The organism is Vibrio sp. Isolate22, assembly GCF_022398115.1.
Classification (GTDB): Bacteria; Pseudomonadota; Gammaproteobacteria; order Enterobacterales; family Vibrionaceae; genus Vibrio.
This window is the reverse complement of the sequence record NZ_JAKEUW010000006.1, coordinates 57,672-115,342: the sequence shown is the minus strand read 5'-3', so window position 1 is coordinate 115,342 and position 57,671 is coordinate 57,672. Positions and strand designations below refer to the sequence as shown.

The 57,671-nt window shown below is 41.7% G+C and carries 46 protein-coding genes, 2 other RNA genes and 3 pseudogenes (1 of these 51 only partly in view); 30 read left to right on the top strand and 21 right to left on the bottom strand.

The genetic code is table 11. The features are described 5' to 3' along the window. On the top strand, positions 1-370 hold the 3' portion of the coding sequence (locus L1D55_RS06030) for a hypothetical protein (RefSeq protein ID WP_239916855.1). The gene continues 149 nt to the left of window position 1, outside the view; only the last 370 of its 519 coding nucleotides appear in the window; its start codon lies beyond the left edge, outside the window; the stop codon is at positions 368-370. A gap of 134 nt (positions 371-504) precedes the next feature. Next, the gene (locus tag L1D55_RS06025) at positions 505-1,086 is read left to right on the top strand and encodes a recombinase family protein (RefSeq protein WP_239916854.1); all 582 of its coding nucleotides are present in this window, start codon (positions 505-507) and stop codon (positions 1,084-1,086) included. A gap of 180 nt (positions 1,087-1,266) precedes the next feature. Here the strand turns inward: L1D55_RS06025 and L1D55_RS06020 are convergent, their stop codons facing one another. Together L1D55_RS06020 and L1D55_RS06015 are read right to left on the bottom strand one after the other, a co-directional pair. Continuing rightward, on the bottom strand, positions 1,267-1,605 hold the full coding sequence (locus tag L1D55_RS06020) for a hypothetical protein (protein WP_239916853.1): 339 nt from the start codon (positions 1,603-1,605) through the stop codon (positions 1,267-1,269). 4 nt (positions 1,606-1,609) lie between these two features. Next, entirely contained in the window at positions 1,610-2,374 is a 765-nt protein-coding gene (locus L1D55_RS06015; protein WP_239916852.1) for a PD-(D/E)XK nuclease superfamily protein, read from the bottom strand. 153 nt (positions 2,375-2,527) lie between these two features. Here L1D55_RS06015 and L1D55_RS06010 point away from each other — a divergent pair, with 153 nt between their 5' ends. The 7 genes from L1D55_RS06010 to L1D55_RS05980 are packed head-to-tail and all read left to right on the top strand — an operon-like array spanning position 2,528 to position 11,727. Then, complete coding sequence (locus L1D55_RS06010; RefSeq protein WP_239916851.1) at positions 2,528-3,118, top strand: restriction endonuclease subunit S; 591 nt, start codon at positions 2,528-2,530, stop codon at positions 3,116-3,118. A 12-nt stretch (positions 3,119-3,130) separates the two neighbouring features. Beyond that, a complete protein-coding gene (locus tag L1D55_RS06005) occupies positions 3,131-4,648 on the top strand; it encodes a type I restriction-modification system subunit M (RefSeq protein WP_239916850.1) in 1,518 nt (505 codons plus the stop codon). Between the two features lie 40 nt (positions 4,649-4,688). After that, on the top strand, positions 4,689-5,894 hold the full coding sequence (locus tag L1D55_RS06000) for a restriction endonuclease subunit S (RefSeq protein WP_239916849.1): 1,206 nt from the start codon (positions 4,689-4,691) through the stop codon (positions 5,892-5,894). After that, the gene (locus L1D55_RS05995; RefSeq protein WP_123326515.1) at positions 5,888-7,183 is read left to right on the top strand and encodes an ATP-binding protein; all 1,296 of its coding nucleotides are present in this window, start codon (positions 5,888-5,890) and stop codon (positions 7,181-7,183) included. Before L1D55_RS06000 ends, L1D55_RS05995 begins: the two co-directional genes overlap by 7 nt. Then, positions 7,180-7,665 (top strand): hypothetical protein, encoded by a 486-nt coding sequence (locus L1D55_RS05990; RefSeq protein WP_239916848.1) that lies wholly within the window; start codon positions 7,180-7,182, stop codon positions 7,663-7,665. Before L1D55_RS05995 ends, L1D55_RS05990 begins: the two co-directional genes overlap by 4 nt. Before the next feature lie 4 nt (positions 7,666-7,669). After that, a complete protein-coding gene (locus tag L1D55_RS05985; protein WP_239916847.1) occupies positions 7,670-10,951 on the top strand; it encodes an HsdR family type I site-specific deoxyribonuclease in 3,282 nt (1,093 codons plus the stop codon). Continuing rightward, positions 10,951-11,727, top strand: coding sequence for a SprT family zinc-dependent metalloprotease (locus tag L1D55_RS05980; protein WP_239916846.1), 777 nt, complete (start codon positions 10,951-10,953; stop codon positions 11,725-11,727). The genes L1D55_RS05985 and L1D55_RS05980 overlap by 1 nt, the downstream gene beginning before the upstream one ends. A 522-nt stretch (positions 11,728-12,249) precedes the next feature. Here the strand turns inward: L1D55_RS05980 and L1D55_RS05975 are convergent. The 3 genes from L1D55_RS05975 to L1D55_RS05965 form a co-directional block, all read right to left on the bottom strand. Next, complete coding sequence (locus L1D55_RS05975; RefSeq protein ID WP_239916845.1) at positions 12,250-14,622, bottom strand: DEAD/DEAH box helicase family protein; 2,373 nt, start codon at positions 14,620-14,622, stop codon at positions 12,250-12,252. 114 nt (positions 14,623-14,736) lie between these two features. After that, positions 14,737-15,006, bottom strand: coding sequence for an AlpA family phage regulatory protein (locus tag L1D55_RS05970; RefSeq protein WP_239916844.1), 270 nt, complete (start codon positions 15,004-15,006; stop codon positions 14,737-14,739). Between the two features lie 295 nt (positions 15,007-15,301). Continuing rightward, the gene (locus L1D55_RS05965) at positions 15,302-16,534 is read right to left on the bottom strand and encodes an integrase domain-containing protein (protein WP_239916843.1); all 1,233 of its coding nucleotides are present in this window, start codon (positions 16,532-16,534) and stop codon (positions 15,302-15,304) included. Between the two features lie 345 nt (positions 16,535-16,879). Between L1D55_RS05965 and L1D55_RS05960 the strand changes: the two genes are divergently transcribed. The 4 genes from L1D55_RS05960 to L1D55_RS05945 are packed head-to-tail and all read left to right on the top strand — an operon-like array spanning position 16,880 to position 22,282. Next, on the top strand, positions 16,880-18,136 hold the full coding sequence (locus L1D55_RS05960) for a site-specific integrase (RefSeq protein WP_239916841.1): 1,257 nt from the start codon (positions 16,880-16,882) through the stop codon (positions 18,134-18,136). After that, complete coding sequence (locus L1D55_RS05955; protein WP_239916839.1) at positions 18,136-19,851, top strand: hypothetical protein; 1,716 nt, start codon at positions 18,136-18,138, stop codon at positions 19,849-19,851. The genes L1D55_RS05960 and L1D55_RS05955 overlap by 1 nt, the downstream gene beginning before the upstream one ends. Continuing rightward, complete coding sequence (locus tag L1D55_RS05950; RefSeq protein ID WP_239916838.1) at positions 19,848-21,836, top strand: ABC transporter ATP-binding protein; 1,989 nt, start codon at positions 19,848-19,850, stop codon at positions 21,834-21,836. The genes L1D55_RS05955 and L1D55_RS05950 overlap by 4 nt, the downstream gene beginning before the upstream one ends. Positions 21,837-21,838: 2 nt before the next feature. Then, positions 21,839-22,282 (top strand): hypothetical protein, encoded by a 444-nt coding sequence (locus tag L1D55_RS05945; RefSeq protein WP_239916837.1) that lies wholly within the window; start codon positions 21,839-21,841, stop codon positions 22,280-22,282. A 291-nt stretch (positions 22,283-22,573) separates the two neighbouring features. On the opposite strand, the gene L1D55_RS05940 is transcribed toward L1D55_RS05945, so the two are convergent. The 3 genes and pseudogenes from L1D55_RS05940 to L1D55_RS27685 form a co-directional block, all read right to left on the bottom strand. After that, positions 22,574-24,259 (bottom strand): hypothetical protein, encoded by a 1,686-nt coding sequence (locus L1D55_RS05940; RefSeq protein WP_239916836.1) that lies wholly within the window; start codon positions 24,257-24,259, stop codon positions 22,574-22,576. A 64-nt stretch (positions 24,260-24,323) separates the two neighbouring features. Continuing rightward, the gene (locus tag L1D55_RS05935) at positions 24,324-24,527 is read right to left on the bottom strand and encodes a hypothetical protein (RefSeq protein ID WP_239916835.1); all 204 of its coding nucleotides are present in this window, start codon (positions 24,525-24,527) and stop codon (positions 24,324-24,326) included. 135 nt (positions 24,528-24,662) lie between these two features. Further along, positions 24,663-24,802: pseudogene (locus L1D55_RS27685) on the bottom strand (integrase); the annotation flags it as partial. Between the two features lie 75 nt (positions 24,803-24,877). Between L1D55_RS27685 and L1D55_RS05930 the strand changes: the two are divergent. Next, a complete protein-coding gene (locus L1D55_RS05930; RefSeq protein ID WP_239916834.1) occupies positions 24,878-25,312 on the top strand; it encodes a DUF4145 domain-containing protein in 435 nt (144 codons plus the stop codon). 291 nt (positions 25,313-25,603) lie between these two features. Here the strand turns inward: L1D55_RS05930 and L1D55_RS05925 are convergent. After that, positions 25,604-26,496 (bottom strand): annotated as a pseudogene (locus L1D55_RS05925) (IS110 family transposase); the annotation flags it as partial. 90 nt (positions 26,497-26,586) lie between these two features. Here L1D55_RS05925 and L1D55_RS05920 point away from each other — a divergent pair. From L1D55_RS05920 to L1D55_RS05910, 3 genes are all read left to right on the top strand, one after another. Next, positions 26,587-27,273, top strand: a complete 687-nt coding sequence (locus L1D55_RS05920) for a hypothetical protein (protein WP_239916833.1) — start codon at positions 26,587-26,589, stop codon at positions 27,271-27,273. A gap of 140 nt (positions 27,274-27,413) precedes the next feature. Then, positions 27,414-27,776 carry a hypothetical protein gene (locus L1D55_RS05915; protein ID WP_239916832.1) on the top strand — a complete coding sequence of 121 codons (363 nt, stop codon included), beginning with the start codon at positions 27,414-27,416 and terminating at the stop codon, positions 27,774-27,776. 253 nt (positions 27,777-28,029) lie between these two features. Continuing rightward, the gene (locus L1D55_RS05910) at positions 28,030-28,773 is read left to right on the top strand and encodes an NYN domain-containing protein (RefSeq protein WP_102454732.1); all 744 of its coding nucleotides are present in this window, start codon (positions 28,030-28,032) and stop codon (positions 28,771-28,773) included. A gap of 114 nt (positions 28,774-28,887) precedes the next feature. Here the strand turns inward: L1D55_RS05910 and L1D55_RS05905 are convergent, their stop codons facing one another. The 4 genes and pseudogenes from L1D55_RS05905 to L1D55_RS05890 all read right to left on the bottom strand — a co-directional run bounded on the left by L1D55_RS05905 (position 28,888) and on the right by L1D55_RS05890 (position 33,366). Beyond that, positions 28,888-29,238: a hypothetical protein gene (locus tag L1D55_RS05905; RefSeq protein WP_016788350.1), complete on the bottom strand. Its 351-nt coding sequence runs from the start codon at positions 29,236-29,238 to the stop codon at positions 28,888-28,890. 99 nt (positions 29,239-29,337) lie between these two features. Further along, positions 29,338-29,769 (bottom strand): hypothetical protein, encoded by a 432-nt coding sequence (locus tag L1D55_RS05900; protein WP_239916831.1) that lies wholly within the window; start codon positions 29,767-29,769, stop codon positions 29,338-29,340. A gap of 978 nt (positions 29,770-30,747) precedes the next feature. Further along, complete coding sequence (locus tag L1D55_RS05895; protein WP_239916829.1) at positions 30,748-32,568, bottom strand: hypothetical protein; 1,821 nt, start codon at positions 32,566-32,568, stop codon at positions 30,748-30,750. A 200-nt stretch (positions 32,569-32,768) separates the two neighbouring features. After that, positions 32,769-33,366: pseudogene (locus L1D55_RS05890) on the bottom strand (tyrosine-type recombinase/integrase). Positions 33,367-33,476: 110 nt separating this feature from the next. On the opposite strand from L1D55_RS05890, the gene L1D55_RS05885 reads away from it, so the two are divergent. From L1D55_RS05885 to L1D55_RS05865, 5 genes are read left to right on the top strand one after another with little or no spacing between them, the layout of a single operon-like run. Continuing rightward, positions 33,477-35,180 (top strand): class I SAM-dependent DNA methyltransferase, encoded by a 1,704-nt coding sequence (locus L1D55_RS05885; RefSeq protein WP_239916827.1) that lies wholly within the window; start codon positions 33,477-33,479, stop codon positions 35,178-35,180. Next, positions 35,177-36,478: a restriction endonuclease subunit S gene (locus tag L1D55_RS05880; RefSeq protein WP_239916825.1), complete on the top strand. Its 1,302-nt coding sequence runs from the start codon at positions 35,177-35,179 to the stop codon at positions 36,476-36,478. The genes L1D55_RS05885 and L1D55_RS05880 overlap by 4 nt, the downstream gene beginning before the upstream one ends. Then, positions 36,478-37,284: a hypothetical protein gene (locus tag L1D55_RS05875; RefSeq protein WP_239916823.1), complete on the top strand. Its 807-nt coding sequence runs from the start codon at positions 36,478-36,480 to the stop codon at positions 37,282-37,284. The genes L1D55_RS05880 and L1D55_RS05875 overlap by 1 nt, the downstream gene beginning before the upstream one ends. A gap of 9 nt (positions 37,285-37,293) precedes the next feature. Beyond that, complete coding sequence (locus L1D55_RS05870) at positions 37,294-38,325, top strand: SIR2 family protein (protein WP_239916882.1); 1,032 nt, start codon at positions 37,294-37,296, stop codon at positions 38,323-38,325. Further along, positions 38,322-41,549, top strand: a complete 3,228-nt coding sequence (locus tag L1D55_RS05865) for a type I restriction endonuclease subunit R (RefSeq protein ID WP_239916821.1) — start codon at positions 38,322-38,324, stop codon at positions 41,547-41,549. Before L1D55_RS05870 ends, L1D55_RS05865 begins: the two co-directional genes overlap by 4 nt. A 367-nt stretch (positions 41,550-41,916) precedes the next feature. On the opposite strand, the gene L1D55_RS05860 is transcribed toward L1D55_RS05865, so the two are convergent. Next, positions 41,917-43,155, bottom strand: a complete 1,239-nt coding sequence (locus tag L1D55_RS05860) for a chromosome partitioning protein ParB (protein ID WP_239916819.1) — start codon at positions 43,153-43,155, stop codon at positions 41,917-41,919. A 228-nt stretch (positions 43,156-43,383) separates the two neighbouring features. Between L1D55_RS05860 and L1D55_RS05855 the strand changes: the two genes are divergently transcribed. Next, complete coding sequence (locus tag L1D55_RS05855) at positions 43,384-44,502, top strand: hypothetical protein (RefSeq protein WP_239916881.1); 1,119 nt, start codon at positions 43,384-43,386, stop codon at positions 44,500-44,502. A gap of 1 nt (position 44,503) precedes the next feature. Here the strand turns inward: L1D55_RS05855 and L1D55_RS05850 are convergent, their stop codons facing one another. Next, a complete protein-coding gene (locus L1D55_RS05850) occupies positions 44,504-45,253 on the bottom strand; it encodes a metallophosphoesterase (RefSeq protein WP_239916818.1) in 750 nt (249 codons plus the stop codon). Positions 45,254-45,412: 159 nt separating this feature from the next. Between L1D55_RS05850 and L1D55_RS05845 the strand changes: the two genes are divergently transcribed. Beyond that, complete coding sequence (locus L1D55_RS05845; RefSeq protein ID WP_239916816.1) at positions 45,413-45,778, top strand: hypothetical protein; 366 nt, start codon at positions 45,413-45,415, stop codon at positions 45,776-45,778. 19 nt (positions 45,779-45,797) lie between these two features. Further along, positions 45,798-46,301 carry a hypothetical protein gene (locus tag L1D55_RS05840; RefSeq protein WP_239916814.1) on the top strand — a complete coding sequence of 168 codons (504 nt, stop codon included), beginning with the start codon at positions 45,798-45,800 and terminating at the stop codon, positions 46,299-46,301. A gap of 646 nt (positions 46,302-46,947) precedes the next feature. Here the strand turns inward: L1D55_RS05840 and ssrA (L1D55_RS05835) are convergent. The 3 genes from ssrA (L1D55_RS05835) to smpB all read right to left on the bottom strand — a co-directional run bounded on the left by ssrA (L1D55_RS05835) (position 46,948) and on the right by smpB (position 48,431). Then, positions 46,948-47,314: a transfer-messenger RNA gene (gene ssrA, locus L1D55_RS05835) on the bottom strand. Positions 47,315-47,520: 206 nt separating this feature from the next. Beyond that, positions 47,521-47,880, bottom strand: a transfer-messenger RNA (tmRNA) gene (gene ssrA / locus L1D55_RS05830). 65 nt (positions 47,881-47,945) lie between these two features. Next, positions 47,946-48,431 carry an SsrA-binding protein SmpB gene (gene smpB / locus L1D55_RS05825; RefSeq protein WP_004737567.1) on the bottom strand — a complete coding sequence of 162 codons (486 nt, stop codon included), beginning with the start codon at positions 48,429-48,431 and terminating at the stop codon, positions 47,946-47,948. Between the two features lie 119 nt (positions 48,432-48,550). On the opposite strand from smpB, the gene L1D55_RS05820 reads away from it, so the two are divergent. Further along, positions 48,551-48,979, top strand: coding sequence for an SRPBCC family protein (locus L1D55_RS05820; RefSeq protein WP_008223363.1), 429 nt, complete (start codon positions 48,551-48,553; stop codon positions 48,977-48,979). 3 nt (positions 48,980-48,982) lie between these two features. After that, entirely contained in the window at positions 48,983-49,291 is a 309-nt protein-coding gene (locus tag L1D55_RS05815) for an RnfH family protein (protein WP_004737569.1), read from the top strand. Positions 49,292-49,451: 160 nt separating this feature from the next. Here the strand turns inward: L1D55_RS05815 and bamE are convergent, their stop codons facing one another. The 3 genes from bamE to nadK form a co-directional block, all read right to left on the bottom strand. Continuing rightward, positions 49,452-49,811 (bottom strand): outer membrane protein assembly factor BamE, encoded by a 360-nt coding sequence (bamE, locus tag L1D55_RS05810; protein ID WP_004735159.1) that lies wholly within the window; start codon positions 49,809-49,811, stop codon positions 49,452-49,454. Positions 49,812-49,978: 167 nt separating this feature from the next. Then, positions 49,979-51,643, bottom strand: a complete 1,665-nt coding sequence (gene recN, locus L1D55_RS05805) for a DNA repair protein RecN (protein ID WP_239916812.1) — start codon at positions 51,641-51,643, stop codon at positions 49,979-49,981. Between the two features lie 292 nt (positions 51,644-51,935). Beyond that, positions 51,936-52,820 (bottom strand): NAD(+) kinase, encoded by an 885-nt coding sequence (nadK, locus tag L1D55_RS05800; protein WP_004737572.1) that lies wholly within the window; start codon positions 52,818-52,820, stop codon positions 51,936-51,938. A gap of 143 nt (positions 52,821-52,963) precedes the next feature. On the opposite strand from nadK, the gene grpE reads away from it, so the two are divergent. The 3 genes from grpE to dnaK all read left to right on the top strand — a co-directional run bounded on the left by grpE (position 52,964) and on the right by dnaK (position 57,598). Further along, positions 52,964-53,545 carry a nucleotide exchange factor GrpE gene (gene grpE, locus L1D55_RS05795; protein WP_004737573.1) on the top strand — a complete coding sequence of 194 codons (582 nt, stop codon included), beginning with the start codon at positions 52,964-52,966 and terminating at the stop codon, positions 53,543-53,545. 391 nt (positions 53,546-53,936) lie between these two features. Further along, positions 53,937-55,211 carry a dicarboxylate/amino acid:cation symporter gene (locus L1D55_RS05790; RefSeq protein WP_004737574.1) on the top strand — a complete coding sequence of 425 codons (1,275 nt, stop codon included), beginning with the start codon at positions 53,937-53,939 and terminating at the stop codon, positions 55,209-55,211. A 473-nt stretch (positions 55,212-55,684) separates the two neighbouring features. After that, on the top strand, positions 55,685-57,598 hold the full coding sequence (gene dnaK / locus L1D55_RS05785; RefSeq protein WP_061033258.1) for a molecular chaperone DnaK: 1,914 nt from the start codon (positions 55,685-55,687) through the stop codon (positions 57,596-57,598). Positions 57,599-57,671: the final 73 nt, after the last annotated feature.

Sequence of the window (57,671 nt, the reverse complement as noted above, 5' to 3'; positions counted from 1 at the left end):
TGATTCGCAAGGTAACATTCATGATGCATTGCTAAGTATTTTACCTGTACTCAAACAGCATGGTGATCTCTTTGTTATTGATTGGTTGTATAGAGAAAAACAAGTATTGATCACGCGAGCAAGAGCAACATGCGAAGAGTTTCAGCAGGCACTAGAAAGGGGCATTGTAAATGTGGAACTCGACATCGCAGAAATAGAATTCACTCAGAGTGATTATGTTACTGCAAAACCGATGGATCTCTTGCTCAATAACAAACCAGACTTGTTTGAAGTTTTCTTTGAAGATTGGTACCTCAATGACACTAGGAAAATCCCTACCATAGAGATCGATTGGTTTAAGGTCTGGCTGGATTCTCAATCAGATCGGTAGTACAAGGCTAGTATCAATAAACATCCATTATGTGACACCAGTAAAGATACACCCAGAGTGGTATCATAAATATAGCTATTCAGTTCATGATACCAATGCTACAATGATACTAGACTTTATGATACTGGAATAAAATGACTGGAAGAACCTTCGCTTACTGTCGTGTATCAACGACGGAACAAACAACCGAAAACCAAATCTTAGCCATTCGCAATGCTGGCTATGACGTGATTGATTCTCGTGTAATCAGCGAAACTGTGTCTGGCAGCACGAAGGCCATAGACAGAGAGCAATTTTCGAATCTAATCGAACACAAGATAGAAGCTGGTGATACCTTAGTCGTTTTAAAACTTGATCGACTTGGCAGGGATAACATCGATGTACAGCAAACTATCAGCCAGCTAACCCATAAGGGGATCCGTGTCATTTGCTTAGACCTACCCGTATCTGACCTGAGTTCATCTGAAGGGAAGCTCATGCTTCAGATGTTTTCAGCGTTTGCCGAATTTGAAAGGAACCGTATAAGAGAACGGACACAAGAAGGGTTAGCCAGAGCTAAAGCTGAAGGAAAAAGATTAGGTAGACCCAAGGCCACTAAAACAACCAGACGAGTGCTAGAGTGTAAAGAAGCTGGAATGTCGCAGAGTAAAGCTGCTATACATTTGAACTTAGGAATAGCGACTATTAAGCGTCACTGGAACAAAGCAACAAGTTAAGCTGGGCCTTCTTTTAATCGCCTATCATGCCCAGCCGTATACGGCTGAAATTATCCGAGCTTGTACACATGAAGTTTCCTCTATCAAATTGACAAATGGCACCTCAGCTATAAACAAATTCGATTTGTTTTGCCGAAGGCAAGCCATCAATGTGACGGCTTCTGCCAACGGATACTGTGGTTACTCAGCCATGAGTTTGCTGTATTGGTGAGAATAATAGGAATCATCACTACGGCAGCTTTCGCACTGCAAGCACTCAATGTCATCTGCTAATTCAATGGCTTCTAGCAACTCATTACCTTCTAACTCGGTACTACAGTTATTATGGTAACCGCCTGGATCAGTTGAACCAGAACAGTGTTGTGAAAGCCATGGTAATAGAACATGCTTTCGAGCATCACTAAGGCGATCAAAGCTTGTATCAATAGCTAACTGTGCAATTCCCCCGACCTTTTGCTCTTCATTATCAAACGCGCCACGCTCCAAAAGAGCTTCCAAAACTTTTTCTGTAACTGTCATAAATTTAAATCTCCTTATTCAGGTTTATACATTTAGTGATACCTGCTCGTAAGTCACGTAACTCGTTCAAATACGGCAGATAATCACGGCTTCGAACACCATTCATTGCTAAGAAATTGTGAAAGTCTCGTTGGCAATCAAGGTATTCACTAAAGTACACTCCACATTGTTCATTGCCGCTAATAGCTTGGTTAAATCGCTTACGACTGTATGACTCAAGCATTTTCAATCCAGGATGATGCGCTTGGAATAGCTCTGAGCCTTGTTCTAGGCTTTCTGAATTCAGATCCAACTGGTACTGGTTATTCACGTTGTCTAGAAAGCTGTCAAAGTCCATTACTATCAAACGTTCACCTGAATTTAGTGCTTTGTCGTACATGAACTCCAAAGCTCCACGTTTAATGTTCTTTTGTGGGTCTTCGTAAACAAATAGAGTGGCTTCAGCATCACTAATCAATGCGTTCTCATAAACCAACGGGTATTTCTCGTCAGTTGTGCCCGAATCTTCTTGATACTTACATTCGATGTTTAGTGAGCTAAATAATCGAGTTTTAGTGATCTTGTTCCCCTGATAATCCAGCGTTTCAAACGTTAAAGTGATGTTCTCAGCTCTGAACTCCATCTTAGTTTTGTGCTTAGTTGAATAGGCACTGTAGATAGATGGATATGGAATATCTTTGATGACATTCACACCAGGCAGTTGCTTGAGTACTGCAAAGATCTTTGACTCAAATGCTTTACCGTTTTGCACTGCTTTCTGTCCACTCATAATTTTTGCTCCATTCGTTTACTGCAAATAATCCTATGATCAGTTCAAAAGTTCGTCAAGATATTTTTTGCAGTTTTTAAATTCTGCATTTTTTCTTGACCTATCAAGTGAAGTAAAACACAATGAATACAACTTAGAATTTGAGGTATTGGAATGAAGCAACGTCTAGCAGAAATTGCTGATATTCAAGCTGGCTATCCGTTTAGAGGGTCAATTAAGCACGATAAGAATGGCTCTGTGCGGGTTGTACAGGCTAAGGATATCAGTGACCTTGGCGAGCTACTGCTCAGTGATTTGGTTCAAACTGAACCAACAGGAAAGAAACAGCCAACATGGCTCCAAGACGGTGATGTACTGTTCATAGCTAAGGGTATGCGCAATTTCGCAGCTCACGTATCTGGAGATTTAGAGCACGTAACCTGTTCTCCCAGCTTATTTCAAATACGTATCAAATCATCATTCAGAGAGTCAGTGAATTCTCTGTTTATCGCTTGGCAGCTCAACCAGAAGCCTGTACAGCAGTACCTTCGAAAAAGTGCAGAGGGCAGCACACAAATCAACATACGTAAACCTGTGTTAGGTGATGTAGAGCTTGCTATCCCCGATATTGCTCAACAAAACACGATAGCCAAGCTCTATGAGGCCAGCATCAAAGAAAATGCCCTACTTCATAAACTTATTAATAACCGTCAGCAGCAATTAAATGCTATTGCTACTGACTTAATCCAAAATTCGAATAAATAAAGGCTAGAGACCATGCCACACACACCAATAAATCAAGATGAAATCAATAAAGCAGTCTGGTCTGCTTGCGACACGTTCCGAGGCACAGTAGATCCATCTATCTATAAAGACTTCATTCTGACTATGCTGTTTTTGAAATACATCTCTGATGTCCACCAAGACAAGTACGACGAGCTAAAAGCAGAGTACGGCGATGAGCCTGAGCTAATCGCAGAGATGATGGGCACCCAATCATTTCAAATCCCAACAGGTTCAACTTTCTGGGACTTATACGAATCTCGTCATGAGGCAGGTAACGGCTCTCGTATCGACCAAGCACTTCATGCGATTGAAGAAGCTAACGGCACCAAATTAAAGAACGTCTTCCAAGACATCAGCTTTAACACCGACAAACTCGGTGATGAAAAGCAGAAAAACGATATCCTACGTCACCTATTAGAAGACTTTGGCAAAGATACTCTAAACCTGCGTCCAAGCCGCGTCGGTTCTCTGGACGTGATTGGTAACGCCTACGAGTACCTCATCAAACACTTCGCTGCTGGCAGCGGCAAATCTGCGGGTGAGTTCTATACCCCACCAGAGGTATCTGATCTGCTCTCGATTATCTTAGAGCCACAACAGGGCGATAGCATCTGTGACCCTGCATGTGGTTCAGGCTCACTATTGATGAAATGTGGTAAGCAAGTACAAAACAACTTTGCAGGCTCTAAGCAATACGCACTGTTCGGCCAAGAAGCGATTGGTTCTACTTGGTCACTGGCTAAGATGAACATGTTCCTGCACGGTGAAGATAACCACCGCATTGAATGGGGCGATACCATTCGTAACCCTAAGCTTCAAGACAAAGAAGGCGGACTGCTGCACTTTGATGTAGTAACAGCGAACCCTCCGTTCTCTCTTGATAAATGGGGCTTTGAAGATGCTGGTAACGACCACTTTGGCCGCTTCCGCCGTGGTATTCCACCAAAAACCAAAGGTGACTATGCGTTTATCTCACACATGATTGAGACGCTTAAGCCGCAAACTGGCCGCATGGGTGTGGTTGTGCCTCACGGTGTGCTATTCCGAGCATCATCAGAGGGTAAAATCCGTAAACAGCTTATCGATGAAAACCTGCTAGATGCAGTGATTGGCCTACCTGAGAAGTTGTTCTTTGGTACAGGTATCCCTGCTGCAATCCTTATCTTCAAAAAACAGAAAGATGATAACAAGGTACTGTTTATTGATGCGTCTCGTGAGTTTAAATCTGGTAAGAACCAAAACCAGCTTACGCCAGAGAACATTCAGAAGATTGTCGATACCTACAAGGCGCGTGAAACAACCGATAAATACTCGTACCTAGCTACGCTAGAAGAGATTGCTGAGAACGACTACAACCTCAACATCCCTCGTTATGTGGATACCTTTGAGGAAGAAGAAGAGATCGATCTAGTCGCGGTACGTACTGAGCGCCTGACTCTACAAAATGAGTTAGCTGAGCTTGAAGCAGAGATGGCAGGTTACCTAAAGGAGTTGGGTTATGGTGCCTAATCAAATCTCAAAGCTAGATCTCATACAAGCTCGGATCGATGTGATTCCATCTGATTGGCAGTTATGTAAAGTAGCTGAAGCTCTTAACATTCGTAACAATTTACGAAAGCCAATCAGCCAAGAGGTTCGAGAAACAATCAAAGGGGATTACCCTTATTATGGGCCAACTAGGGTTCAAGGATATATCTCTGAGTATGAACAAGATGGTACATATGCCTTAATTGGAGAAGATGGCGACCATTTTTTGAAGTACGCAACTATGCCTCAAACACAGTATATTTCTGGAAAATGTACAGTTAACAACCATGCTCACATATTAGAAAGCTCAGAAATTTGTGATGCCCAATGGTTTTTCAACTACTTCAAACACCGAGACATCACTAATTTCCTATCAAGACAAGGGGCTGGACGTTTTAAGCTAAATAAAGCCACATTAGAGAAATTGCCGATGTTGGTGCCCCCGCTCCCAGAACAACGCAAAATCGCCAAAATTCTCTCAACATGGGACAAAGCGATTGCCACTACAGAAAAGCTAATTGAAGCCAGCAAGCAGCAGAAAAAATCCCTGATGCAGCAGCTTTTGACGGGTAAGAAGCGTTTGGTGAATCCTGAAACGGGTAAGGCGTTTGAGGGGGAGTGGGAGCGTCACTCTATGTCCGACCTAGTATTTATCGATAGAAAGTCTCTTGGCAAAAAAACACCAGATGATTTTGAATTTCAATACATTTCATTGTCTGATGTCGCTGTTGGTTCTATTTCAAACGAGCTGGAAGTACATAAGTTTGCAAGTGCCCCATCTCGTGCGCGACGAGTCATACAAGAAGGCGATATCTTACTCTCTACTGTTCGCCCTAACTTAAAAGGGTTTGCCAAGGTATCTGGAAAGCATGCCGATTGCATAGCTTCAACTGGTTTTTCTGTACTGACCCCTAAAAAGCGTGTAAGTGGGGATTACATTTATCAATATATTTTTAGCTCTCATGTAACTGGTCAGATTGACAGCTTGGTTGTGGGTTCCAACTATCCTGCGATCAATTCATCTGATGTTGCTGGTTTAAAAGTGTATTGTCCGACTTACGAAGAGCAACAAAAAATCGCCTCCGCCCTCACGACTGCCGATAAAGAAATCGAAGTGCTTGTAGCTAAGCTTGCTCACTTTAAACAAGAGAAAAAGGCACTGATGCAACAGTTGTTGACGGGTAAGCGCCGCGTGAAGATTGAACACATGGAGCAAGCAATATGCTGACCAAAATTCAGATAAAAAAATTTAAAAGCTACCAAGATCAGGAGCTTCACCTTTCTCCTTTGACTTTAATGATTGGTGCAAACGCATCAGGTAAAAGTAACGCACTAGAAGCATTTCGCTTTCTTGCCTGGCTAGCCCAAGGTCAAAAACTGTCAGTATTAAAACACCGAGTGGATGACTCAGAGCAAATTTTGCGTGGTCAAGTAAGAGATCTAGGTTATTTAGGCTCAAGTATTTTCTCTTTGGGGTGCTCTACAGACGACACAAACTGGAACAGTTTCGATATCGACATTTCTCTGCGTGATAGTGAATTACATATTTCGCAAGAAACAATCACATCTCCTACAGAGGGGTTTCCACTGTATAAAATAGTGCAGCCGTCTTCTGGGCTGGGAACAGATGTACGTGTCGCATATAACAACTTTAAACCAGGTGGAAGAAAACCGCAGATTAGTTGTACTGATCAAATCGCAATACTCAATCAGTTAGCTTCCTCAGCAATGTTTGAAAAAGGGCATAAAAAAGCGCAACAGGAAATTCCAAAGACAACTGATAAATTTCAAATGTTGCTGGCCAATACTCTTTTTCTTGACCCTGTTCCTTCATTAATGCGTGATGATAGCCACCCAGATGCTCAACTAAGAGGGGACTGCAAAAATCTTTCTGGAGTTTTGTATCGTCTTTGTCAAGAACCTGAAGCCAAGATGCAAATTGTTGATTTTGTTAGAAGCCTACCAGAACAGAATATAACAGATCTAGATTTCCAAGAAGGTTTTAGAGGCTCCCGCTTGGTTGAGTTAGTCGAGAACTTTGGTGGTCAGGAAAGACGTTGGGCCGCAGATGTCTTGTCTGATGGAACGCTGCGTGTTTTAGCCATTGCTGCTGCTTTGATGTCTGCCCCAGAAGGCTCAACTGTTGTTATTGAAGAGGTGGATAATGGTGTGCACCCTTCTCGCGCAAAACAGCTTCTTGCAACAATGCGTCAGCAAGCAGAGAAACGTAATGTTCGGCTTTTACTATCGACGCATAACCCAGCTCTTATGGATGCTTTACCAGACTCAGCACTTGGTGATGTAGTTTTCTGTTACCGAAGTCAAGTTACAGGTGATAGCCAACTGATTCGTTTTTCCGACCTTGACGACTACCCTGGTCTTGTTTCTCAAGGGCCTCTTGGCGAACTCGTTACGAACGGTATCGTTGACCGATTCGTTAAATCCCCTGTAAACGCCAAGCAGAAAAAACAAAACGCATTAGATTGGTTGGCTAAAATTCGAGGTAGCGAAGAATGAGTGCTATCTGCATTATCGATACATCTATATTTCTAAACATACTTGATGTACCTAATCGTAATGATCAACGCGAGGGTGTATTTGCGTCTTTTGAGGAGTATATCGAACTAGGAGCAACTTTTATTTTGCCGATGGCAACCATCGTTGAAACAGGTAACCACATAGCACAAAACGGAGATGGGGGAACTCGGCGTAGGGTAGCAAGAAAGTTCTGCGAACAAGTCGAAGCGGCTCTAAAAGATGAAGCACCATATAAAGTTAGTGAATTTCCAAAACCAGCCGAGGTACTTACTTGGTTAGAGCGATTCCCTGATGAAGCTGGTCAGAATAAAGCGCCCGCCAAGCCAAATGAAGGAACAAGCTTCGGAGACTTAAGTATCATTGAAGAGTTCAACAAGTGTGTTCGCAAGTTCTCTATGAGTGAAGTGTTTATATGGTCGCTCGATAGTGATTTAGCAGCCTACCATCAGAAGAGAGATTAGTAATATGATAAAACAATCTCTCCCAAACTTCAGAGAAGAGCAGAGTGCAAAAATTCCCGCATTGACGCTTTTGAGTAACCTTGGCTATACGTTTATCCCACCAAGCGAGTGCTTGGTGAAACGAGGCAACCGAACCGTGGTTATCTTGCCTGATGTGCTGCGAGGTGTGCTGAAACACAAAACCTACACCTTCATGGGTAAGCAGCATAAGTTATCAGAGGCGGCCATCGATAAAATTATTCATGAGCTGGCTAACCCAGCCATGAATGAAGGCTTAAAAGCAGCAAATGAGAAGCTGTACAACGCCCTTACTTATGGCATCAGTGTCACCGAGTTTATCGACGGTAAAAAAGCAAACCCGACCATCGACATCATCGACTGGAGCAGTCCAAGCAACAATAAATACCACTTCACTGAAGAGCTAGAAGTCGACAACGCTCATGGAACAGGTAAACGTATCCCTGATGTGGTTTGCTTTGTGAATGGCTTGCCTTGGGTCGTGGTAGAAGCAAAGCGTCCTGACTCTTCTTCTGAAGGGAAGCCAACGGTATCTGAAGGTATCTCGCAAAACATCCGCAATCAGAAGGTAGATGAGATCCCTCATCTGTTTGCTTACAGCCAACTACTGCTTTCCGTGAATGGTCATGAAGGGTTATACGCCACCTGCGGAACACCTGAAAAATTTTGGGCTAAGTGGAAAGAAGAAGAAATCACCGAAGCTACCTTTGAACGTTTGAAAAACACAGCCCTGCCTCAAGATAAACTGGATCTTATCTTCAACCACCGTCCTGCCAAAGTTCGCGATGAGTACCTGTCTCTTATTGCGGGTGGTGACCTTGTGGTAACCGACCAAGACCGCTTATTGGTATCTTTGTTACGTCATGACCGACTACTGGAAATGACCCAACTCTTCACCTTGTTCGACAAGAAAGCGGGCAAAATCGTTGCTCGTTATCAACAAGTGTTCGGAATCAAAGCCTTGGTTGAACGCGTCACCTCATTCGATGATAAAGGTGCACGTAACGGTGGCGTGATCTGGCACACCACGGGTTCTGGCAAGTCTTTCACTATGGTATTCCTGTCTAAGGCACTTATCTGGCTAAAAGAACTAGCAAAATGTCGCGTAGTCGTTGTTACTGACCGTGTTGACCTAGAAGACCAACTCGCCCGCACCTTCGCCTCTGGCGGTGCTCTATCTGACAAAGATAAAAAGTCTGCAATGGCAACTACAGGCCGCCGCTTAGCAGAGCAAATCGGCAAAGGGAACGAGCGTATTATCTTCTCTATCATTAATAAGTTTGGTACTGCGATTGAATTGCCAGAGTGCTACAACGATAGCCCAGATATTATCGTACTGGTTGATGAAGGTCACCGTAGCCAAAATGGTGAAAACAATATCCGTATGCAACAAGCTTTGCCGAAAGCAGCTTACATCGGATTCACAGGTACACCACTGCTACAAGATGATAAGACCGAAAACAAATTCGGGAAGATTATTCACTCGTATACGATGCAGCAAGCGGTAGAAGATAAAACTGTTACTCCGCTACTGTATGAAGAGCGCATTCCAGATCTCAGCACCAATGACAAAGCCATTGATGCCTGGTTCGACCGTATTACTGATACCCTGTCAGAAAAGCAGCGCACCGACTTGAAGAAAAAGTTCGCTCAGAAAGGCCAGATATACCAAACCGAAGGTCGATTAGAGCTTATTGCTCATGATATTTCTGATCACTTCCAGAACTTTAAGAACCAAGGTCTCAAAGGACAGCTTGCCTGTGACTCTAAAGCCTCTGCCATCCAGTATAAGAAGCTTCTCGACCAAATTGGCAAAGTTACCTCAGTCGTTGCCATGTCAGCACCTGATACGCGTGAAGGGCATGATACCGTTGACGGTGAAAGCAAAGACCTTGTACAGAATTGGTGGACTGAAAACGTCCTAAAATCTGATTTTGGGCAGGATGAGAAAGCCTACACCCAGCATATTATCGATGAATTCAGCAAGGAAGATGGCCCTGACATCATGATTGTGGTGGATAAGCTGCTTACAGGCTTTGATGAGCCGAAAAACACTGTGCTCTACATCGATAAGCCATTAAAACAACACAACCTGATACAGGCGATAGCTCGTGTAAACCGCCTGCACCAGAAAAAGCAGTTTGGTTACCTCATTGATTATCGAGGTATCTTGAAAGAGTTAGACGCATCTATTGCCAGCTATCAAGAACTTGAGGAGCGTATTAAGGGCGGGTTTGACATCGATGACCTAAAAGGTCTCTACCATCGCATGGACACCGAGTATAAGAAGCTTCCTGGCCTCTATAGCGATCTATGGGCTATTTTCGAAAGCGTACAAAATAAGCAAGATGGTCAAGCACTGCGTCAGGTTCTAGCTCCTAAGATAGACACTATCGATGGGCAATTAACCGATACCAACCAGAAGAAGCGTGAAGATTTTTATACGGCTCTTACAGCATTTTCTAACTGCTTGAAAGTTGCTTTGCAATCAGCCACCTACTTCGAAGATAAGAGCTTTGATGATAAGCGTGAACTATACAAAAAAACGCTGAAGTCAATGTCTGAGCTACGAAGACAAGTACGTGAAGATGCGGAAGAGACAGTGGATTACGACGAGTACGCCGAAAATATTCGAACCATGCTTAATAAACATATCGGTGGCGTGGAAATCCAAGAGCCTAAGGGAGCCTATCTTGTTGGTAATATGGGTAAAGACGTTAAACCTGAAGATTTAACGGACGATGAAGCTCGGAATAAGAAAGATGCGATTACTGGTCGCGTGACCAAGATGATTGATCAGGACTTGGCAGATGACCCATACGCCCAAGAGTACTTCTCTAAACTGTTGAAAAAAGCTATCGAGCAAGCTAAAGAGATGTTCGATGCACCCGTTAAGCAATACTTGCTATTCGCCGATTTTGAAGAGCAAGTAAAAGAGCGCAATGTTGAAGGCATGCCAACTGATCGTTTTGCAGAGCTAGATCCAAAGATTAGGCGTCATGTACAGGCTTACTTTGGCCTGTTCTTGAAACACCTTGGGGATATAAATGTCATTAGTGAAAATGAGCGTTTCAACTATGCAATGCAAATTGATGAGGTAGTTACTGCGTCGGTTGCTGAGTTCTCCATTAACCCACAAGAAATCGAGAACCAAATCCGCCGTAAGCTGTTACCTGTTTTGTTTAAAGCTATCGGCATGGATACAGCCAAGGTTATCATCGCTGACGTTATCCAGATTACTCGCCTCGGTGTTGCAGGTCACCATTAATGACATCGGTAAGTTCAAAAGAAGACAACAAGGAAGAATATAGCTTCATCTACGGTGATGACGCTATTTCCTACGAGGTGGTTCGTAAGCCTCACCCAGAAGGCAAGAGACGTAAGATAACGATCAAGGTTCATCCAAACTGTGAAGTGGTAGTGACATCTCCAGAAAACGCTGAACGTGAAAATATCCACCAAGCGGTAATGAAGCGTGCTAAGTGGATCTACGACGCACTTAAAGAGTTTCACAGCCATTTGGAGTACGTACAACCAAAACACTATGTTAGTGGAGAGATGCAGTTTTACCTTGGTCGACGCTATGTACTTAAAATCGTTGAAGATAGAGATGCTTTACCTTCGGTAAAAATGAACCGAGGTAAGCTCCTGGTTACCCTAACACGGTTCAATGATGATAAAAAAGCTATGGTAAGGGCTTTGGTTCGGAACTGGTATCTGGTACGTGCTGAACGCATTTTTCACGAGCGCCTATCCGAGCTACTACCACAAGCAGCATGGGTAAAGGGAATACCCAGCTTTCGTGTTCTTTCCATGGCGAAGCAATGGGGAAGCTGTTCAGCGAAAGGAAATCTGATGCTCAATCCTCACCTAATCAAAGCCCCCAAGGAATGTATAGATTACGTGATACTGCATGAACTTTGTCATATTGCAGAACACAATCACAGTGAACGGTTTTGGCGCTTACTAACAAGCGTGATGCCTCATTGGAAAGAAGTGAAAAGCCGATTGGATGGCATGGCTGAGCTTTATTTAAATGAGTAGGTAGAGTGTAATCCTTGCAGACTACGTGGTTAGCCTGTGTTTCGATTACTGATTCTCAGGCTATGCGGTTAGCCTGTGTTTCGATTACTGATTCTCAGGCTACGCGGTTAGCCTGTGTTTCGATTACTGATTCTCAGGCTACGCGGTTAGCTTGTGTTTCGATTACTGATTCTCAGGCTACGCGGTTAGCCTGTGTTTCGATTACTGTTTCTCAGGCTACGCGGTTAGCCTGTGTTTCGATTACTGTTTCTCAGGCTACGCGGTTAGCCTGGGTTTTGAGTACAGGTTCTCAGGCTACGCGGTTAGCCTGTGTTTCGATTACTGTTTCTCAGGCTACGCGGTTAGCCTGGGTTTTGAGTACAGGTTCTCAGGCTACGCGGTTAGCCTGTGTTTCGATTACTGTTTCTCAGGCTACGCGGTTAGCCTGGGTTTGATTACAGATTCTCAGACTAGCGGCAATGCTCTGTTTATCGAGTTGTGTTTCTTATTTGAATTAAGAATTCTTAAAGTTGCTAAGAAACACTAAGAAGCGGGATTGGTGAATAGCCCTAGCTTTCTTCGAATATAGGTTCGATAATGCATAGCTCTAGGGTCTATTGATATTCGGGCTCTCCTTGTTGTCGGACTAAAACTCCCGAGTTTAAAGCCTAATATCCATAGTGTTTCCCTTATGAAGTGAGTCGCTTTTTTCTGCGAATCTACTTTTCTAATTTTGAGTTTATCGCTGTCAAAGACAATCGCTAAAGACTCTCGCTGTGACAGTACCTTCTCGGAAATTGAGATCATTTCGTCTTGATTTAAAAACACTTTAGGCTTTGCCTGATCGAACAAGTCACCTAAAAGCAGAACTGAATGAAGAAACTGAGCAATATCGACATCCAATTGATTAATTTCATCATCTAGTTTGAGTTCCTCGTTGTCTCGCACCAGAGGTAGTAGCGAAAAAATCCGCCTATTAAACTGGAAGTGAAAGCGAACATCTTCTTCTGTCAATGTTTCAAGGCAATAGTATTGCCTTATAGTGGAACGAATGATTACGGGTTCGAGTTCGCTAGTGATAGTGTTAGTTCTGAGAGCAGTCGAGAGCTTGCTCAGTTGTATGTCTTTTGCTTCGAGAGTTGCTTTAACTAAGCTTTTGAAATATGCCCGAGACTCTTGATGATTACGACGCATAGCGCCAATTAGGTCAGAAGACTTATGGTTTTCTACCTTAGTTTTGAACCCAAGTTGCTCTAGTGTGAAGAAGAGGCTCGCGTCTAACGCTGAATTTAGCCGTTTGGTTCGCGACTCAAAGAGTCTTGCCCATTTAAACCAACTTTGTCTTTTAAGTGGTAAAGGTGAGTCCTCTGTTACGACGTCTTTATTGCTGTTTGTTGCAAAGACGATTTCCCGAGCGCTGCGAAACCGTCTAGCAAAGTTGATTAGTTCTAGCGGGCACAATGTTTTGTCTGCAATAACTGTAATTCGATTAGTGAAATGAGAAGTTATTGAAAAACCAGAAGCTAAACAGGGGGATACAAGGACTGCACGATACTTGTGGATATGGAGATTTGGGTTTGAAAGAAGCTCCTTCTGAGCCTCTAGTCCCTTATTGTCACCGTGAAGAATCAAGACTCCTTTATCCAATGCTGCTTTTTCGCAATACAGTTTCTGATCATTCACGAACCCCAACGCTTTTGCGGTTTGCTTGAGTGTTTTGACTGAATCAAACAAGAATGCTTTGTCCGAAACAAGTCTTTGACTTATCTCATTCGCTAGGTAGTTAGCTTTATCTTTTATGATGGCATGAATGTCCGTGTAAGGGTTTTCGGTGCAATTGAGAACTGTTAGTTTTCCTCTTAACCCTTGAATAAAGCCTAGGCTAACATTTGATAAGTCTGCATCTCCAATGATGACATTTTCTGCGTTTTTGATTGCGTAACATAATGAATTGAAGACTTTGTTACGTTGCATCTGCGGGTTGTCATCGGAGCAAACAACAGATTGGAATACCTTTTCAAATTCATCGATGATCAGTGTGTCGCAGTTCGCTAACTTATCTAAGAACATATCTTTGTAGATACTGTTAATGACAACGCCGAAAGCTTCGCTGCTTTCAACCTCATAAAGGTTATTTGAAGAGTAAGACGTAGCTTGGTTGTCATGGCAAAACTGCTCAACCAAAGCTATCAAGTGAGATACATACACAACTCGTCTTTCTTCGCTTGCATGTTGTGCAAGCGGGCCAAATAAACGTTTTGTCTTTCCTGTGCCAGTCGCGGCTTTAATTGCTAGTGTTGAGCACTTATTTAGTTCATGTTTAAGATCAATTGAGTTTAGCGTTTTGAAGCGCTGGCAACTGAATGACTCGGATATGAGTGAGTGATCATAAACTGTCTTTTTACGCTCCGATATTTCTCGTCTCAACTGTATGAGTAAGTCGTCGAAAATTGGGTGATCGCTCGCAATCAGCTTACCTATGATTTCTTTTGGATCTAATGACATTAGGGGAAATTGATGGCTTAAGTTTTTAGCTATCATTTGAAGGTATTCTTGGCGCGGAGCCAGATTGTACAGTGCTAGTAAATACTCGGTACTTCTTCGTTTTGGGCATAAAGTTATTTTTGATTTGATGTCTAAAACGGGCAGCCGAGTAGTGAAAAAGTTTTTCTGCAAAATATAGATAGCGGTGTTCAAGTGGTTTTGCGAGTCAATAACCACATGGGTAACAGTGCCAACGGAGTCGTGGTAATAGTTTACGACTTTGTCCAGCTCACTATGATTTGATAAGGCGATCAGCCTGGAGTCAACCGATGAGAATTTTATCTCTCTGTTTGATAGCAGCGTAATCTTGTTTGTGTTTTCAGTATTTAAGAGTAGGTGCTCAGATGCCAAGTTTGTTGCGATAGTTGTCATGTCTCAAACTTCTTGTGTTCATTGATGAATAAGAAGTGGGATCTTTTGTTATTTATATATACATAAGAGAAATCCCACTTTTTAGCAGCATGCGATGCATGCTAAGAAAGCGAGTTATGCAGCTAGCGCTGTATAATAAGTCTCTTCAAATAACGATTGACGTCTTTCGACCAGTTCAGAAACAACATATCTCAGGTCTTTGCCAAGAGCCATTGCAGCGATTACGGAGTCGATTTCGTGAGAGAGAAAGCCAACGGAGTTCGCACCTAGGGGGATCGAAGGTGGGAAAGTACCATCATTGATCTTGCGGTGAAGGGTTGCTTTAGAGAATGGAACACGTGCTAGAACGTCATGCTTACGTTCGATCTTGAAGTTGTTGCTCATAGAAAACCTGTATTTTGTGCTTATTAAGCGGTTATTGAAAGTTAGGTTTTTGAAAACTATGAGTACTAATGCTCAGCGAAAATGTTTATATGTGAGCGTCAAAAATGTAATGAGAGGCTGCTTAACGCTAAAAATAAAGCCTCGGAACTTAGTAAGGTTATCCTCTTAAAAACAGTTAGTTAAGACAATATGAGTCTCTGATCAACGCAGTGAGACTAGATCGAACGACTTGATCTTGTAAATAAAAGCCATGCAAAATGCATGGCTAATTGTGACTCTCGTCACAAAACTATGTCTAAATGACTGATGTTGGCTTTGCGATAGTGTTTGCGCTTTTGGCCGCGTCATGGATGAAATTGCTCCACCATTGCATGATTTCTCGTCTCTCATCCAGATATTGGGCGTTGTTGTATATATCTCGGATCGTATTTTTATCAACATGTGCCAAAGACAGCTCGATAGCGTCTCGATTAAACCCCTGTTCGTTTAAAGCAGTACTACCAATCGAGCGCATACCATGACTTACCAGTTTCCCCGTCAACCCCGATCGCTTCAGAGCAGTGTTAACGCTTTGGGTATTAATATGCCCGCTTTTGCTTGTGTCACTCGCAAAGACATACCTTTTCCCCTTGGAGATTGGTTCCATGAATTTAAGAAGCTGCATCGTAGCATCAGAAAGTGGGATTTTATGAACTCTGCGACTTTTCATCTTTTGTTCTGGGATGATCCAGAGCTTATTTTCGAAGTCTATTTCGTGCCATTGAGCCTGAGCGCTCTCAGATGGTCTAGTCAAAGTATGAAGCTGAAACTCAAAGGCACAACGGGTCACCATCTTGATGTTTGCATTTGACATTGCATTCATCAGTACAGGCAGCTCATCGGGAGTGAGTGTTTTCATATGCTCAACTTTAGGCTTCTTGAATGCGTCTTTAATTCCCTGCAATGGGTTTGAATGTATAACACCACAGTTCACTGCAAAAACCATAACATCATTCAAACGTTGGCAGACTCGTTTTACTGTTTCTAGTGAGCCTTTCTGCTCTAATGGGCGTAGTTGCTTAATAACAGTTGGGGCAAGAAGGTCGCGAATGGGTAGCTGGCCAAGGTTCGGAAATATGTGTAGTTCTAGTGAGCGCCAAATATCTCGTGCATAACCTGGAGTAATGGAGTGCTTTTTAACTTCGAACCATTCTCTAGCGACATAGAGTAGTGTTGTTTCAACTGCTAATTGCTCGGCAGCAGCTTCATTGTTTCGATGAGTCTGTGGATCGACTTTTTCAGCGACAAGCTGGCGGAACTCTCTGGTTTTCACCCTCGCTGACGCCAAGGTAATATCTGGATAGATACCAAGGCCGATATTCTTTCGTTTCTTGGTAATAGGGTGTATGTAATTAAATATCCAAGATTTTGTGCCGTTTGGTTTGATGCGCAAAAATAAGCCATTTCCATCGCCAAGGCTATACTCTTTGTCTTTCGGCTTTGCCTTACTTACTTGGGTTGTTGATAAAGGTTTGATTATTCGGGCCATTTCTATCTCTTCCTTGCCTAATGTAACACTGGGTATGGTGCATTACATATCGTGTTACATTTAATGTTACTTCATGGAAGAGATTAGGTGAAATTCAGTGAGACGCCTTGATACTGATCAACTCAATACTTTCAAGGGCTTAAAACCAAAAACGGGACGTCCTGAGACGTCCCGATACACGTGTTTGGTGGAGCTGGCGGGAGTTGTATCGTCAAGTCTTAAGTTATGAATCAACCCTCAATTCTTTGATTTTTGGTAATATGAACAACCCTAAAGTCTTGACTTTGTATTTTTTATGAACAAATCTTATTCTATTACTAACCTCTAAGTTGCCTTCGTATGTACATGACTCACAAGATCAAAAGCCTAAATCTTCTATCCGATTTTTATGTTCAGGAAAATTTATCCTTGAAAGATGGAGTACTTCATGCTGAGTCAGATAAGAAAACTTGTGAGAGTTTATACGTTGTTATAGAGAGTGAAACAGGTGTAGTAGTACCACCTGTATTATCATTTATAGTATCGCACTATAGAAATCATTCAAAAACTTCATCAGCAACACAGGCTAAAGCGTTACGGCTATATTTTGACTTTCTGCATCAGCACAACCTCTCTTGGAATATAGGGGCGCTAGAATCTGTGGATAGACCTTTTACTGGGTTTAAGTGGTGGTTAAAAGAACAGTACGAAGAGGGCAACATTGCTGGTAGTACCGCTCGGTCATATTTTAGCGTTGTCGTTAATTTCTATATATTCCATTTGGATATTAATACTCCATTTACCTCTATTCCTATGGAGTATGAGGAAATAGAAATAAAACAGTTTGATAATGACCCATTTGCGCATATAGCAGGAAGAAGCATTGTTAGGCGAGTGTCTACAGAAAAGTTGGATGTATCAGCTCGAAGTCAGGAAGGGTCTTTAAAGCCGTTTACTATACAAGAGCAAGAGATGTTTTTTACGAAGCTGAAAGAGCATGGTTCGGAAGAGTTTTTGCTGATATGTGCGCTTGCAATCTTATCAGGGCTTAGAGCAAGCGAAATTGCAGACCTTCGGACAGACATGTTTGCGATCTACAAAGATGATGACCCACATTTTGAGTTAGAACTCGGCGCAAAAGTACAACACAAAACGAAGCAGAACAGTGAGCTTCCAGTTACGATTGCAGGTTCTGCCGTAAAGCTGCTAAAGCGTTACCACATCAGCAGTCGTTATGTAAATCGACTAAATAAGTTCATAAATAATGGTGGTGAAAGAGCTAATGTCTTTATTACACAAAGAGGCGGAGCTTATTCCCAGCACACAATATCGACACTTTTTAATCAATTTGTACATAAATATATTTACCCTGAATATCCACACTTTTCACATGACTTTCATGATTTAAGAGTCACGTTTGGAGTTGATGTAATGAATGCCGCTCTAAACGTGAAGAGCCTTAGCGATAGTGAAGCACTGAGATTCACCAAGAGTCAAATGAGGCATAAAAATATTACAGATACATTGCGGTATCTCTCTTACTTTCAGAAGTCTAAAGCTTTGGTAGAACAATCAAAATTAAATGAAGAGCTATTAAGCCTAATTTTTAGTGAGGCGGCTTAATGGTAAAAAAATCAAGAAAGATTGAAGTGTCGAAGAGTTCTCATTCGAGGGAAACTAGTGCTACTGATATCGGATACTGCATTAAGTTCGATAACGAGTTTGGAAACGAATATTCGGAAAGTGTATTGAGTTGGATAAAAGAAACCGAGCTAGATACAAAGGAAATTAGGCAGGAGTTATCTTTATTTGTTAAGCATATTGTAAGTAGTTCATTCGCTTCAGAAACGAAATTGACTAAAGTTCGAGATTTTAAATTGTATGTACGGCACTTAAGCTCGTACGACACTGTTCAGTCAATTGCAGCCAAAGACAGTATTGAAAGTTATCAAGGAGTACTACACAGAAAATACAACCTTGAGGAGATATCAAAAGCTACTTTTGAAAAAAAAAGAAAAATTCTCAAGCAAGTTATGCATGACTGCTTTGGTATCGGTAAACTTGACTTTGATAAGTATTTTCCATCTTTAGGTAAGCGAACTGGTGTACTGTTTGGCGCGACTATTAATGGGAAAGATAACTCAAAAGGCTACAGTAAAGAAGGGTACAAAGCCCTCCTTAAATTCTTAATTAATGCCGCTGGTTTTTATCATACCTTGAGTGTTCAAGGTGCTCCAATTGAGATCCTAAACGACACTCAATTTAAGCATGATATTGGCGGTCTAACCTATACCATCAAGCACAGGGTAGCAGGTGTCATCAATACTAAGGGGTATATCTCGAACCTAGCTTCGATGTTTTACTCTTCAGTGTTTGTTGCAATAACGGGTATCAATCAGTCTCCTGCTTTTAGGCTGAAGAGAAGTTCTATATCAAAATCCGAAATCATAGATGGCATGATAAAGATTTCGATAACAGACAAAAGAAAGAAGAAAAAAGATGCGGAAAAACCATTACTAGTAAAGAAGCATTTTAAAACTTTGCTTGAGAAAATTATTGAACATTCAAAAAGAGTCGATCCAGAAGGAGGACTCCTTTTCCCTTTTGTTAACCCCGATGGTAGCGTTAGCTCCATTCAGTCCAAAGCGTACCAAGGTCTACTACGTAACACTCTAAGCCCTTTAAGCCTATCACTAGGAGCCGAGAGTTTAAAACTAGATACTCGAAAGTTACGACACTCCTACGGACTATTTTTCAATGACATTCAACATAGAGCAGAAGTGCTTAACAACTCGGTAGTTGTTTCTGATAAGCACTATAACCAAGGCTCTGTCGAAGAAAATAATAAAGCTCTGAAAAAAGGTATAGCTGCTTATCAAGATCTGTTTCAAGTAAAAGTGATCGATGAAGCAACCTCGAAAGCTGTACTTAATGATAATGAAAACTCAACCAAAACGCCTTCAGGTGGAGTGTGTACCAATGCAGTTTCATCTAAAGAGGCTGACCGAAACACACGAAAAATCAAGAAGTCTGGCTTACGTAAAGAAGGGGAGGTTGTTTATTGTACAAGTTTTTTATCATGCATTACCTGTCCAAATCATCTGTTTGTAAGATCCGAGAGCCACGTTTATCAACTGTTGTCGCTACGACAAGTCTTAATCAACAGTCGATACGAATGCGAGGCTGGAGGGCTTTTTGGAAGTAGAGAAGTAATAGAGAACGCTATCAAGAATATTAAATACCTAGCTGAACATAAGCTAGATAAAAAACTAGTTAAGATAGCTAAAGATATGATGAGAGAACAAGGAATTTCACCATTATGGATGTATGATCTATGACTAATTATTCAGTTAAATCAGCAACCTCTGTTAAAGAGCCTTGTAAGAGTCTATCAGATATGAGTGTTTTTGATTTAATAAGTCAAAACCCTGCTGTTGCTTATGATTTAAAAGGCGAAGTTGTTTCTAGGTTCACTGATCCTGAATGGGATTTCAGTGCATATCGAGACCTTAGGAAGAACAGTTCTAAATCAACGTGTAAAGTATATTTTCCAACCGATAATATGTCGGCCAACTTACTTTTAGAGCTGAGAGTTATTATTTTAGCTGTTTTCAAATCAGAGTACAAATCCAGTGGCCGAGCAACGGTTGCCACGGAAGCCATGAGAACATTACGACCGATCTTCAATGAGCTACAGGAATGCAATCTAATGTCAGTGACTAAGCTAAACAGTAGTATAGGGATGATTAAATACTTAGAATCTGTCAAAGGAAAGTACTCTCATTCAACGCTAGAAGGCAGGTTCGGGAGGCTTAACTCTGCTTCCCGTTTAAATTTAAATGGCTTGAATATTAGCCTTCCACTAAGAGGAAATGCACTAAACGGTAGTTGGGCTTCGCTAAAGCAGCTAGTTGCTCCTTACGTGGCAGAGAGTGCTCATGTTAGGCAAACTTTGTACATACCGTTAGAGCTTCACTCAAAGCTATTATCTGAATCGTTAGATATCATTAATGACGCACCTGATGTGATAACGAAAATTAATCGAGTTTTAGAGAAAAAGTTCAAGCAAGTTAGAAAATCCAGAATAGTTGTACAATCAAAGTATCCTACAGATGTTACATACCAAGCCGAAAGGCATCGAGTATCTCAAGAAAAGAAAGGAAAGTTCAAAAGCTTAAAACAGCTCTTGATAGATGAAGGCTTAGGTTATCTTGCCTCAAAAGACAAGAATACAAGGGTCTACCATGGATATATAAGCCGTGTGTTTGCTGCTTGCTATGTAATCATTTCATCTTATACAGGAATGCGGTTTGATGAAATCACATCATTGAAAGATGATTGCTTTCGGTGCACTCCTGATGATGAAGACAAATATTATTATGTCCGATCATATGAGACGAAAATATCAGGAGGAACTGATGTAGATTACATTACTATTCCTGAAGTGAAAAAAGCTATTGATCTCATAAAGTTGATACATAGACCTGCCAAACAATTAGTACCATCCTTGAAGGGTAATAACTTTCTGTTGATCAGTGCAAATGTCAGTATTCTCCCAACATTCGCAGCCTCAAATCCAGTGACAAAGTCGTTGCAAGACTTAGCTAAACACATCGGACTCATAGTAACTGAGTCTGCTTTAGAGCAAAGCAAAGCGATGAATCGAGGGCGTGAGCACATAATGGTCGGAAGCTTGTGGAAGTTGAATACACATCAATTCAGAAGAACTCTAATAGTTAACTTTCTTACCCATGATCTTGCTTCAGCTACAGCGGTTAAACAGCAGGTAAAGCATATGTACCAGTATATGACGGAGTATTATGGGAAAGGGGCAGAATTAGCATTTACTCAAAGGTTGCTAAGAGATGGGTCTATCATGGAAGATATCGCTAATGAACACATCTTGGTTAAAACTAACATATACAGAGATTTATACTACTCAGATAGCCACTTAGAAGGTATTAAGGGCAAAGAGATCGAGGCAGTGAGAGGAGCAGCCATTCAGTTAACTGATGATGAAATTAGGATTTTGATAGAGACTGGAGAGTGGGATATAACTAAAACTCCTTTTGGCTATTGCACAAAAGCACATAAATGTGAAAAAACGGATGCTATCGACCCGTCAGTTTGTGGAGAAACTTGTGATACGACGATAATCACACTAAATAATGCAATAAACTGGAAAAAACTATACGACAGAAATATCAAGTTACTCAGACTTGAGAGTTTGGAAGGTTTTGCAGGGAATGAAGGTATGATGAAAAGTCAGAATATTGTAGCGTTACGAATCATGAAAGCATTTAACTTAGAACCTGAGGTATAAGCATGAATGGCGAACAAAAGTTAAGAGCAGCTTTAGCAAGGTTGAAAGAGGGGAGGCCGATTCATGTAAGCTCAGGTAAGAGAATATCGCTTTCTTCTATAGAAGATGAGGCTGGAGTTGGTCGTAGTTTAATAAGGCATTACCCTGATTTACACAAAGAAGCTCTAGATGTAATAAAAGCTCAAAAGCGGGAGCCTTTAAGTCCAAATACCAGACCAGAAAAAGCAGAAGATATTGATACGATAAAGAAAGAGTTAGTTGAAAAGAAGGCTGAGCTATCCGAACTACGTAAAGCCAATAGTGAATTAATCAGAACAAATGCCGAGTTATTTACCTTGTTGAATGCAGTAGCACATAAGAACAGACGAGACATCGATTTAGAAAGTGTGGTTGTCTCAGTAACAAAGGTTAACATTTCGGATAACATAAGGTCTTTATTGAAGTGATTATGGCCTTTAACTAATCCATCTTTTACTTATTTATAAAAGATGGATTTCTTTGAAGGAAAATAGATGACGTTGCTTCTTTTTATAAGAGGTAGCTAACTTAATATGGATTAGTCAGGATTCCATTTGTCAGATCCAAACAACGATGTAATCAGATCTGACAGATTGAAATTATCCGTGAGATGTTAATTTAGCAGATTCACTGACGCGTTTACTTGCCGCCATGCTTAGGGACATAAGCGACCTCGCCCATTTGTCCCAAATCTAGAATATCTCTATGAATCATACATCTTAGCTATCCTCATTTTTTTGTGTAAGTTTCCTTAACTCTGCCTCATATTTGTATAATGGATCATTTGATGGTGTGCTATTTGCCCTTGCTAAGTGTTCTGTTAGCATGTGGTGGATACCGCCATGATGTGAGAGAAAATAATTAGTGAGTCTGCAAATACAGTTTTCTTCGTGGCCACAATTACCCGGTGCGCTGTTGCTAGCAAGCACAAGCACAGCATAAAAGTCGTACTCTCGCAGACAATCCATGAACTCTAATGAGTTCTTAATTATCTCTTTTTGTAACGCGAAAAACTGTTCTGGATGGCTTGTAATGTTGAAAGCACCCCAATAGACGGCATCACGAAGCAAGTTCAGTAAGTAAAGAGTTGATGGTGGCACGCTTCCCAATCGTTCTACTCTTGATGCGGTTTCCAATTTTTTATAATGATTGGCGATATGAGTTAGCATTGCATGCAATGAGTAATCTGGGTTTGTATGCCCTTGTGTATATCCCTTAATCTTTAATGAGCCAAGAGTGAGAATCGCTTTAGCTATAATCTTCGCCACATTGAGGGCTGTAGGTGACATTTTGGCATCGCCATTGTCGTCCAAAATACGACCAACGATGAGTGCTAACTCATTTTCTTCTTCATTAACGGGATTATCAATATCAAAAAAGCCGTATCTATTTTTTAGCAACGCCAAAATAGCATTTTGAAACTGTTTGGATACCTCGAGGTTTTTAAGTACCTTGTACCGTCCGATACATTGGTTTCGTTGAAGATTGTATTGAGCTTGGATGCCGAGGTGATCCAATACCTCATGATGGGCGTTGGAGTAATTCCTAGCTGGTATTGTATCAAGCTTTTTCTTATAGGTATTTAACTGAGACTTGAAGTTTTTCGCTCCTCTGGATACATCTGTTGATAGCTCAATGGTATTGAGTTTCACGTCTTCTTCTAGGATCTTGAGCGCAAATGGTAGTATCTTCAAGAACTCACTTTGTTGAATAGTGTTTCCCGGTGTGGGGCTGCTTAATTCTGTTAAGTAAGCCTCGATAACGGCTGAGTTTTTGATACTCTGCTTTTTGTTAGTTGTATTAAGTGCGAGATAGTTATCGAGTGTGCTAGGTAGTACTTTCTCGTCTAAAGCTATTGGTTGGGGCTTTATTAAGTCTGCCCATTTTTTATTAATGAGTCCTAGTTTGTAGTTTAATACCAGCAGTTTGTAGATTGACCCCTTGTAACGTGAGTTTTCGCTCTTGAGATCCACCCTTATCGTCTCGGCAAATTCCTTTGCAAACAGAGTTAACACTTTATTAATTTGAACTTTAAAGTTAAACGATTTAGCCTCATCTGACGCTTTACCATACTGGTTCACTAAATACGTTTGTAGCTGTTTCAGCGTAGGTTTATTTAGTTGAAGAGGATTACCCATTTCGAATCGTGATGGGTACTGTTCAACTAGGTATCGATCGTGAGGGTTATTGCAAAGCTTCATATCTGCAATTATTCTCCGCAGCTTTTCAGGTGTTCGTAACTCCTCCTCCACTTCCGGAGTAGAATGAGAACTGTATAGACTGAGGTAATGTCGATCAAACAATGCGGGTTGAGATGTGCAATCGTTGTCACTATTTAAATACTTGTCTATTTCGTCTTGGCTACGTGTGATAGCGTCAGACCGTTTAGTTTTGTGAATTGTCATAAAGCCTCCATACCAAAGTGATAGCAGATATAAACTGACATATGTTGAAGATTTAACTTAGTCGTTATTTAGGGCCGCGACCACGATTGGCCTGAATACGGTTGTAAATGCTTGAACGACTCAGCCTCAACTTGTCTGCTATGACATGAACATCGTATCCCTCATCATAAAGAAATTGCAGGCACTCGTCCTGAGCTGTGCGACTCATTTGTTGGAACTGATATAAGAAGGCGTCATCGGCAAAGATACGGAAAGTAGGTAAACGCATATGTGAACTCCGGATAGGATGTTAATCTTGAAGTATTACATTACGATTTATTTTTGCTTACTGCATGCGATCGAATCTTATGTCAATCTAGGTTGTTGATTTTATGGGGTAAATAATTGCATTGGTAAGCTGTTGTTTACTATCAATAGCTAGCTTAAAGAGTGTAAGATCAAACAATCGGTCTTCGACTTTCAGCCTAATCCTGATACGTCATATATCCTCAAGTTTGAATACTCCCTGCTCCCGACGCGTTTGCCTTTGTTCCATGCAATCATGAGCTGATTCCTTTTGGGACAAAAGCGAGTTATCTATGTGGCCAGATTGGGTTAGTTAGTAATATGGAGGTATTTGTGGACTCTGATTACATGTTACAAGTCGGGGATGAGATTGGTCTTGTTAAAGACAATCCGCGATTATTAGTTATCGTTTCTCACTCATTTGTGGAGATGATCGTCAAAACACTATCAGATCACTACCTTCCGGTAGTGAAACTAAAAAATCATAATCAAAGGTTGGAAAAGCTTAGGAAAGAACAAGTCATTGATGAGTTCCAGTTTCAGGTTTACGATTGGTTTCGAGAGCTTAGAAATAAAGCTGCACATACACCAATCTTTAGGCTTAATGACAGCGACTTCGAACCGTTACTTGGTCTAGTTAAAAGAGAACAACTTGGAGTTCAATCGTTTCATTTATTTTCTATTAAGTTGATCTCTGAGCTATGGAACAAGCATCTAGAGATTCTTGGACCAGTGTACCTTGGAAAATATCGCTTACAAGGCGTTTAAAACGGATTCACAACGCTTGGCGATCTTAGTTTAAGTTGAATTAAGTGTTTATTGTACAATGGTTTAGGTTGGATGGTTGGCGTTGTTCACCATTTAACCCGGCAACATGGATTTCCCCGGTTGTCAAACATCCGCTAAACTTATATTGATTGGTTTTGGATTGCCGCTCTACATTCGGCCTACTTATCGACGATTCGCATACGTCGTGGCCCTGATGACTTGCGCGACTGCCTATTCGTTAGATGACATCTAGTGTGTCCGCCGCATTAACAGGCTCTCCGCAAGTGGTCTTAACTTATCTTGCTTGTTGCTAAGGTTGGCAATCACGGTCCTTGCCCGTGAACTAATAATGTTCGTAAGTATTTGTCGCCGTGTTTGGTTATCCGGCCTAAACGAGGCTTTCCTCCTGTGGAATATTGCTTTGGTACTAAGCCTAGCCAAGCAGAGAAATCGCGACTTTTATCAAATTGAGAGCCATTACCTATCGAAGCGAGTATCGCTGTTGCAGTTTGCGGCCCGATACCTCGAACCTTAATCACTCGTTGAACATTAGCGCTGACCTTAGCAAAAGAATCGAAGACTTGCTCAGTATCGGCGATACGTTGATTGAGTTCGTCAAGGTGGTGATAAGCATCGGTTATCACCGTTCTTGCGAGGTGTGGTAGTTCATTTTCTGCATCTTCGAGTATTAAGGGAACCTGTTTCATCAATGAAGAGCGACCAACAGGAATGATTAATCCGAATTCAAAGAGTAGGGCACGCATGCGATTCATAAGCGCGGTACGTTCACGAACCCAATGCTCTCTCATTCTATGTACCGATAAGATGGCTTGTTGATCGGGGGATTTTATGGGCACAAAGCGAGTTGATGGACGCTGAACAGCTTCGCAGATAGCTACTGCATCATTAAGGTCGTTCTTCCCTTTAGTTCGATAAGGAACCACGTATTTAACAGCCATAATGCGGGTGTCGTGACCGAGTTTGTTAAGTGTTCTTGCCCAATAATGTGCACCACCACACGCTTCAACGCCTATACGCATGAGTGGCATATTTGCTATTGTAGTCAGTAGTTTAGAGCGGGTTACTGACTTATGAAGTATGACGTTACCATTTTGGTCTACGGCATGAATACTGAAGTGGTTTTTAGCTAGGTCGATACCGCAGAAATAAGAATAATCAGACATGGTGCCTCCGATGCATTTAAGTACCACATAAGTGTGGCAGATCCTCGGTAGGGGGAATCCATGTCATTCGTTAATTCCCAAGAGGTAAGCATGACTTATCAAGCAAGCTGTACTGTTCAATTTAATAAAATTTTAGACCAGCTAAATGTTGTAGTTCCTCCGAGAGGAAAACAACGTACAACGGAGCATTGCGAAACGTGGACTATCCACAAAGCTCTGTCTACTTTGCATTGTCACAATGTTATTAGTTTCCCTATTTCAATTGAAAAGTCCGAAAAGCCCGATTATTGGATTGAAATGTCGGGAAAAACATATGGTGTCGAGTTAACGGAAATTATTCATTCTGACTATGCGAGGGCTCAGACACTACCGGAAGTTCAGAATGATAAGTCAGTCTTAGATTCTTCGTTATTTAAATGGGGTCAAGCAAGTCGAAGTACGAATGAACTGCGTGAAATAGCTACCAAAGAGAAGCTAACTGGTGCTCCTTGGGTTGGCGATAGCGTGGAAAGAGAATTTGCTCAATCTATAGCTGATACGGTGGTTGGAAAGCAGAAAAAGCTTAAAGCTCATTATAAACGAGCTGACGTTGATGTGTTGCTGATCTATCACAATCAACCTTCACCCACACTGGATTATGCTCAAGGGTTAGAATTCGTCAAAAAGAAACTAGCTAACTGTTGGGATCAAGGTTTCAATGTTGTTATTGTCATAAAAAATGAGCGTCTCTTTGTATTAACAGAGTTATCGCAAATAGCATTAAAACTTGAGGGTTAACTGTTTAAGAGTAATTTGCAACGCGTGGAATTGTAATTATACGTTGGTTTAGTGTTTAATGTGGTATGCAGTTGCTTCGGTATTGCGTTGCTCCCCCTTTAATAGAGCGTTGATGTGAATAGACAAAGTACAGGAGTAGTATGAAATTTACAGGTTTTTTGGATGCGTTAGCTGAAGGTGAGATTGAACCAAGTTTCGTTCGAAACCTTATTACAATGCTTGACGAAGAATATAACTATATAAAGTTAGGTGGCAGGTGGTGCTCTGTTGACGAAGTCTTACCTGAAGGCTCCGTAGCGAAAAATCTTCTACGAAAGTACGCTTTTTACAACTTGGATCCTGAATATGCATTTTCTTCTGGAAACCTCAAAGCTCAATATATCCCAGATGAAGACTTCATTAACGATGGTACAGCCATCATCATATTTTCTTTAGTTGGCTCCCAATGGCTTCATACAGTACGAATTTCAAACCAAATCGAAATGTTCAATGAATTTCGGTAAGTATTTACATACAAGCCTTTAAGGCTTCAAAATACTTTTTCTAACCCAAAATTAGTCCGTTAGAATCCATACTTTAACGTGTTTTTGTCCAAAGACGCGTTACATTTTTCCTGTAATAGCACTCATTCGGACAAAAACAACCCAGAAGACTTTCTTGAATTCGATGTCCTCCAAACTTCCAACTCGGCTCTTGTGCTAGATTATATGGGTTTAGTACGTTGAGTTTGATAATAAATCAAGAACAAGTTGGAATATGGGAAATAAAAGAATAGCGGTTCTGATCGATTCAGATAATACACCGCACACAAAATTAAGTTTGATCGTAGAAGAGTTATCCAGCTTCGGCCAGATCATCGTCAAAAGAGCATACGGGGATTTTTCCTCCGATAATCTAAAGAACTGGAAGCAGCCGCTAAACGAACTGGCAATACAGGCAAAGCAGCAATTTGCATATACAACTGGGAAGAACTCCACTGACTCTCTGATGATCATTGATGCGATGGATTTGCTCTATACCCAAAGGTTTGATGCTTTTGCTCTGATATCTAGTGATAGTGACTTCACTAGCTTAGCTACACGGTTAAGAGAATCAGAAATCCATGTCATCGGTGTTGGTAAGTCTATGACACCAACTGCCTTTAAGAACGCTTGTGATGACTTTGTTGCGATAGAGAATTTATCTTCTATCACCCCAGAAGAATCACAGCCTGATGAAGAGCACCCTCAACAGTTAATAGTAAAAGATGGAGATCGTGAACTGTGGAGGTTGATGCACCAGTCATGGCAGAACTACCGTGATGAGTCTGGATGGGCTAAGTTGGGGGAAGTTGGTAACTATTTGAAAAGGTTGAAGCCCGACTTTGATACCAGAAACTATGGTTTAAAGAAGCTCTCGGACTTTTTTGAGCTATACCCTGCTCGCTACAAAACCAGAAAGTCAAAAAATTCCGGTCTAGAGTTTCAACTTGTGACAAAGGCCAGTAGGCAACAAGCATGACAGTAATAGCAAGCCCGTCCCGGTTAGCGGCTCCGGGCTTTTAGCTCTAATAGGGAAAGAAGCAAGTTAGCGGAGCAGTCTTTATCACACCTTAGTGACAAGAATTGGACAATGTTACTTGATATAACCCATTAAACACTCACCTGCTTTATATTCTGAATAATGCGTGGCCATTTGTTGTTTTTCTTCTTTTCCTTGAACAATTGGGTATTCAAATACGTCCCCAATAATAATTTTACCTCTGGTGTACTCATCAACACTTTTTGTGGCTCCTTTTAGGGTTTCTTCCATCGTGTTGTATTCCATTCCCATTTGTCGAAAAGTCATGAAATACTGTGCTGTTTTACCGACTTCACGACAGTTGTCTGCGATTGATTTTCCATCGTTTATCGCATCCTGAGAAAAAGACGGGTGACTAAAGGTTATCAAGAATACAACCAAGCTCCGCATGAGAATTTTGTCCATATAGCCAATACCTTATTAATGATTGTTCATTATGCCAGATGATGAAAGAGCCGCTGGTGAATATGGTATTGCAGTACCACGTTTGGGGACAAAAGCGCCTTAGAGTGATCGCAGAGCTTCAGTTACGCTATCCACAGTAAGAACGTTGCAGTAAACCCTCGATGTCGAGTCTTTGTTGCTGTAGAGCTGGACTTTACAGTTGCTATTGTTAAAGTCCATTTTTACACCCCAAACATCTCCTGAGTGAGGGCGATTATCCATCAATTCCTCTGTAATAAGGCTTTTGATGTCAGAGAGTGTTATCAGGATAAACTGGTCAGGCACCACTCGTACCAAAAGGTACGCATTTGTAGATAGACGGTCGAGATTGACCTTACGTAAATCAAACCAATAACCACCAGTGCAATTTTGAGCAACGGATGGTGATATGACGCTTATTGCCTCTTTGAAAAATACAGTAGTATTTGAGAACTGCCTGAAACCATTATTTGTAAGCACTTGGATGTTGTGATGTCTTGTAGACTCAGTCATCATTTCCTCCTTGTTCAAGCTGAGATAGTACCTCTTCAATCGACACAAGACCTTGAAGTTACCTTAGTTTAGATATGGAAATTTGGTCTTGTCCATTACTCAGCAGAGGCTTCCCTGCGAAATGTTCGAAAATTCTAGCTCCAGAATCATTATAGACAGGGCTTCACCTTCGCAATAGGTCTAAGCTCATAGTTTTAGGAGGTCAATAATGAAATCACCAACGACAGTCAGAAAGCTAGAAGATTTGGGGCGAGTCCAACTTTCAGGGATGCTTGTAGACTAATCATAGACACTTGGCGTTTAAAAACTCGCATACCAAGAGTACAAGTGCACCATGGCATTGCATTCCCTAAAAATATGGTCGTCTATATTAGCGATTTTAATATTTCCCTGCCAAAACCTTTAAACACTAGCCTTCATGCATCCCTCAACATCTGGATTTTTCCATATGCTTTAAGAGAATCAAGTGGCTATTCATCTTTTGCGCAAGCCATAAACTATCAGCCCATATTGCTTCTAGAGGATGATGAGCAGAGTAATATTGTTATGCTCGTCAATGATCGGGAAATTTATAGGGTTCCTTTACATTTCCGATGGAGAGGCCTTCATGGTCATTCTCAGTTAATGATATATTCGGATCAAGTTACTCTAGATGGAAAAAGACTGAAACCTCTTATGTATCAATCTACTAGTTAAGTTTCAGTGTCAATATTGCTCTTGTTGATAGTTTATAGCCTTCTCCAAGAACATCTGGCAAAGTTGTTCGGTTCTTTGCTATGAAAAGATAAGTTGAATATCGTTGCAGTGGTTGCAGTGGTTGCAGTGGTTGCAGTGGTTGCAGTGGTTGCAGTGGCACGCTGAAGTTGACCATTTAATTAGATCTCTAGTACGAACCTGTTCCGGCTAGCTCCGGGACAAAAGCGCCTTAGAATAAACCTCTAAGGCATAACTTATTTTTAAAGCGTTGGACTTGTTAGTTTATTGAACAAATAAGCTTATTAAGGCTTCAAGTTCTTCAGTTTTGTTGTAGTTCTGATCTTTATATTGTTTTTCTGGGTCTTTACCATTCTTTTGCTTTTTCTTTAACTCCTTGATAGCAGGGTTCAAGTGCAGTTTCACATCCTTAAGTTCATCTGCCAATCTTAGTAATGCAACCTGACTATTTGTCACCGTCGGTTTCGATGCAATTACTGCCGTAATTGCATTCAAATTACATTTTAAATAGTGTTCTGCATACGCACATAGCAGCTCTAGGTTTTTGACGCGACCCCCATCATGAACCAGTATGTTTCTTGCACGGTATAGGCGTTTAATTTGCAGCGAAACCTTTTGAGTATGCTTGTCAATGTTTTTGGCTAAGCTCAAGGAGTCTTGACAAAGCTTTGAGAATGAATTTAAGCGATACTTAAAAAAAGGAAAGTCGTTGAGTTCTTGTAATATCTTGTTCGATTTCTCTGAACAGCGGAAGGTTGAAAACATTTCCAAAATAGTTAAGTTACTAATGTCAAATTGCTCCCCGTTATCTAGCGTAAAGAGAGTCTTGTTTATATGAGTAAGTGCCACCTTATATGTCCGCAACCTTTTGATCACATAGTCAATAGCAATTGGTGGTACGGCAGCCAGAGTAACTTTTTCATCATCGCCGGGTTTATTGGTCTTTAGCGGCACATCGCGAGTTAAGGCTTCTAAGGCAGTCCAATTACCAACAAATCTAGTCTCAATATTCTCAGTAGATGTGTTGATCCTCAGTTGACGATAAGCTCCTGCTAACTTTGTGTCCGTCAAAGAGTTATCGAGTGAACCGATAAACCTTTGTAGTTCATCATTGTCCATCTTGTGAATATGATTAGGTATTGGAGAGTGAAGACGAATTTGTTTTTCTATCTGGGTCGATGTATCAATCGATTTGAAATTCTTTGCAATTGATAGGTTAATATTTGGGATTGCAAAGCTTAATGCATCTAGAATTTCCCCAAGTTTATCATGCGCTTTTATACCTGCTGCGATTCGCGATCTTGCACTTATCTTCATTAGCGCATTCAAGGTTTTATCATTATTAGAGCTTCGCTTTAAGCTCATTGAACCAAATGTCCATGTTGAACCATGAGCTAAGCGTTCAGCTAATTCTTTATTGCTGACTGACAATTCAATTTCGTATTCTTTACTTTCTTCCAGCAAGACGGTTTTTAGGTGCTGGTATCTATCGCTAAATTGCTCTTCACCATCGAATTTAGTTAGTAGATGTCGGTAATAATTATGTAACTCATTGATACTATAACCTGAAGCAATTAATCCTGAGATAATTGACTCTGTAACAACTAGGATTTTTTCAAGGTGTTCATGGCTATCATTTGGGTGTTCAGGGAAAACCAAGCTTTCGAGGTAATCGAGGCCAGTTTCGATATAGTGCTTTTGTAATTGATCCACATACTCCACTAGATGGGAGCGCACTAGCTCTGGTGCTTTGTTTACCGGAGCTTCACCTTCTCCTTGATCGTTTGGGGTGGTAAGCGAGAGCATTTTTTTTGTCAGCTTATTAAATGCAGGCTTTGTGACAATTGGGTCTGTATTTAATATGTTATTTAGCTCGCTAGCTACAACATACCTTTTGTTTGCACCGCCGTAAGCTTCACCAAAATCAAGAAGAACCAACAACTCTTGACATCCATTTATGGAATGAAGGAAACTAGCTCTCTCACTGTCTAGACTTAATTCATGAGTCATGTTGAACCACGCACCAAGAAAGAAAGATTCGGTAATGGTCAGGTTTTGACTAAGTATGCCAGTATCAACTTTCAAGAGTTGCTCCTAATGGTGAGTTTTGCTATAGTTCTGACAAGAATACAGATTTTGATTGGTTAGTTCTAGTTAACTGGCTGATAAACCGAAAGATTGGTCTCGCTTCTGGATTGGTGCTATGTCCCACAGTCGTCTTGACCACCCTATATGGCCCCACTGCTGACGTAGTGGGGCTTTTTTATAAGGGTTAATGCTAAATTTCACGTCTCACAACTCTCCGAAATCCTTAGCGCATCTTCAATCTCGACACCAAGGTATTCAATCGTGCTTTCTAACTTAGCATGACCAAGAAGTAATGGAATAGCCCTAAGATTCTTGGTTTTAGCGTAGATCAAAGAAGCCTTTGTTCGGCGCAGTGAATGTGTGCCGTATTGCGTCTTATCTAGCCCGATATCAGTAACCCAACGGTTAACCATGGTGGTGTAGTAATGGTTAACCGTTGGGTTGACCTTCACGGCGTGGACTTGGAAACAGATAGTCTGTTGGTGACAATGAGTTTTGAATGATCCACTGCGATAATGTTTGTTGAGTCTTGGGTGTTATCTCGAAGTGTACTTCCTGCTGGGTCTTTTGCTGTTTGACGATTGTTCTCGACATCACACAGCCACTGCGACTGACATCTTGGACTTTCAAGTTACGTAAATCACAGGATCTCAATTTGCAGTCGATGGTAAGATTAAACAATGCCAACTCAAATAAGCGCTCCTTCAATTCAAGTCGAATACGGATGCGCCAAATGTCTTCTAGTTTGAAGGCTTTCTTCTGACCTACACGCTTTCCTTTATTCCAAGCTTCCATAATGTGCTCCTTACTTCATAAAAATGCTCTTTAAGTAAGGCAGAAATCAAAGACAATGCTGCATCCAGTGGTATGATTGACGGAATATTTCTATAACAAGAAAACTTCTAATGAATCAAACAGAACAACAGTATTTGAAAGAGCTTGAAGGCAAGCTTTGGAACGCCGCAGACAAGCTACGCTCAACGCTAGACGCAGCGCAGTACAAACATGCAGTGTTAGGTCTAATCTTCGTTAAATACGTCTCTGATGCGTTTAAGCTGCGTCAGGATGAAATTAATGCTGACATTGCTAATCCTGATCACGAATACTACTTGGATCCTGCTGACTTCTCGGAAGAAGAACTAGCAGAAGAGATTGCGATTGAACTGGAACAGCGTGATTTCTACACAGAGAAAAACGTGTTCTGGCTACCTACTGAATCTCGTTGGCAGTTCCTGCAAGATAACGGCCCATTGGTTATTGGTGGTGCTGAACTCGATATTAATGGCAAAGCTAAGAAAATTACTTCAGTTGGTCACCTCATTGACAACGCACTTGAAGGCATTGAGCGTGACAACCCGAAACTGAAAGGTGTACTGAACAAGTCATACTCTTCACTGAAGATTGACCAAGCGAAGCTGAATGAGCTTATTAACCTGATTGCGACAATCCCGTTTGTTCATGCTGATTTAAATAGTAAAGACATACTAGGTCACGTATACGAATACATGCTTGGTCAGTTCGCACTGGCTGAAGGTAAAAAAGGTGGTCAGTTTTATACGCCAGCATCCATCGTAACACTTATCGTTGAGATGATTGAACCGTTTGAAGGCCGTGTCTATGACCCTGCGATGGGTTCTGGTGGTTTCTTTGTTCAATCAGAGAAGTTCATCGAGCGTCATGCAAATGAGAAGAAGGTTGATGCTCTTACTCAGAAGCAGAAGATCTCTATTTACGGTCAGGAATACAACCACACAACGTGGCAACTCGCGGCGATGAACATGGCGATTCGCGGTCTTGATTACGACTTCGGTAAAGAGCCTGCAAGTACCTACACTAACGTGCAGCACCCTGATCTTCGTGCTGATTTCATCATGGCTAACCCTCCATTCAACATGAAAGAGTGGAACACTGGCGTAGATGATAACGATCCTCGCTTCAAATACGGCCAACCGCCATCAGGTAACGCTAACTTCGCATGGATGCAGCACATGCTTCATCACCTAGCACCTGAAGGCTCTCAGGCGCTTCTGTTGGCAAACGGCTCTATGAGTTCAACGACTAACAACGAAGGTACTATTCGTCAGGCATTAATCGAGAACGATTTGATTGAATGTATGGTGGCGCTACCCGGCCAACTGTTTACCAACACTCAGATCCCAGCTTGTATCTGGTTCTTAACTAAGAACAAGAACCCTCGCGTTGATAAAGCAGGTCGTAAGCTACGTGGCCGTAAAGGCGAAGTGCTATTTATTGATGCTCGTAATCTTGGCTACATGAAAGACCGAGTATTACGTGATTTCAGTTTTGATGACATTAAGAAAGTTGCAGACCTATTTCACGCTTGGAAAACGGGTGAAGAGGTTCATGGTGTCGCTTATGAAGATCACGCAGGTTTCTGTAAATCAGCAACGCTTGAAGAAATAACCAAACATGACTTTGTGCTAACACCGGGTCGTTACGTTGGTGCGGCTGCTGAAGAAGACGATGGTGTTCCATTTGAGGTTAAAATGCAGACATTGAGTATCGCCCTAAAACAACAGCTAATAGAAGCCGACGAATTGACTGAAAAGATTAGAAATAACCTAAGCAATTTAGGATACGAAATATGAGTAATTGGCCTCAAATTAGCTTAAAAAACTGCCTGACACTCATTGTGGATAATAGGGGAAAAACAGTACCAACAGTTGAGAAAAGTCATCTAGCTTTAATTGCTACAAACTGTGTTAATAATCATAGCTTGTATCCTGAGTATAAAAACGTCAGGTATATATCCCAAGAAACTTATGAAAATTGGTTTAGAGCCCACCCTGAGCCTGAAGATATACTCTTTACACTAAAAGGAAGCCAAAACGGTGCAGCCTGCCTTGTCCCCGATACTATAGACTTTTCAATTGCGCAGGATATGGTTGCTCTCAGGGTTAATAAAGAGATTATTGACCCTTATTGTCTCTTAGCTTCTTTAAGGTCAAGAGAGGTTCAATATCAGATCAAGAATTTTGATAGTAGTGACGTGATACCGCACTTCAAAAAAGCCTATTTTGACAAGCTCATGCTACCTCAACCTCCTATAGAAATTTCTAGACAAATTGGTGGGGTGTACAAATCGATAGAACATAAGATTCATCTCAACAACCAAATCAACCAAACCTTAGAACAAATGGGGCAAGCCATCTTCAAGTCATGGTTTGTCGATTTTGATCCAGTAAAAGCCAAGATGAATGGTGAGCGACCAGAGGGAATGGATGCGGCTACTGCCTCGCTATTCCCAGAAAAGCTAGTTAGCGAAACTGGCCTACCTGAAGGCTGGAAGCTATCTGAAATTGGTGACGAGGTTACTGTTGTCGGTGGTGGTACACCATCTAAGAAGAATGATGACTTCTGGGTTGATGGTCACATCCATTGGACTTCTCCAAAAGATCTCTCCGGTGTTCAAGACAAAGTCTTATTGGATACAGCAAGTAAACTCACTGAAGCTGGTTTGAAGAAAGTTAGTTCTGGTTTGTTACCAGTGGATACTGTTCTTTTGTCTTCCCGTGCACCAGTTGGTTATCTTGCTCTAGCTAAAGTTCCTATGGCGATTAACCAAGGTTATATCGCAATGAAGTGTGAGAAAGTGTTGCCGCCAGAGTTTGTTCTCCAATGGTGTGTTCACCGAATGGATGAGATCAAACAAAGAGCAAGTGGAAGTACGTTTGCTGAGATTAGCAAGAAGAGCTTCAAACCTATTTCAGTTGTTGTGCCAAGCGAAGATATATTGAGAGCTTATCGTAAAGTAGTTAAGCCACTTTACGATGCCATCACATCTAATGCACAGCAGAATGAACAACTTGCAAGCTTGCGAGATACTTTGCTTCCTAAACTGCTATCAGGAGAAATTGAGCTAGCAGTCGATGAGGTAAGTAAGTAATGAATGTACATCCTGACTATTCAAAACTAGAAGTACGCCTGACAGAACTATTTGAATCTGTTAGCGGGTACAAGTCTGATGAAGGTGGCATTTTGGATTCTAAGTTCGAGTCTCAATCTAAAAGTATGCCTTGGCAATCTCTTTTAGAGTTGGAGCTTGCTGAGTATTTAATTGACCTTAATTTAGATGTTGACTCGAAAGATGAAGGCCCAGATTTTCAGCTCAAGAAGCCGTTTGGTTGCGATAGCATCTGGTTAGAAGCTGTGTGCCCTAAAAATGGTAATGACACACCAAATGGTGAGGTGCAGATACAACAGAAAAGCAGAACCAGCTTAATATCAGCCCCTTTAAGAGATCCCGATTACGAAAGGCGGCTAACTGCTGTATTGGCTGAAAAAGCTAGAAAATACAAAGGTTATTTAGCTCGTGAAATTGTAACGCCTACCGACGATTGTTTGATCGTAGTATCCACAGATGAAATTAATACTCACTATTTGCCTTTCGAGCAGCAACGCATAGCATCAGTTTTATTCAATGAATCACCAGTCATCGAAATTAATCGATTTGGGGGAAGTCGCAGACAGGATATGGGGCTATTTACTAAAAATGGGGAACCAATCAGTTGTAGTTTCTTCGATAGCAATTCGTTTATAACTGGTGTTGTATACAAAGATCGAGGTGATTTTGTTTACTTTTCTCCTGAGTATCGGGCTGGTATTTCACTTAAAGACTGGATTACAGATAGTGCGGTGGAAAGCTCGTCTTCTAACTCGCTTTCCGGTGAAATCGAGTTAGAGGGGAAATAGTTTGTGAACATGGATTATTTAAAGCCTCTATTTGATGAAGAGCTAAATTCAGACGGTGACATAGTTGAAATCGCTGGATCAGAGTTCGAAAGGTGCAAAATACTAAATGGACTAGAACCAGAGACTTACGCTCTTGCGTTTAATGATTGGTTGACTGAAAAACAAGAAGGGTTGCTTGTAAAAGCAAATGAAATACTAGGAGATTACGATAATCAAGGCCGCTTTGAGCAGTTGATTCGAACCTATAATTTAGGAAATTTAGTACCTTTTGTTGGGGCCGGTTTATCTATTCCTAGTGGTTACCCTAGCTGGACATCTTTTTTGTACCAATGTTGTGGTGAATCAAACGTTGGAAAGGAAGAGTTATCACAATTATTAAATGATGGTTTGTATGAAAAGGCAGCTCAGTTGCTTCATGATGATATGACTCCCCCTGTCTTTAATGAGCTTTTAGACTCAACATTTGATAATGAAAAACCTATGGAAGGTGCAATTCATTATTTGCCGTTTATTTTCAAAGATAAACACGTAATTACGACGAATTTTGATTCATTACTTGAAAGAATATATGCCGATAAAAATCAGTCATTTGAGGCTGGAGCAGTTAAATCAGGACGAAATTTGTCTGAAGTCACTCGCCTTTTGATGACGAAGCCACGACTTCTAGTAAAAATTCACGGTACATGCAATCAAGTAATTGACCGTGTGTTACTACAAGATGAATATAATTTGGCTTATCAGGATGCTGGTGATGTCGCAACTTTCTTTGAGCGTCTTATTTTTCGTGACTCTTTGCTATTTCTCGGTGCAAGTTTAAATACTGATCGCACAATAAAGAAGATGGAAAATCTTACTACTGATAAGGGGCATGATTCTTTACCTAGGCACTATGCTTTCTTGGAATTAAAGGCTGGTGACAATCGACTGGAAAGGAAACAAGTATTAGCTCGCGCTAATATATTTCCAATCTGGTACCCCGAGGGTGAACATGATGAGTCGATTGAAGCTTTGCTCTATAAATTAATGAAGGAGTGCGAATGATTACTGAAGAGCAATTAGAACAACAATGTCTCCAATGGTTTATCGATCAAGGCTACGTTTACAAAAATGGCTATGACATTGCTCCTGACGGTGACTCCCCAGAGCGTGACGATTATCATCAAGTAGTATTAAAGCAGCGGCTGTTAAATCAGTTAGAAGCTATCAATCCAGAGCTTCCGATAGAGGCACTGAATGATGTGGTTAACACGGTATCTTCCCCTGATACGCCAGTTCTTATTAAAAACAACCGCGCCTTCCATAAGTTTGTGATTGAAGGGGTGCCTGTTGAATACACTGCTGTTGAAGATGGCGAATCGAAGACAAAGCATACTCACGCTCAGTTAATGGATTTTACGACGCCAGATAACAATGAGTTCCTTATCGTGAATCAGTTCACCATTACAGGCACGAAAGGCAATCGTCGTCCTGATGTTGTTGTGTTCATTAACGGACTACCAATCTCAGTCATCGAGCTAAAAAATCCAGCCGATGAGCATGCCGATATTTGGAATGCCTTCAATCAGCTTCAAACCTACAAAGATGAAATTTCAGACCTGTTTGTTTTCAATGAAGCGTTGATCGTCAGTGATGGTTGGACAGCTCGTGTTGGTTCATTAACCGCAAATAAAGAACGATTCTTACCTTGGAAAACCGTTGCTACAGAGGATGACAGACCGTTATTGGAGTTTCAATTAGAAACCATGGTTCGTGGCTTCTTCAAGCAAGATTTATTGCTCGATTACATTCGTTACTTTGTACTCTTCGAAACCGTCAACGACAAAATAATCAAGAAAATTGCAGGTTATCACCAGTTTCATGCGGTGAGAGCGGCTGTTGAGGCAACAGTTCGCGCCGCCAATACCTCAGGTAACTACCTTGAGAGCACTATCCCTGCACTAGAAAAGATTAAGCAAGGCAGTGGTAAGGCTGGAGTTGTTTGGCATACTCAAGGCAGTGGCAAAAGCATATCTATGGTTTGCTACGCAAGTAAACTGTTACAGCAAGCATCCATGAATAACCCAACAATCGTGGTGGTGACGGATAGAAATGATCTAGATGGTCAGCTTTACAACACCTTTGGGATGGCGCAAGAGACGCTAAAGCAAATACCTCAACAAGCGGATGATCGTGATGCACTACGTGATCTGCTTTTAAATCGCCAATCTGGCGGCATCATCTTCACGACGATTCAAAAATTCGCTTTATTAGATGAAGAGACAGAGCACCCTAGACTATCTGAACGAAGTAATATCGTTGTCGTTTCTGATGAGGCGCACCGAAGCCAGTATGGCAATAAGTCAAAGATGGTGGAAGTGAAGGACAAAAACGGCACGGTAACAGGTCACAAGTACGTTTATGGTTATTCCAAGTACATGCGTGACGCACTGCCGAATGCTTCATTCATCGGCTTTACAGGGACGCCTATCGCAATGGATGACAAAGACACGCGTGGTGTTTTTGGCGAGTATGTCTCTATCTACGATATTCAAGATGCCGTTGATGATGGTGCCACGGTTCCTATCTACTACGAATCTCGTCTTGCTAAGCTTGATATTAACCAAGATGAAATTGAGCAACTTAACGATAAAGTTGAAGACGAGATTGGTGAAGATGAAGAAACGGCAGATCGTGAAAAAGTAAAATCAGAATGGGCAACGCTAGAAAAGCTGGTAGGCGCAGAGCCTCGCATTGAACAAGTAGCAAAAGATTTGGTTGAGCACTTCACTACTCGAACATCGACATTTCCCGGCAAGGCAATGATTGTCTCGATGAGCCGAGAGATCTGTGTCGACCTCTACAATGCTATTGTTGCTATTAAACCAGAGTGGCATCACCCAGATACCGATAAAGGTGCAATCAAGATTGTGATGACAGGCTCCGCATCAGACAAAGAGAAGATGCAGCCTCACATTCACGATAAGAAAACAAAAAAACTATTCGAGAAGCGCTACAAAGATACTGACGATGAGCTTCAACTCGTTATCGTTCGAGACATGTGGTTAACAGGATTCGATGCGCCTTGTTGTCATACTATGTATATCGATAAGCCAATGAAAGGGCATAACCTGATGCAGGCGATTGCTCGTGTAAACCGAGTATTTAAAGATAAGCCCGGTGGTTTGGTTGTCGATTATATTGGTATCGCAAATGAGCTTAAAAATGCATTAAAAACCTACACAAATAGCCAAGGTAAGGGGCAACCCACCGTCGATACGGCAGAAGCGTTTGCGGTATTAATGGAGAAAGTTGATATCATCAGAGGGATGTTTGCAACGCCTGTTGAGACAAAGGTATTCAACTACCGTCCTGACTTTGAAACGGATGCATTGCGCTTGTTACCGGGAGCAGTTAACCATTTGTCAGGTTTATCTCATACTGACGCTAACGGAAAACAAGTCAGGGACGGAAAGAGGCGATTCCTCGATGTGATGGCGGCTTTGGCTAAAGCATATTCACTGTGTAGCACCATGGATGAAACTCACGGTTATAAGAACGAAATCGCCTTTTACTCTGCGATAAAAACAGCTTTTATCAAGCACTCAACGGTAGACAAGAAACGCACCGATGAGGAGCGCAATACAGCATTGAAGCAAATTCTAAATAATGCTGTGGTAGCCGATGGTGTTGATGACATTTTCACAATGGTTGGTCTTGATAAACCGAATATCGGGCTTCTTTCTGAAGAGTTCTTGGAAGATGTGAAGAACATGAAGGAGAAGAATCTCGCTGTAGAGCTGTTAGAAAAGCTACTTCGTGATGAGGTTAAATCTCGCATGAAGAACGATGTCGTACAGGAGAAGAAATATTCTGAGCGTATTATGTCGACGCTTCAAAAATATCATAACCGCAGCATTGAAACGGCTCAAGTTATCGAAGAGTTGATTCAATGGGCGAAAGAGATGCAAGAAGATGGCGAGTTGCTAGATAAACTCAACCTTTCTGTCGACGAAATTGCCTTCTATCGCGCCTTGGTCGACAACGAATCTTCGGTCAAAGAGCTTGGTGATGACAACTTACGTAAACTTGCTATTGAATTAACTCACCAACTACGTAAGTCAGCTACGGTTGATTGGCAAAAGAGGGATAGTGTTCGTGCTCGTATGCGTAATCTTGTACGTCGATTACTGCGTAGATGGAAATACCCGCCTGATGCGGCAGAAGAAGCAATTAAGCTTGTGCTTGAGCAGGCTGAAGTGTTGGCTGACGGTTGGTATGCGGCTTAAGTTGTAGATGGGGCAAGGTGTGGAAGCCTTGCCTTTTGCATATTTATTATCAACTTTATATGAAGCGAGGGACTGCTTGGAGAAGAATACATAAAGTAATGAATCGACGGTTATTTAGGGCATCGAGTCTAAATGATTTCTGTCCAGAAGCGATTTTGGTGGCATAAGGGACAGTCCGGTACGACTAGGTCATGCTTAACCACCATAAGTGTCACACTGCGTATGAATCAGTAAACACAAGATTAAATTTCTGCTTTGCTAAGCTAACGCTAGTTAGGCTAACGTTCGTTAGCTTAGCAGAGTATGTGTCAATTAGATTGTGCGCTATTAAACCGATACCAAGCTAGAGTCTCGGTATACACCCCTCTCATTTCCGAATTTCCTTGCCTAAAACCTTTACGTTCGCTTGTTTTAAAATCCTCTTTGGTGTTGACCCTTTGTTCATACAAGGGATAGTGAAAGCTTCGTTAATGTTTCCTGCGGATTGCATTGGAATTCTATTGCCTTCTTCATCCTTTCGATAACGAGCAACTCGACGAACACTTACTTTATTACCAACTACTGGAATGCCTAAATACATGTTCCATCCTTTGAATATCGCCGATAATTTGCAGAGTAATGAATAAGAAGTTGACTCATGAACTAATGACTGTAGATAGTTGCGCACTTGATACTCTATATCAGCTTCCGATTCCAACCCCAATGAGGAAATGATTCGGGTGAGATAAGTTTCAGGTGACAAAGGCAGCTCTGAAATGGGTGGGTTCTGTTTTAGTTGTCGTTTAATCAATGAGTGTGCAAAAGCATAGATTGCTTCAGATACTTGGCTTTCAAGTTTATGGCGTTTCACGATTTTTGCGACAAAGTCGACCGATAAGGCAAGTTCCTCATTTTCCTCAACATAAGCCAAAATTTCAGCTGGTTGAAATGAGGTTCCCTGAGTACCTCGAAATGCATAAGGATTTGACGTTGTATCAAATGCTTTCGAGAGCATTGCTATACGAGAAAGCACCGAAGCACTCACTTTCACTCCTGCCATTTCTAGTACTTGAGATCTGGTACGTGTGTTACCAACATCAATATGTGCAAAAGATAAGACATCGGTAACACCGTAGGTTACCGGAGCAATGAATCTAGAATTGGACTCTAATGCCGCTTCTAGTCGATGGTGCCCATTTAGTATTTCCCCGTCAGCAGAGATAATTATTGGCTCTCCAGTTAAGCACCATTGGCTCTTACTCATGGCTTCTGCATACTTTTTAACCTTTGCACGACTGAGTTTTCGGTTCTTATTATTTGAATTTATGGCGCCTCGCCTAGAAAACTCCAACATATCCCTTGCCAGTTGCGGCGTCACAAGAAGCACTGTGTGTTTCAAAGTGGTTGTTACCGTTTTTACACCTGAATAGTATTGAGCTTTAGACTTAAAAATATCCAAAATTTCATGTGGAGAACTACCAGAAGCCGTTTCCATTAGCTTCTTAGAACTTGCTAGATAGGTGTTGTTTTCTTGCTCTTCGTAGCGCTCGACTAAGTGTTCAACAATAGAGCTTTCTAGTGCTTCATCTGCGATTTCATTTAGGTTCTGTGATTTTGTGTCTGTCATGACCTAGCTCTCTATAATCTTATTTGTGGCAATATAATGACTTAAATCTAAGTTCGTGTTTTGCAGTCGATAGTATTGATCCGACAAGTATGTCGGATCAATAAATAAATTTAAATTAGACTCCAGCTAATTGCTAAATGGATGAAAAAATTGACACTTTCTCATAGAAAAATTGATGGATTTTTGGTCTCGTCAAGTTTAAGAACATACAAAACACTTATAACAACAATGCCTATGGTTGAGATCGCATCCTACTTCTCAACAGAAAATTGGTTGCCAGAGTTAAAGTGGGCGGCAGAAGCTGCCGTTAACTCGAAAAATGCTGATAAAGTGCAATCTATTCAAGAAGAGTTAGTAAGAGGGGTCCAAGAAGGCGCAGTAATAGCACCGTTAACGCTCACTTTTGCTGTTCTTGGTACGCCTGACCTTAGTAATACTTCCAATGAACCACCGAGTTTAGTTTTAGAAAGTTCTAAAACGTATATCGTAGGCAACGTTTTGGGCTTGGTTGCCGTGTGTAAACTCCTTGGGTTAAAGACGTTTTTGTTCAGCTCAAGATTGAGCGTTAAAGAGGCTAATAGGAAAAGTGAACTTCGACAGCGCTTGGCAATGGAGGACGTTGAGATTAGAGTTGTATTTGATGATGAGGTAGGCTTAGCCAGCCCTGACATCATCGAGCTATTCAAAAAAAGTAGTACCTTTGATGCTACTTTAAGTCTCCCTCACCTGAGTGATGGGAAGCAAATATTGTTAGATCAACAGATTCCACTGAAACCCTATGTCGATCAATTGATTGAAGATACTAATATTAAAAGTTTTGGAGGCGTGAGCTTTGACTCCAAGCATGTGAAAGTCTCAGGGCACTTTATCACCACACAGTACATTTTATTTAAGCTTATAGTCGGTGCGATAGCAGGTATAGGGACTCAGGAATACAGTAAAATGACCAAAGACGTAGCGTTGGCTGATGGCTCTAAGATTTCGTCAACACTATCTGATAACTATCTAAGTAAAATATCGGCCTTTTTGAAAGCGTGGCTTGAACCGCTAAAACTTGAATTTGCCAACAATCGTTCGGGCTACCATTTATCGCCTCAAGTGTGGCAAGCACTAGGTCTAACCATCCACCAACTGCTAAACGACAGAGCGTCTACCACTAAATTGCAGAGAGCTGGTAAAATCCTAGGTGAGCTTGATTACAGTAAGTCAGCTTCTCATTGGGGACGTTGCGATGTGATGGAACTAGATTCAAAAGGACGAGCTTATAAGAACGCTACCACCTCAACTCGTCAGTTCCGAAGCGGCCTTTCAACTTACTTTCTTCGAGTTATTGAAGGAAAATTATAGCTTACGAAATATCTATGATCTTGTGCGCAGTGAAGTTGGTGACTTTCTCATAACCATGATAACCACGTTGATTTGAAAAGAAATCTATCCCACCGATTTCTAACTGTTGACAGCTATGATTATGACCAAAAATCCACGTTGAAATATTTAAGTGAAAGAGCCGAGAGCAATCTGAAGCAAAGGCCGGGTTTAGTTCACTATCCTCAAATCGTTTTTGAATTGCTTTTGGTGTGGGAAGATGATGAGTGATGACAACATTCTTCCGAGAGCGAGAAGACATAATCGCACTCTCAAGCCATTCAATTGACTGTTTATGCAGTGCTGCTGCCAATTCTGGCGTAAACACTTGTACTCTATTGAAGTTAATCACTCGATAATCAGAAATAGCCTCTCTAGCATAGTAAAAAGCTAACTCTGGATTACCATATAGCTCATAGTCAGTCCATAACGTGCACCCATGAAAAGAGACACCGTCAATTATCATGGAGTCATTGTCTAGGACATGAACATTCTCGTACTTCATCGAGTAGTCTCTTAGCTTATCGGGCAGTTCAACGATACTATCTCCTGAATAGAACTCGTGGTTTCCAAGCACGTAAATAACATCTTGGGGAAAGTTTGAAGCCCAATCTATAGCCTTCTTACCATCACGGTGTATGTCCCCCGCTAGTACAACAACATCAGCATCCGTTATCGGCACATCCATCGGGGCTATCTCAAGGTGAAGGTCAGATAAATATTGCAGCCTCATTGTTTACAGCCTTTTTATAACTCTTCACTAAAACTAGTATCTAAACCATTGCAATGTCAAGCATTGAATTTGTGGTAATATAATGATTTTTAAGAACATTTTGACAAACCAACGACGTAGACATATGATCAACTAAAGAGTCCTCTTAGGGTTAACACGTTGTCAAGTCCAGCCTTAAAAACATCCCTAAAAGGGTTAAATACTTCTCTAGAAATACTAAAGAGATGGGGGGTCAACGACTCTCAAGCATTTTTAATCTTAAACATTTCAGGCGCTGAACTGGCTCAAGTACATTCATGTAAAGTTTCATCAGAACAGTTAGTTAGAATAAGTTACATCCTTAATATCCATGCAGCGCTTCGGACCTTGCTCAACAATCAAAGTAATGTGTATGGATTTATGACTATGAAGAACCATAGCTCGTTTTTTGAAGGTAAAACTCCGTTGAGCTTCATTGCATCTGGGGAATTAGCTGCCTTAAAACAAGCAGCAGAGCATCTTACTGCCTTAAGCAATGGTAATTAGTTTGTTAGGATAAAACAGTATGAAAATGGTTTTAGAAATGCGCTACCGTAGAGACGGTAAATTCTTCTACAACAAAGAAGAAATTTGTACCATTTACCAATCAGACGATCTAGACAAAATCTTACAGAGAAGCCCTTATCTAATAAGCATTGATAATGAATTGTTCGTCTATGGTCATATCAAATCACCTGATGAATTCGAGCATTTGATACTGGCTTTAAGAGCCTCATTCGATTGTTATATTTCGTTCGAAGATGCTCTATCTAGATGGGGTGTTATATCGCAGATTCCAATGATTATGATTCTTGCAACGACTGGAGCCTCTGGCTGGTACTCTACTCCGTTTGGAAGATTTGAATTTGTGCATGTTGAACACTCATCTAGACTAATTGAGGAACAGACCATTGATACTGGCCGCCCAATATCCATCGCTAAGAAAGAATGGGCATATAAAGACTTGAAAGAAATAAAGCGCAACCTCCATCTAATTGATTATGTTGCGCTATTTACTGAGGATAGTTAGTCAGGCGTAAAAAGCACCATTCTGAATATCAATGATGGCAGCACACCTCTATACTTTTCAATCCAAGAGAGCAAAAGAGGCGGCTCTTGGATTGTGCAAATTAAAGCCTACCTACACATGCAATATCTCACCCACACTTGGCTCGGTAATCACACGAGCTAGCTAACTCCGACTAGCTCAAATCTGCCCTTTTTCGAGTTAGACGCTCATTTCGCAGTGTGCGAAATGAACCTGATACCAATAAATTTCATATAAAACATGCACTTAAGTTAACTTTTAATGTCGGATTTCACGGTGGGATTGACAGGTAGACCAGCAGGATTGGAAGCTTTACTAAGCGGGTTTCCGACAGCAAACGTTATTCTCACATTCCAAGCCAAATAAGGCTTATGCGTGTTTCCTTAGAGTAGAGGCTGGGTAATGCCTTGCTTCACTCTTTTGTTGAAGATGCCCTGACAACTTTTACTAATAATATCAGTTAAGTTCATATTACCATAATCTTGGTAAGCAATAAGTTGCACAATAAGGGGAGCTGATTTGAGGTGTAATGATTGAGTGGTGTTTTCTATAAGTGACTAAAGGTTTAGAAAACGAAGGTTCTAGATAAAAGAAAAGCCGTATATTCATTGAATATACGGCTTCTCGAATGTGGAGGTGGGGGGAGTTGAACCCCCGTCCAAAAATCATTCATCATTGGTACTACATGCTTAGTCGATCTTTAAATTCACCAAGTACCTGCGAACCGACACGCTAGTAAATGACTATCCTGAATTAAATTTCGAACTTCATCTCTCAGGCGGGAGAATCCGATCTAGCTAGTTTGGGTTTGACTCTTTGTTGTTCCCCGTCTTACAAGCGGAAGCTAGGGCAAAGAGGCTCTCAGCAGGTTATTAAGCTGCTAGTGCGTAGTTTTCGTCGTTTGCGACTATTTTTTTGCGGCTTTTAACGTGGCCAACCGCCCCACGGCATGCACCTCAGACTTCAAAATTCCTGTCGAATCCTAAATCACCCCCGTTGTGTATAAATCGATTCGCAATCTATACGGTGCATTTTATGAATCTGAGGTTCATAAAACGACTTATTCGTTTACTAAAGTTATGAATAATATAATCATAACGAAGAATTTATGCAAGATTTATGAAAAATACGTTTAACAGAAAAACTGCCGTTGAACCCTTACTCTGTAAGGTTTTTCATAAAAAACACTAAAATTAAGACTTGATGGTAGAGTCGAACCCGCGTCCAAAAACTATTCATCATTGGTACTACATGCTTAGTCGATCTTTAAATTCACCAGCAACCTGCGAACCGACACGCTAGTTAAAGGCTAACCTGAATTATAATTCGCGCTTTTCCTCTCAGGTGGGAGAAGCCACGCTAGCTTGTTTGGGTTTGATCTCTTGTTGGTCCCCGTCTTACGAGCGGAAGCTAGGGCAAGAGAGCTCTGAGCAGGTTATTAAGCTGCTAGTGCGTAGTTTTCGTCGTTTGCGACTATTTTTTTGCGGCTTTTTACGTGGCCAACCGCCCCACGGCATGCACCTCAGACTTCAAAATTCCTGTCGAATCCTAAATCAGCCCCAAGTGTTCTTGCATAGTACCAGAAAAGCTTACCCTGTCTAGCACTGTGCGTTTAAGTGCTTAAAATTAGCGCAAATTACTCTTCATAATTCGTGCTTTATCTCTCGCCCAATCTTTTTCTTTCATATCAGTACGTTTATCGTGCAGCTTTTTACCCTTCGCTACGCCGATCTTAATCTTCGCCCAAGAGCGAGACCAGTAAAGTGCGGTTGCGACAAGTGTCATGCCTTCTCGGTTAATACGACCGAATAGGTTATCGAGCTCTTTTCTCGACATTAGGAGTTTACGGACACGTGTTGGGTTCGCCACGATATGAGTACTCGCTTGAGTAAGCGGAGTGATCGTCATACCACTAATGAATGCTTCGCCATCACGGATGTAGACGTAGCTTTCTGCGATATTCGTTTTGCCTTCACGTAGGGATTTTACTTCCCAGCCTTGTAGCTCAAGCCCCGCTTCTATCTCATCATCGATGAAATATTCGTGGCGAGCTTTCTTATTAAGCGCAATGGTATTGCTACCGGCTTTTGATTTTGATTTATTCTTTGCCATAATGGCCTCATTATACGGATTGCGCCCTAGTTGGGGAATCCTTTTTATTTGCGCTCTGGCCCAATACAATTAAAATTGCAGTTTGTGTTAATGTAACGCCGTCTTTAACAGGAGTCTATATGCCAAAGGTTACTCGTTCAGCATTAGTTTCATTTAGTGCCGACCAGATGTTTAGCTTGGTCAATGATGTTGCTCGTTATCCTGAGTTTTTGCCAGGGTGTTCTGGTTCTCGTGTGATCGAATCTTCAGATTCCGCTATGGTGGCTTCGGTTGATGTCTCTAAAGCCGGTATTAGTAAAACATTTACAACGTCTAACCGCTTAGCGGATGGCGCTGAGATCTTGATGGAGTTGGTGGACGGCCCGTTCAAGAAACTGCAGGGCGGTTGGTATTTTACCCCGTTGGATGATCAGGCCTGTAAGGTCGAGCTTAAGTTAGAGTTTGAATTCTCTAGCCGAATGATTGAAATGGCATTTGGTAAGATTTTCAATGAGCTAACAACCAACATGGTGAGCGCATTTACTCAACGAGCTAAACAGGTTTACTAAACCATGACTATTGAATCAGATATGATCCACGTAGAAGTTGTGTTTGCACTTCCGCATGAGCAGCGTGTGTTTACTTTGGTTGTGAACAAGAACGCAACCGTTGAAGAGATTATTGCGCAGTCTGGTGTTTTGGAACTGTATCCAGAGATCGACTTAGCGAAAAACAAGGTTGGCGTGTTCAGCCGTAACGTGAAGTTAGATGCAACGGTTCGTGATAAAGACCGTATCGAAATTTATCGAGCACTGCTGGCTGATCCAAAAGAGATTCGCCGTAAACGTGCCGAACAAGCAAAAGCCGCTGCTGCTAAATAGCTGCGAAAAATGGATTGAATTAATAGAGAGCTCGCCACATTGGCGAGCTTTTTTGCGTCTGTGAGTGAGATTCGGTGGGTTAATTTGTAAGCAAATATTAAAAAGCCTGCTCATTGAGCAGGCTTTTAAGATTCTTGATTGAGAGCTTGTCTACTGAAAGCTAGCGAAGGCTTTCGAAGAACTCATCACTGGCTTCAAAATCACCGTTGATCGTAACTAGGGTACCAGTAGCATCAAAGTTCACGACGAGGTTTTTCTGAATCGGGTCTTCGTGACCTTTTTGGTGGTGGTAAATGTAGTACCACGTATCTGGGTAGCCATTTTCGATAAGCATAGGTGAGCCCATAACGTAACGAACTTGTGTTTTTGTCATGCCAAACTTGAGCTGGTCGACAGCTTCTTGTTCAACATAGTTACCCTGATTGATGTCAATTCGATAAACCAACTTCTCTAGTAGAGAGCAACCGGTCAACATTGTTAGTGCAAGTGGAACTGCAACTAACCACTTTTTAATTCGCATAGTTTGAGATCTTTCTTCGCTAAAATACTGCCTGATAATAAACAAGCTCCAGCAAGAAGTAAAAAGCTCCTTGCGCTTTGAGCTTGTTATGACTGGCAATTTTGAATTTAGTTGCAAAATTGCCAATATTTTTCGGTAAATTATCAGAAAGTTGCTGAAGATTTAATCTAAGCGGCGACTAATAACTCTTTTGCGTTGGCAAGGGTCGACTCGGTGATTTGGCTGCCACCAAGCAGTCGAGCCAGCTCTGAAACGCGTTGTTGCTCATCAAGTGTGTGCATTTGAGTTTCAGTTTTACCTGATTTCGTGTTCTTTGCCACAAACAGCTGTTGGTGACCGCAACCTGCAACCTGAGGTAGGTGAGTCACACACATGACCTGCGTAGATTCGCCCAGTTTACGCAGCATCTTGCCGACTACAGCAGCGATTGGGCCACTGATACCCACATCCACTTCATCGAAAATCAGACTTGGTGTATCGACTTTTTGCGCGGTTATCACCTGAATCGCTAATGAAATACGTGATAGCTCACCACCAGACGCCACTTTAGCGATTGGTTGCATCGGCTGGCCTGGGTTGGTAGACACAATAAAGGTCACGTTATCCATACCCAATGGTAATGGGTGAGTGTTGGTGTTGTTTACTTCAATCGTAAACTGCGCTTTTTCCATGCTTAGTTCGTGCATGCTTTGAGTGATCAGCTTGTTTAGCTCTTTCGCGTAACGAACACGAGATTTATGCAGCTTCTCAGATTTTGCTACGAATGATTGGTATTGGTTTTCAACGTCATTCGCTAACTCTTCAAGCTTCTCATCAGAGCAATCCAACGCTTCAACTTGTTGTAGTAAGTCTTGGTGGTGTTTATACAGCTCTTCAGGCAATACGTGGTGTTTACGTGCCATCGACATCACTTTAGAGAAGCGCTCCTCAACGTAAGCCATGCGACCTGGGTCGACATCGATGCTATCAAGGTAAGTTCTTAGCTCGCTGTTGGTCTCTTCAATCTGAATAATGGCTTCAGACAGCATATTTGGCAGCTCAGCAAGTCGCTCGTCTAATTCTGCTAGTTGAATTAGGGAGTGATTGGCTGATTGCAGAATACCAAGCGCATTAACTTCTTCACCTTCGTAAATAAGCTCGATAGCTTGCTGGCAGGTTGAGGCCAATTCTCCGCTATTGGCGAGGCGCTTATGCTCTTGTTCGAGCTCTTCATATTCTTCCTCCTCAATAGATAACTCGTTTAACTCTTTGATTTGGTATTCAAGAAGCTGTTTTTGAGCTTGGTTTTGTTGGCTGTTTTCACGTAACTCTTTTAGGTGGTTGTCTGCTTGACGCCAAGTTTGATAAGCGTTACGTGTCGATTTCAATAGGTTTAAATGGCCCGCGTATTGGTCAAGTATTGCCATTTGGTAGTCGCTTTTCATCAGCTGGTGATGTGCGTGCTGGCCATGAATGTTGATCAGTAGTTGTCCTAGTGATTTCAATTGTGAAAGAGGAACTGGACTACCGTTAATGAATGCGCGAGAGCGACCTTCTTTAGAGATGGTTCTGCGTAGGATACATTCGGTGCCATCTAGAAGTTCGTTATCTTCTAACCAGCGGGTTGCGTGCAGATTGTTCTCAAGTAAAAAAGCAGCACTGACTTCGGTTTTTTCTTCACCTTGTCTAACCATTCCTGCATCAGATCTCCCTCCAAGACACAAACCCAAAGCATCGATTGCGATAGATTTACCCGCACCAGTTTCCCCGGTGATTGTTGTCATGCCTTTAGAAAGTTCTAGCTGTAAAGACTTAACAATAGCGAAATTATTAACACTTAAATGAGCCAGCATTTTTATTTACCTGTGTAACTGAACAATACTGTATATAAGCTCAGTATATACTGTTTCTTTATACAGTAAAGTCGACAGGTGAAAATTTTTTGTGATAGCTCTCAGAATTGTACTTGTCTGTAGATCACTGAAACCACTATAGATTCCCAACTCAGTCGTTCCTCCTTCTTGGGAATGACGATCTTTGGGATTGGCGTGAAGGCAGAGTTGGCGGGCGTTATACAGGTAATAAAAAAAGGCTAACGAATATCGTCAGCCTCTGAAATTTTCGGTTGTTGCTAGTGCTGCTTAGTTAGAACAGCTTACTCGACCAGCCCAGTTTGTTACGTAGGACATGGTAGTAGTTGTAGTCTTTTGGGTGGATCAGTTTAAGAACGTTCGGGCTTTGGTAGATGTGGATCTCGTCGCCTGGAGATACAGGTAGCGAGATTTGACCATCGCAACTGACTTCTTGAGTGCCGCGGTTATCAGGCGATACGATCAGTTTAATGTGACGTTTCCCATCGACAACAAGTGGTCGGCTTGAAAGCGTGTGCGGGAACATCGGTACCAAAGAGATGGCATTCAAGCTTGATGACAAAATTGGGCCGCCGCCAGAAAGCGAGTAGGCAGTAGAACCTGTTGGTGTCGACACGATCAAACCATCAGAACGCTGCGAAAAGGCGAAGCTGTCGTCGATGTACACTTCAAACTCGATCATGTGCGCGACTTGGCCGGGGTGAAGTACCGCTTCGTTAAGTGCTGCATTATGGCTTTTTATTTGGCCATGGCGGTGGATCTCTGTTTCAAGCAGGAAGCGTTCTTCTTCCATGAACTCGCCTTTGAGAACATCGGTCAGTGCGCTCTGGAAGTTTTCTGGGTTGAGATCGGTCAGGAAGCCAAGGTTTCCTCGGTTCACGCCGATTACTGAAATATCGAAACGAGACAAGATTCGAGCGGCGCCGAGCATGTTTCCGTCACCACCGACAACAATGGCGAGATCGGCGCGTTTACCTAAGTCGACCAGGCTAGAAAAATGTTCTTTTGGGATGTCGTCTAAAATACTGGCGAGTCTGTCATCAACAAACACTTGATAACCCTCAGCGCTCAACCACTGATAGAGTTCTCTATGAGTCTGAATTGCTTGCTGATCTCGAGGTTTACCAATAATGGCGATCACTTCAAATGGCTTTTTCATAAGGTTTCCAAACGAATTAGGCTTGAATCAAAATTCTTCATCCCCATAATAAAGGCAAGTTGAACGTCTATGCGAGTGTTTTATATCAATTTGAGGCGCAAACCTGCCTGTCACTTGCATTGGAAACGAATTCTGGAGATATCATGAGCAACGAAGAAAACAAAGTAACCGAAGAAGAACTAGATCAGATCATTGCTGAAGCAGAAAAAGTTGAAGAAGCTGAACTGAACGCAGACGCTGCTGATGAGCAGGAAGCAAAGATTGCTCAACTAGAAGCGGCATTGCTAGCTAGCGAAACTAAAGTGAAAGAGCAGCAAGACTCTGTTCTTCGCGCTAAAGCTGAAGTTGAAAACATGCGTCGCCGTAGCGAGCAAGAAATTGATAAAGCGCGTAAATTCGCTTTGAACAAGTTTGCTGAAGGCCTACTGCCTGTTATCGACAACCTTGAGCGTGCAATGCAAGCTGCAGACGCTGAAAACGAAGTGGTTAAGCCACTATACGAAGGTGTTGAGCTAACACACAAAACATTCGTAGACACAGTTGCTAAGTTCGGTCTTAAAGAGATCAACCCTGAAGGTGAAGCGTTCAACCCTGAATTCCACCAAGCGATGTCTATCCAAGAAAGCCCAGATCACGAATCAAACACAGTTATGTTCGTGATGCAAAAAGGCTACGAGCTAAACGGTCGTGTAGTTCGTCCTGCAATGGTAATGGTTGCTAAGTAATTGAGTGGTGCTTGCTAAGTGAAAGGTTCGACCTTTTACTGATCAAGCGAGCTGCAGTTACAACATAATTCACTAGTTGATGTGAAATAAGAAGAGAGGTTTATGCCTCTCTTTTTTTGTGCCTGTTACTTGAGAATCCGCGTAAATAGTCCGTCAAAGTGCATTAAGGATGTCGTTCTTTTTATTCCATACGGAACAGCGGTTTAGAGTTTTGTGTTATGAAACTTGTTGTTAATGAGAAAATGTTTTGATGTCACACTTGTGATATTTTTGTAAACAAATGCCTTTAATTGTTATCTTTGTATGTAAAATCCACTGCCATATAGCGATATTACTCGCATATACAACTATAAAAGTACAAATTTTAAACACAACAGACTGGAGAAGAACGATGGATAAATCGCTCTCAAGTAAGATTTTTGTAGGCCTGTTTGTCGGCCTGATTATTGGTACTGCTATTCAGTACCTATTCAGCGGAATCGCTATTTTTGACACATACCTACTTGGTGCTGCAGAAGGCGCTGGTGGTATGTTCGTATCACTTATCAAGTTGCTGGTAGTGCCTCTTGTATATGTATCTATTGTTTGCGGTATCGTTGAACTAAAAGATATCCGTTCATTTGGTCGTCTTGGTGGTAAAACCTTTGGTCTTTACATTATTAACACCATCATCGCGATCTCTGCTGCTCTAACGATTGGTCTTATCTTCCAACCTGGTGCGGGTGCAAACCTAGCAGGTACGGTTTCTGAGACGATTGCACTTACAACAACAGAAACACCTGACATCTTCTCTCTTGTTGTGAACATCGTTCCTAGCAACCCAGTACAAGCATTCGCAAGCGGCGACATGCTACAAATCATCTTCATGGCGATTCTAACTGGTCTTGCAATTCAAGCGCTTGATTCTCGTGGTGGCCCAGCTATCAAGACATTCAAGATGGCTAACGAAATCATGATGAAGCTTATCGGCCTAGTAATGAGCCTAGCGCCATACGGTGTATTCGCTCTGATGATTCAACTAGGTGCAACACTGGATGCAAACACGCTAATGTCAGTAGCTGGCTACGTAGCGCTTGTTGTTGCAATGCTTGTGTTCTGGATCTTCTTCTTCTACCCAATGATGGTGGGTTCATTCACTGGTATTTCTCCAAAGCAGTTCCTACGTGCAACTCGTGAGCAAGTTCTATTCTCACTATCTACTGCAAGTTCGAACGCGACAATCCCAGTAACAATGCGCACTCTTACTGACAAGCTAAACGTATCTAAGTCAGTAGCGGGCTTCGGTGTACCACTAGGTGCAACAATGAACATGTCTGGTGTATCTATCTACATCGCACTAGCAACTATGTTCGTAGCAAATGCATTTGGTCAGCCAATCAACACTGCTGATATCTTCACTCTAGGTCTAACTATTCTGCTACTGTCTATCGGTGCTGGTGGTGTTCCAGGTGGCGGTGTAGTAATGGTAGGTGTTCTATTGCACCAACTAGGTCTACCACCAGAAGGTCTAGCTATCGTTGCTGCTGTTGACCGTATCTGTGACATGTTCTGTACTTCTTCAAACGTAGTGGGTGACACAGCGGTAAACACTATCGTTGCTAAATCTGAAAACGAAATCGGTGTTGAAGCAGACGAAGAAGTTGAACTGAAGAAAGCAGAAGCTTAATTAAAAGTTCTTCCTTCTATAGACAATGTCTATGTAGAAAGCCTTGATTGAAAACGGAGCCCAAGTGGCTCCGTTTTTTATTGGGTGATAAATGTAAACCTTGTTTGCAGTGCCGTGGGCACAAGCATGGTTGCGTTGAATTTTTTTTTAGCCTTGATGGTTAGCCATAAGGCTTGTACAAGCAGCACCAGGTGTTATCCACACAAGGTAAAACGGGGCTTTTGAATCGAATAACGGGTTTAATGGTGTGTTAATGATATGCATTCTTACCTAATCATTCTTTTTATTAAAATAAATGTAAAAAAATCCGTTCTTACCCTTGAAAAGGTATCGTGAGCCCTTATCTATGGTGCATACGAAAGCAAATTGTATTTGCATTTTAATTTTGTGTATTAGGGTTGAATCTCTAATTACCACCCCCACATCAGTGGGTATAGCAAAAACTTAATAGAATATATTTCGGAGATAGCCTGATGGGTAAAATCATTGGTATTGATTTAGGTACTACTAACTCTTGTGTTGCTGTTCTTGACGGCGACAAACCACGCGTAATCGAAAATGCTGAAGGCGAACGTACAACAGCATCAGTAATCGCATACACAGAAGGCGAGACGCTAGTTGGTCAACCTGCAAAACGTCAAGCTGTTACTAACCCTCAAAACACACTGTTCGCTATCAAGCGTCTAATCGGTCGTCGTTTTGAAGATGAAGAAGTTCAACGCGATATCGAAATCATGCCTTTCAACATTGTTAAGGCTGACAACGGTGATGCATGGGTAGAAGCGCAAGGCCAAAAAATGGCTGCTCCTCAAGTATCTGCTGAAGTTCTTAAGAAAATGAAGAAAACAGCTGAAGACTTCCTAGGCGAAGAAGTAACTGGCGCAGTTGTAACTGTTCCTGCTTACTTTAACGATGCTCAACGTCAAGCAACTAAAGATGCTGGCCGTATCGCTGGTCTAGATGTTAAACGTATCATCAACGAACCAACTGCTGCTGCTCTAGCTTACGGTCTAGACAAGCAAGGCGGTGATCGCACTATCGCTGTATACGACCTTGGTGGTGGTACATTCGATATTTCTATCATCGAAATCGATGAAGTAGAAGGCGAGAAGACTTTCGAAGTTCTTTCAACTAACGGTGACACTCACCTTGGTGGTGAAGATTTCGATAACCGCATGATCAACTACCTAGTAGATGAGTTCAAGAAAGAGCAAGGTATCGACCTTAAAGCTGATCCACTAGCAATGCAGCGTGTTAAAGAAGCAGCAGAGAAAGCGAAAATCGAGCTTTCTTCTACTACTCAAACTGACGTAAACTTACCTTACGTTACTGCTGATGCGACTGGTCCTAAGCACATGAACATCAAAGTGACTCGTGCGAAGCTTGAGTCTCTAGTTGAAGACCTAGTACAACGTTCTCTTGAGCCTCTAAAAGTTGCTCTAGCGGATGCTGACCTATCTGTAGGCGAAATCACTGACGTTATCCTAGTTGGTGGTCAAACTCGTATGCCTATGGTTCAAGCTAAAGTATCTGAGTTCTTCGGTAAAGAGCCACGTAAAGACGTGAACCCTGACGAAGCAGTAGCAATGGGTGCTGCAGTTCAAGGTGGTGTACTAGCTGGTGACGTTAAAGACGTACTACTTCTAGACGTTACTCCTCTATCTTTCGGTATCGAAACGATGGGCGGCGTAATGACTAAGCTAATCGAGAAAAACACAACTATCCCAACAAAAGCGGATCAAGTGTTCTCTACAGCTGAAGACAACCAAAGCGCGGTAACTATCCACGTACTACAAGGTGAGCGTAAGCAAGCGACTTACAACAAGTCTCTTGGTCAGTTCAACCTAGAAGGTATCCAACCAGCACCACGTGGCATGCCACAAATCGAAGTAACTTTCGACCTAGATGCTGACGGTATCCTAAACGTATCTGCGAAAGATAAAGCGACTGGTAAAGAGCAGAAGATCACAATCCAAGCATCAGGCGGTCTGTCTGAGGAAGAGATCGAAGCAATGGTACAAGAAGCAGAAGCTAACAAAGAAGCGGACAAGAAGTTCGAAGAGCTAGTAACTGCACGTAACCAAGCTGACCAAATGATTCACGGTACTAAGAAGCAAGTAGAAGAAGCTGGTGAAGCTCTACCTGCAGACGAGAAAGAGAAGATCGAAGCAGCTATCGCGGCACTAGAAGAAGTTAAGTCTGGTAACGACAAAGAAGCTATCGACGCTAAAGTTCAAGAACTTATGCAAGCAGCTCAGAAGCTAATGGAAATCGCTCAACAACAAGCTCAAGCACAGCAAGCTGGCGCTGAAGCGGGTGAGCAACCTAAGCAAGACGACGACGTTGTAGACGCGGAGTTTGAAGAAGTTAAAGACGACAAAAAGTAATTTTTCGTCGCTATAACACGTGATTTCTACGTCGAAGGTACTCACTTACATCCGTAAGCTCCGTGCCTTCTCC

What these genes read in the sequence shown, in the direction of transcription:
- L1D55_RS06025 (WP_239916854.1), top strand. Translation starts at nt 505, where the DNA reads ATGACTGGAAGAACCTTCGCTTACTGTCGTGTATCAACGACGGAACAA.
- L1D55_RS06020 (WP_239916853.1), bottom strand. Translation starts at nt 1,605, where the DNA reads ATGACAGTTACAGAAAAAGTTTTGGAAGCTCTTTTGGAGCGTGGCGCG.
- L1D55_RS06015 (WP_239916852.1), bottom strand. Translation starts at nt 2,374, where the DNA reads ATGAGTGGACAGAAAGCAGTGCAAAACGGTAAAGCATTTGAGTCAAAG.
- L1D55_RS06010 (WP_239916851.1), top strand. Translation starts at nt 2,528, where the DNA reads ATGAAGCAACGTCTAGCAGAAATTGCTGATATTCAAGCTGGCTATCCG.
- L1D55_RS06005 (WP_239916850.1), top strand. Translation starts at nt 3,131, where the DNA reads ATGCCACACACACCAATAAATCAAGATGAAATCAATAAAGCAGTCTGG.
- L1D55_RS05995 (WP_123326515.1), top strand. Translation starts at nt 5,888, where the DNA reads ATGCTGACCAAAATTCAGATAAAAAAATTTAAAAGCTACCAAGATCAG.
- L1D55_RS05990 (WP_239916848.1), top strand. Translation starts at nt 7,180, where the DNA reads ATGAGTGCTATCTGCATTATCGATACATCTATATTTCTAAACATACTT.
- L1D55_RS05985 (WP_239916847.1), top strand. Translation starts at nt 7,670, where the DNA reads ATGATAAAACAATCTCTCCCAAACTTCAGAGAAGAGCAGAGTGCAAAA.
- L1D55_RS05980 (WP_239916846.1), top strand. Translation starts at nt 10,951, where the DNA reads ATGACATCGGTAAGTTCAAAAGAAGACAACAAGGAAGAATATAGCTTC.
- L1D55_RS05975 (WP_239916845.1), bottom strand. Translation starts at nt 14,622, where the DNA reads ATGACAACTATCGCAACAAACTTGGCATCTGAGCACCTACTCTTAAAT.
- L1D55_RS05970 (WP_239916844.1), bottom strand. Translation starts at nt 15,006, where the DNA reads ATGAGCAACAACTTCAAGATCGAACGTAAGCATGACGTTCTAGCACGT.
- L1D55_RS05965 (WP_239916843.1), bottom strand. Translation starts at nt 16,534, where the DNA reads ATGGCCCGAATAATCAAACCTTTATCAACAACCCAAGTAAGTAAGGCA.
- L1D55_RS05960 (WP_239916841.1), top strand. Translation starts at nt 16,880, where the DNA reads ATGACTCACAAGATCAAAAGCCTAAATCTTCTATCCGATTTTTATGTT.
- L1D55_RS05955 (WP_239916839.1), top strand. Translation starts at nt 18,136, where the DNA reads ATGGTAAAAAAATCAAGAAAGATTGAAGTGTCGAAGAGTTCTCATTCG.
- L1D55_RS05950 (WP_239916838.1), top strand. Translation starts at nt 19,848, where the DNA reads ATGACTAATTATTCAGTTAAATCAGCAACCTCTGTTAAAGAGCCTTGT.
- L1D55_RS05945 (WP_239916837.1), top strand. Translation starts at nt 21,839, where the DNA reads ATGAATGGCGAACAAAAGTTAAGAGCAGCTTTAGCAAGGTTGAAAGAG.
- L1D55_RS05940 (WP_239916836.1), bottom strand. Translation starts at nt 24,259, where the DNA reads ATGACAATTCACAAAACTAAACGGTCTGACGCTATCACACGTAGCCAA.
- L1D55_RS05935 (WP_239916835.1), bottom strand. Translation starts at nt 24,527, where the DNA reads ATGCGTTTACCTACTTTCCGTATCTTTGCCGATGACGCCTTCTTATAT.
- L1D55_RS05920 (WP_239916833.1), top strand. Translation starts at nt 26,587, where the DNA reads ATGACTTATCAAGCAAGCTGTACTGTTCAATTTAATAAAATTTTAGAC.
- L1D55_RS05915 (WP_239916832.1), top strand. Translation starts at nt 27,414, where the DNA reads ATGAAATTTACAGGTTTTTTGGATGCGTTAGCTGAAGGTGAGATTGAA.
- L1D55_RS05910 (WP_102454732.1), top strand. Translation starts at nt 28,030, where the DNA reads ATGGGAAATAAAAGAATAGCGGTTCTGATCGATTCAGATAATACACCG.
- L1D55_RS05905 (WP_016788350.1), bottom strand. Translation starts at nt 29,238, where the DNA reads ATGGACAAAATTCTCATGCGGAGCTTGGTTGTATTCTTGATAACCTTT.
- L1D55_RS05900 (WP_239916831.1), bottom strand. Translation starts at nt 29,769, where the DNA reads ATGACTGAGTCTACAAGACATCACAACATCCAAGTGCTTACAAATAAT.
- L1D55_RS05885 (WP_239916827.1), top strand. Translation starts at nt 33,477, where the DNA reads ATGAATCAAACAGAACAACAGTATTTGAAAGAGCTTGAAGGCAAGCTT.
- L1D55_RS05880 (WP_239916825.1), top strand. Translation starts at nt 35,177, where the DNA reads ATGAGTAATTGGCCTCAAATTAGCTTAAAAAACTGCCTGACACTCATT.
- L1D55_RS05875 (WP_239916823.1), top strand. Translation starts at nt 36,478, where the DNA reads ATGAATGTACATCCTGACTATTCAAAACTAGAAGTACGCCTGACAGAA.
- L1D55_RS05870 (WP_239916882.1), top strand. Translation starts at nt 37,294, where the DNA reads ATGGATTATTTAAAGCCTCTATTTGATGAAGAGCTAAATTCAGACGGT.
- L1D55_RS05865 (WP_239916821.1), top strand. Translation starts at nt 38,322, where the DNA reads ATGATTACTGAAGAGCAATTAGAACAACAATGTCTCCAATGGTTTATC.
- L1D55_RS05860 (WP_239916819.1), bottom strand. Translation starts at nt 43,155, where the DNA reads ATGACAGACACAAAATCACAGAACCTAAATGAAATCGCAGATGAAGCA.
- L1D55_RS05855 (WP_239916881.1), top strand. Translation starts at nt 43,384, where the DNA reads ATGCCTATGGTTGAGATCGCATCCTACTTCTCAACAGAAAATTGGTTG.
- L1D55_RS05850 (WP_239916818.1), bottom strand. Translation starts at nt 45,253, where the DNA reads ATGAGGCTGCAATATTTATCTGACCTTCACCTTGAGATAGCCCCGATG.
- L1D55_RS05840 (WP_239916814.1), top strand. Translation starts at nt 45,798, where the DNA reads ATGAAAATGGTTTTAGAAATGCGCTACCGTAGAGACGGTAAATTCTTC.
- smpB (WP_004737567.1), bottom strand. Translation starts at nt 48,431, where the DNA reads ATGGCAAAGAATAAATCAAAATCAAAAGCCGGTAGCAATACCATTGCG.
- L1D55_RS05820 (WP_008223363.1), top strand. Translation starts at nt 48,551, where the DNA reads ATGCCAAAGGTTACTCGTTCAGCATTAGTTTCATTTAGTGCCGACCAG.
- L1D55_RS05815 (WP_004737569.1), top strand. Translation starts at nt 48,983, where the DNA reads ATGACTATTGAATCAGATATGATCCACGTAGAAGTTGTGTTTGCACTT.
- bamE (WP_004735159.1), bottom strand. Translation starts at nt 49,811, where the DNA reads ATGCGAATTAAAAAGTGGTTAGTTGCAGTTCCACTTGCACTAACAATG.
- recN (WP_239916812.1), bottom strand. Translation starts at nt 51,643, where the DNA reads ATGCTGGCTCATTTAAGTGTTAATAATTTCGCTATTGTTAAGTCTTTA.
- nadK (WP_004737572.1), bottom strand. Translation starts at nt 52,820, where the DNA reads ATGAAAAAGCCATTTGAAGTGATCGCCATTATTGGTAAACCTCGAGAT.
- grpE (WP_004737573.1), top strand. Translation starts at nt 52,964, where the DNA reads ATGAGCAACGAAGAAAACAAAGTAACCGAAGAAGAACTAGATCAGATC.
- L1D55_RS05790 (WP_004737574.1), top strand. Translation starts at nt 53,937, where the DNA reads ATGGATAAATCGCTCTCAAGTAAGATTTTTGTAGGCCTGTTTGTCGGC.
- dnaK (WP_061033258.1), top strand. Translation starts at nt 55,685, where the DNA reads ATGGGTAAAATCATTGGTATTGATTTAGGTACTACTAACTCTTGTGTT.